Origin of the sequence: Caballeronia sp. LjRoot34 (genome assembly GCF_964253815.1) — a bacterium.
Taxonomy (GTDB): Bacteria; Pseudomonadota; Gammaproteobacteria; order Burkholderiales; family Burkholderiaceae; genus Caballeronia.
This window is the reverse complement of the sequence record NZ_CAXUSB020000006.1, coordinates 1-56,024: the sequence shown is the minus strand read 5'-3', so window position 1 is coordinate 56,024 and position 56,024 is coordinate 1. Positions and strand designations below refer to the sequence as shown.

Annotated in this window: 59 protein-coding genes (1 of these 59 running past the window's edge); 27 read left to right on the top strand and 32 right to left on the bottom strand. The window is 58.2% G+C overall.

All coding sequences use genetic code 11. From position 1 onward, the window contains the following. From ltrA to ACSQ36_RS44245, 3 genes are all read right to left on the bottom strand, one after another. Positions 1-596 carry the 5' portion of a group II intron reverse transcriptase/maturase gene (ltrA, locus tag ACSQ36_RS44255; RefSeq protein WP_436187161.1) on the bottom strand. Its footprint begins 709 nt before the window's first position, so 596 of the gene's 1,305 nt are visible here — the first part of the coding sequence; its start codon is at positions 594-596; the stop codon falls past the left edge of the window. A gap of 1,049 nt (positions 597-1,645) precedes the next feature. Beyond that, entirely contained in the window at positions 1,646-1,789 is a 144-nt protein-coding gene (locus ACSQ36_RS44250) for a hypothetical protein (protein WP_165989563.1), read from the bottom strand. 10 nt (positions 1,790-1,799) lie between these two features. Then, complete coding sequence (locus ACSQ36_RS44245; protein ID WP_152603083.1) at positions 1,800-2,318, bottom strand: hypothetical protein; 519 nt, start codon at positions 2,316-2,318, stop codon at positions 1,800-1,802. 142 nt (positions 2,319-2,460) lie between these two features. Here ACSQ36_RS44245 and ACSQ36_RS44240 point away from each other — a divergent pair, with 142 nt between their 5' ends. Then, the gene (locus ACSQ36_RS44240; protein ID WP_436187160.1) at positions 2,461-3,078 is read left to right on the top strand and encodes a hypothetical protein; all 618 of its coding nucleotides are present in this window, start codon (positions 2,461-2,463) and stop codon (positions 3,076-3,078) included. Positions 3,079-3,189: 111 nt separating this feature from the next. Next, positions 3,190-3,915: a hypothetical protein gene (locus tag ACSQ36_RS44235; RefSeq protein ID WP_436187159.1), complete on the top strand. Its 726-nt coding sequence runs from the start codon at positions 3,190-3,192 to the stop codon at positions 3,913-3,915. 407 nt (positions 3,916-4,322) lie between these two features. Here ACSQ36_RS44235 and ACSQ36_RS44230 read toward each other — a convergent pair whose 3' ends face one another. Beyond that, positions 4,323-4,640 carry a helix-turn-helix domain-containing protein gene (locus ACSQ36_RS44230; protein ID WP_436187158.1) on the bottom strand — a complete coding sequence of 106 codons (318 nt, stop codon included), beginning with the start codon at positions 4,638-4,640 and terminating at the stop codon, positions 4,323-4,325. Between the two features lie 253 nt (positions 4,641-4,893). Beyond that, complete coding sequence (locus ACSQ36_RS44225) at positions 4,894-5,379, bottom strand: helix-turn-helix domain-containing protein (RefSeq protein WP_165989573.1); 486 nt, start codon at positions 5,377-5,379, stop codon at positions 4,894-4,896. Positions 5,380-5,617: 238 nt separating this feature from the next. Here ACSQ36_RS44225 and ACSQ36_RS44220 point away from each other — a divergent pair, with 238 nt between their 5' ends. From ACSQ36_RS44220 to ACSQ36_RS44210, 3 genes are read left to right on the top strand one after another with little or no spacing between them, the layout of a single operon-like run. Continuing rightward, entirely contained in the window at positions 5,618-6,664 is a 1,047-nt protein-coding gene (locus ACSQ36_RS44220; protein WP_436187157.1) for a hypothetical protein, read from the top strand. A gap of 3 nt (positions 6,665-6,667) precedes the next feature. Next, positions 6,668-9,271: a DNA topoisomerase gene (locus ACSQ36_RS44215; protein ID WP_436187156.1), complete on the top strand. Its 2,604-nt coding sequence runs from the start codon at positions 6,668-6,670 to the stop codon at positions 9,269-9,271. Beyond that, positions 9,268-11,529, top strand: coding sequence for a hypothetical protein (locus ACSQ36_RS44210; RefSeq protein ID WP_436187155.1), 2,262 nt, complete (start codon positions 9,268-9,270; stop codon positions 11,527-11,529). Before ACSQ36_RS44215 ends, ACSQ36_RS44210 begins: the two co-directional genes overlap by 4 nt. A gap of 27 nt (positions 11,530-11,556) precedes the next feature. On the opposite strand, the gene ACSQ36_RS44205 is transcribed toward ACSQ36_RS44210, so the two are convergent. The 22 genes from ACSQ36_RS44205 to ACSQ36_RS44100 form a co-directional block, all read right to left on the bottom strand. Then, on the bottom strand, positions 11,557-12,795 hold the full coding sequence (locus tag ACSQ36_RS44205; RefSeq protein ID WP_436187154.1) for a hypothetical protein: 1,239 nt from the start codon (positions 12,793-12,795) through the stop codon (positions 11,557-11,559). 37 nt (positions 12,796-12,832) lie between these two features. Beyond that, positions 12,833-13,210, bottom strand: coding sequence for a hypothetical protein (locus ACSQ36_RS44200; RefSeq protein ID WP_436187153.1), 378 nt, complete (start codon positions 13,208-13,210; stop codon positions 12,833-12,835). Positions 13,211-13,265: 55 nt separating this feature from the next. Then, the gene (locus ACSQ36_RS44195; RefSeq protein WP_436187152.1) at positions 13,266-14,249 is read right to left on the bottom strand and encodes a tetratricopeptide repeat protein; all 984 of its coding nucleotides are present in this window, start codon (positions 14,247-14,249) and stop codon (positions 13,266-13,268) included. After that, a complete protein-coding gene (locus ACSQ36_RS44190) occupies positions 14,239-14,817 on the bottom strand; it encodes a hypothetical protein (protein WP_436187151.1) in 579 nt (192 codons plus the stop codon). The genes ACSQ36_RS44195 and ACSQ36_RS44190 overlap by 11 nt, the downstream gene beginning before the upstream one ends. A gap of 22 nt (positions 14,818-14,839) precedes the next feature. Beyond that, positions 14,840-15,994, bottom strand: a complete 1,155-nt coding sequence (locus ACSQ36_RS44185) for a TraU family protein (protein ID WP_436187150.1) — start codon at positions 15,992-15,994, stop codon at positions 14,840-14,842. Between the two features lie 3 nt (positions 15,995-15,997). Next, complete coding sequence (locus tag ACSQ36_RS44180; protein WP_436187149.1) at positions 15,998-17,068, bottom strand: TrbC family F-type conjugative pilus assembly protein; 1,071 nt, start codon at positions 17,066-17,068, stop codon at positions 15,998-16,000. Positions 17,069-17,132: 64 nt separating this feature from the next. After that, positions 17,133-17,636: a signal peptidase I gene (lepB, locus tag ACSQ36_RS44175; RefSeq protein WP_436187148.1), complete on the bottom strand. Its 504-nt coding sequence runs from the start codon at positions 17,634-17,636 to the stop codon at positions 17,133-17,135. 1 nt (position 17,637) lies between these two features. Next, positions 17,638-18,357, bottom strand: coding sequence for a hypothetical protein (locus tag ACSQ36_RS44170; protein ID WP_436187147.1), 720 nt, complete (start codon positions 18,355-18,357; stop codon positions 17,638-17,640). Continuing rightward, positions 18,354-20,780 (bottom strand): TraC family protein, encoded by a 2,427-nt coding sequence (locus ACSQ36_RS44165; RefSeq protein ID WP_436187146.1) that lies wholly within the window; start codon positions 20,778-20,780, stop codon positions 18,354-18,356. The genes ACSQ36_RS44170 and ACSQ36_RS44165 overlap by 4 nt, the downstream gene beginning before the upstream one ends. 165 nt (positions 20,781-20,945) lie before the next feature. Then, the gene (locus ACSQ36_RS44160; protein WP_436187145.1) at positions 20,946-21,269 is read right to left on the bottom strand and encodes a TrbC/VirB2 family protein; all 324 of its coding nucleotides are present in this window, start codon (positions 21,267-21,269) and stop codon (positions 20,946-20,948) included. Between the two features lie 87 nt (positions 21,270-21,356). Further along, complete coding sequence (locus tag ACSQ36_RS44155) at positions 21,357-21,791, bottom strand: TraV family lipoprotein (protein ID WP_436187144.1); 435 nt, start codon at positions 21,789-21,791, stop codon at positions 21,357-21,359. Positions 21,792-21,944: 153 nt separating this feature from the next. Then, positions 21,945-23,243 (bottom strand): TrbI/VirB10 family protein, encoded by a 1,299-nt coding sequence (locus ACSQ36_RS44150; RefSeq protein WP_436187143.1) that lies wholly within the window; start codon positions 23,241-23,243, stop codon positions 21,945-21,947. A 2-nt stretch (positions 23,244-23,245) separates the two neighbouring features. Then, positions 23,246-24,349, bottom strand: coding sequence for a hypothetical protein (locus tag ACSQ36_RS44145; RefSeq protein ID WP_436187142.1), 1,104 nt, complete (start codon positions 24,347-24,349; stop codon positions 23,246-23,248). Positions 24,350-24,425: 76 nt separating this feature from the next. Next, the gene (locus ACSQ36_RS44140) at positions 24,426-25,307 is read right to left on the bottom strand and encodes a TraE/TraK family type IV conjugative transfer system protein (protein ID WP_436187141.1); all 882 of its coding nucleotides are present in this window, start codon (positions 25,305-25,307) and stop codon (positions 24,426-24,428) included. Beyond that, positions 25,304-25,582, bottom strand: coding sequence for a type IV conjugative transfer system protein TraL (gene traL, locus ACSQ36_RS44135; protein WP_436187140.1), 279 nt, complete (start codon positions 25,580-25,582; stop codon positions 25,304-25,306). Before traL ends, ACSQ36_RS44140 begins: the two co-directional genes overlap by 4 nt. Continuing rightward, a complete protein-coding gene (locus ACSQ36_RS44130; RefSeq protein WP_436187139.1) occupies positions 25,579-26,028 on the bottom strand; it encodes a hypothetical protein in 450 nt (149 codons plus the stop codon). Before ACSQ36_RS44130 ends, traL begins: the two co-directional genes overlap by 4 nt. 409 nt (positions 26,029-26,437) lie before the next feature. Beyond that, positions 26,438-26,980 (bottom strand): hypothetical protein, encoded by a 543-nt coding sequence (locus tag ACSQ36_RS44125; protein ID WP_436187138.1) that lies wholly within the window; start codon positions 26,978-26,980, stop codon positions 26,438-26,440. Beyond that, a complete protein-coding gene (locus ACSQ36_RS44120; RefSeq protein ID WP_436187137.1) occupies positions 26,977-27,687 on the bottom strand; it encodes a disulfide oxidoreductase in 711 nt (236 codons plus the stop codon). The genes ACSQ36_RS44125 and ACSQ36_RS44120 overlap by 4 nt, the downstream gene beginning before the upstream one ends. A gap of 7 nt (positions 27,688-27,694) precedes the next feature. Further along, complete coding sequence (locus ACSQ36_RS44115) at positions 27,695-28,972, bottom strand: GspE/PulE family protein (protein ID WP_436187136.1); 1,278 nt, start codon at positions 28,970-28,972, stop codon at positions 27,695-27,697. Continuing rightward, on the bottom strand, positions 28,969-29,403 hold the full coding sequence (locus tag ACSQ36_RS44110) for a hypothetical protein (RefSeq protein WP_436187135.1): 435 nt from the start codon (positions 29,401-29,403) through the stop codon (positions 28,969-28,971). Before ACSQ36_RS44110 ends, ACSQ36_RS44115 begins: the two co-directional genes overlap by 4 nt. Next, entirely contained in the window at positions 29,400-30,008 is a 609-nt protein-coding gene (locus ACSQ36_RS44105) for a lytic transglycosylase domain-containing protein (protein ID WP_436187134.1), read from the bottom strand. The genes ACSQ36_RS44110 and ACSQ36_RS44105 overlap by 4 nt, the downstream gene beginning before the upstream one ends. Before the next feature lie 34 nt (positions 30,009-30,042). Continuing rightward, a complete protein-coding gene (locus ACSQ36_RS44100; RefSeq protein ID WP_436187133.1) occupies positions 30,043-30,363 on the bottom strand; it encodes a hypothetical protein in 321 nt (106 codons plus the stop codon). A 141-nt stretch (positions 30,364-30,504) separates the two neighbouring features. On the opposite strand from ACSQ36_RS44100, the gene ACSQ36_RS44095 reads away from it, so the two are divergent. The 6 genes from ACSQ36_RS44095 to ACSQ36_RS44070 all read left to right on the top strand — a co-directional run bounded on the left by ACSQ36_RS44095 (position 30,505) and on the right by ACSQ36_RS44070 (position 35,558). After that, positions 30,505-31,533: a conjugal transfer protein TraF gene (locus ACSQ36_RS44095; RefSeq protein WP_436187132.1), complete on the top strand. Its 1,029-nt coding sequence runs from the start codon at positions 30,505-30,507 to the stop codon at positions 31,531-31,533. Then, positions 31,533-33,014 (top strand): conjugal transfer protein TraH, encoded by a 1,482-nt coding sequence (locus tag ACSQ36_RS44090; RefSeq protein ID WP_436187131.1) that lies wholly within the window; start codon positions 31,533-31,535, stop codon positions 33,012-33,014. Before ACSQ36_RS44095 ends, ACSQ36_RS44090 begins: the two co-directional genes overlap by 1 nt. A 457-nt stretch (positions 33,015-33,471) precedes the next feature. Then, the gene (locus ACSQ36_RS44085; RefSeq protein ID WP_025602117.1) at positions 33,472-33,708 is read left to right on the top strand and encodes a type II toxin-antitoxin system Phd/YefM family antitoxin; all 237 of its coding nucleotides are present in this window, start codon (positions 33,472-33,474) and stop codon (positions 33,706-33,708) included. Then, positions 33,708-34,085, top strand: a complete 378-nt coding sequence (locus tag ACSQ36_RS44080) for a type II toxin-antitoxin system VapC family toxin (RefSeq protein ID WP_436187130.1) — start codon at positions 33,708-33,710, stop codon at positions 34,083-34,085. The genes ACSQ36_RS44085 and ACSQ36_RS44080 overlap by 1 nt, the downstream gene beginning before the upstream one ends. Before the next feature lie 80 nt (positions 34,086-34,165). Next, a complete protein-coding gene (locus tag ACSQ36_RS44075; protein WP_436187129.1) occupies positions 34,166-35,053 on the top strand; it encodes a hypothetical protein in 888 nt (295 codons plus the stop codon). A 28-nt stretch (positions 35,054-35,081) separates the two neighbouring features. Then, positions 35,082-35,558 carry a hypothetical protein gene (locus tag ACSQ36_RS44070; protein WP_436187128.1) on the top strand — a complete coding sequence of 159 codons (477 nt, stop codon included), beginning with the start codon at positions 35,082-35,084 and terminating at the stop codon, positions 35,556-35,558. A gap of 93 nt (positions 35,559-35,651) precedes the next feature. Here the strand turns inward: ACSQ36_RS44070 and ACSQ36_RS44065 are convergent, their stop codons facing one another. Continuing rightward, complete coding sequence (locus ACSQ36_RS44065; protein WP_436187127.1) at positions 35,652-35,921, bottom strand: hypothetical protein; 270 nt, start codon at positions 35,919-35,921, stop codon at positions 35,652-35,654. Here ACSQ36_RS44065 and ACSQ36_RS44060 point away from each other — a divergent pair. Together ACSQ36_RS44060 and ACSQ36_RS44055 are read left to right on the top strand one after the other, a co-directional pair. After that, a complete protein-coding gene (locus tag ACSQ36_RS44060) occupies positions 35,889-36,986 on the top strand; it encodes a helix-turn-helix domain-containing protein (protein WP_436187126.1) in 1,098 nt (365 codons plus the stop codon). The genes ACSQ36_RS44065 and ACSQ36_RS44060 overlap by 33 nt on opposite strands. Positions 36,987-37,117: 131 nt before the next feature. Then, positions 37,118-37,387 carry a hypothetical protein gene (locus ACSQ36_RS44055; protein ID WP_436187125.1) on the top strand — a complete coding sequence of 90 codons (270 nt, stop codon included), beginning with the start codon at positions 37,118-37,120 and terminating at the stop codon, positions 37,385-37,387. A gap of 413 nt (positions 37,388-37,800) precedes the next feature. On the opposite strand, the gene ACSQ36_RS44050 is transcribed toward ACSQ36_RS44055, so the two are convergent. Next, a complete protein-coding gene (locus ACSQ36_RS44050; RefSeq protein WP_436187124.1) occupies positions 37,801-39,108 on the bottom strand; it encodes a HEPN/Toprim-associated domain-containing protein in 1,308 nt (435 codons plus the stop codon). A gap of 414 nt (positions 39,109-39,522) precedes the next feature. On the opposite strand from ACSQ36_RS44050, the gene ACSQ36_RS44045 reads away from it, so the two are divergent. The 13 genes from ACSQ36_RS44045 (at position 39,523) to ACSQ36_RS43985 (ending at position 52,410) form a co-directional block, all read left to right on the top strand. Then, complete coding sequence (locus ACSQ36_RS44045; protein WP_436187123.1) at positions 39,523-40,521, top strand: DUF5677 domain-containing protein; 999 nt, start codon at positions 39,523-39,525, stop codon at positions 40,519-40,521. 265 nt (positions 40,522-40,786) lie between these two features. After that, on the top strand, positions 40,787-41,773 hold the full coding sequence (locus ACSQ36_RS44040; protein ID WP_436187122.1) for a DUF4393 domain-containing protein: 987 nt from the start codon (positions 40,787-40,789) through the stop codon (positions 41,771-41,773). A gap of 7 nt (positions 41,774-41,780) precedes the next feature. Continuing rightward, a complete protein-coding gene (locus ACSQ36_RS44035) occupies positions 41,781-41,957 on the top strand; it encodes a hypothetical protein (protein ID WP_436187121.1) in 177 nt (58 codons plus the stop codon). A 319-nt stretch (positions 41,958-42,276) separates the two neighbouring features. Then, entirely contained in the window at positions 42,277-42,657 is a 381-nt protein-coding gene (locus ACSQ36_RS44030) for a hypothetical protein (RefSeq protein WP_436187120.1), read from the top strand. A gap of 149 nt (positions 42,658-42,806) precedes the next feature. Next, the gene (locus ACSQ36_RS44025) at positions 42,807-43,544 is read left to right on the top strand and encodes a hypothetical protein (protein WP_436187119.1); all 738 of its coding nucleotides are present in this window, start codon (positions 42,807-42,809) and stop codon (positions 43,542-43,544) included. Between the two features lie 145 nt (positions 43,545-43,689). After that, positions 43,690-44,016 (top strand): hypothetical protein, encoded by a 327-nt coding sequence (locus tag ACSQ36_RS44020; protein ID WP_436187118.1) that lies wholly within the window; start codon positions 43,690-43,692, stop codon positions 44,014-44,016. A gap of 28 nt (positions 44,017-44,044) precedes the next feature. After that, positions 44,045-44,437, top strand: coding sequence for a hypothetical protein (locus ACSQ36_RS44015; RefSeq protein ID WP_436187117.1), 393 nt, complete (start codon positions 44,045-44,047; stop codon positions 44,435-44,437). A 175-nt stretch (positions 44,438-44,612) separates the two neighbouring features. Next, the gene (locus ACSQ36_RS44010; protein WP_436187116.1) at positions 44,613-46,550 is read left to right on the top strand and encodes a DUF6602 domain-containing protein; all 1,938 of its coding nucleotides are present in this window, start codon (positions 44,613-44,615) and stop codon (positions 46,548-46,550) included. 61 nt (positions 46,551-46,611) lie between these two features. Then, positions 46,612-47,130: a hypothetical protein gene (locus tag ACSQ36_RS44005; RefSeq protein ID WP_436187115.1), complete on the top strand. Its 519-nt coding sequence runs from the start codon at positions 46,612-46,614 to the stop codon at positions 47,128-47,130. Between the two features lie 153 nt (positions 47,131-47,283). Then, the gene (locus ACSQ36_RS44000; RefSeq protein WP_436187114.1) at positions 47,284-48,675 is read left to right on the top strand and encodes a hypothetical protein; all 1,392 of its coding nucleotides are present in this window, start codon (positions 47,284-47,286) and stop codon (positions 48,673-48,675) included. Continuing rightward, positions 48,665-50,368 carry an ATP-dependent nuclease gene (locus ACSQ36_RS43995; RefSeq protein ID WP_436187113.1) on the top strand — a complete coding sequence of 568 codons (1,704 nt, stop codon included), beginning with the start codon at positions 48,665-48,667 and terminating at the stop codon, positions 50,366-50,368. The genes ACSQ36_RS44000 and ACSQ36_RS43995 overlap by 11 nt, the downstream gene beginning before the upstream one ends. Then, positions 50,361-51,794 carry a UvrD-helicase domain-containing protein gene (locus ACSQ36_RS43990; RefSeq protein WP_436187112.1) on the top strand — a complete coding sequence of 478 codons (1,434 nt, stop codon included), beginning with the start codon at positions 50,361-50,363 and terminating at the stop codon, positions 51,792-51,794. Before ACSQ36_RS43995 ends, ACSQ36_RS43990 begins: the two co-directional genes overlap by 8 nt. Before the next feature lie 298 nt (positions 51,795-52,092). Next, positions 52,093-52,410: a hypothetical protein gene (locus ACSQ36_RS43985; protein WP_436187111.1), complete on the top strand. Its 318-nt coding sequence runs from the start codon at positions 52,093-52,095 to the stop codon at positions 52,408-52,410. Between the two features lie 92 nt (positions 52,411-52,502). Here ACSQ36_RS43985 and tnpC read toward each other — a convergent pair whose 3' ends face one another. The 3 genes from tnpC to tnpA form a co-directional block, all read right to left on the bottom strand. After that, positions 52,503-54,095 (bottom strand): IS66 family transposase, encoded by a 1,593-nt coding sequence (gene tnpC / locus ACSQ36_RS43980; RefSeq protein ID WP_436187110.1) that lies wholly within the window; start codon positions 54,093-54,095, stop codon positions 52,503-52,505. 90 nt (positions 54,096-54,185) lie between these two features. Beyond that, positions 54,186-54,539 (bottom strand): IS66 family insertion sequence element accessory protein TnpB, encoded by a 354-nt coding sequence (gene tnpB / locus ACSQ36_RS43975; protein ID WP_436187109.1) that lies wholly within the window; start codon positions 54,537-54,539, stop codon positions 54,186-54,188. Further along, complete coding sequence (gene tnpA / locus ACSQ36_RS43970) at positions 54,539-54,994, bottom strand: IS66-like element accessory protein TnpA (protein ID WP_436187108.1); 456 nt, start codon at positions 54,992-54,994, stop codon at positions 54,539-54,541. The genes tnpB and tnpA overlap by 1 nt, the downstream gene beginning before the upstream one ends. A 197-nt stretch (positions 54,995-55,191) precedes the next feature. On the opposite strand from tnpA, the gene ACSQ36_RS43965 reads away from it, so the two are divergent. Continuing rightward, positions 55,192-55,722 (top strand): hypothetical protein, encoded by a 531-nt coding sequence (locus ACSQ36_RS43965; protein ID WP_436187107.1) that lies wholly within the window; start codon positions 55,192-55,194, stop codon positions 55,720-55,722. Positions 55,723-56,024 lie beyond the last annotated feature (302 nt).

Genomic DNA, 56,024 nt, shown 5'->3' with positions numbered 1-56,024 from the left:
AGCATCGCCTTGATCAGTCCCAGTACCCGACCGTCTGCAACCCGTTGGGCAATGAGCGCCAGTAGTTTGTCATGGTCCACTGACCCAAAAAAATCTTTCAGATCGGCGTCTACAATCCATTCCCCACCACCTTCGATCTCTTTCCAGATCTTGCGCAAAGCGCCGTGTGTCGATCGCCCTCGCCGATAACCGAAGTTGGCATCGTCGAATATCGGCTCGAAGATGGGCTCCAGTCGGTTGAGCAGCGCTTGCTGACATACGCGATCGTAAATCGACGGTATGCCCAGCTTACGAAACTCCCCCGGCTTACCCACCTTCGGAATCGAGACCTGCCTGACCGGTTGCGGCTGATAGGTCCGCGCGCGCAATTCTGCCTGCAGACGATCCAGTTGCTGGTCCGCCTGTTCAGCAAAGTCCGCCACGCTGATTCCATCTACACCGCCACTACCTCGGTTGGCCCGGACTCGCTCCCAGGCGACTTCCAGATTCTTCCGTTGATAAACCTTGTCAATTAATGAGTGGACCTTCTTTGCCGCCATCGGGTTGATCCAGTCAGACAGTCTCCTCGGGCGCGGATGTACGGGTATTTCGCTCATGGAACTGATCCTCCTCCGTGTCCTTACTCACTGTCGTCCAGGTTCTTCCCAATCATCTTCGCCGGCTGCCTTCCCCGACCCACTTCTGTCGCCGATCGCTCGGTCACGTGGTTTTGGCCACGCTTCAGGTACTACTCAGCCGTCCGACTACTGGCACAGCACCGCTCGCCACTTCGCTCCTCGCTTATAGGCTCACTTCCCGCGGTGCCACCCACGGACTGTGCCAGTTCTCCTGGGGTCACACGCTGTTCTTCCGTACCGTGCCGTCCGCAAACACCTTGGTGCGGTGGGTGAATGAGAACGCCTTCGCCCCCATAGTGCGGGCTCGACCTTGCCCCACCTTTGGCCGACCGGTTCGTCATCGGGGCAGCCCCCATCGACTACGGCCCGGTACTTCTCCTCATGCCCTTCGGATTCCACCTCGCGGTGGACACCCTGCCCTCCGGAGACCTGCGGGGTGATGGCTTCAGGTCCGCCTTGGCCGTCTCCGGCTTTCGCCTTCGTGCCCGGTTAGGCTTCTCCATACCTTCCCACCTCTCTCCGGCCAGCGAGGCATTACCCCCGCTTTCGGATATGGCGCCCCTCATCCGAGCCCCAGAGGGACTTCAACCCTCCTGAACAACGCGCTGCCCAGCGCACAATATGGCCTCTGCTGACTTCTCGCTCCGGCTCGACACCGTCGCCCTTTCAGGCATGAGGCGAGATCTCCCCAGGTAAGAACGCAATCCTTCACCGCACAACCGCCGGATCTACAGCACCTGATCCTTGACCACGAGAGCTTCGCAGTTTCGTGCCCGCTCGCCCTGATCGGCACTGCCTTCTATCCGGTTCTTGTTCATCGGCTCACGGTTTTGATCCACGCTTCCTTCCCACGTTCGGTCACCCTCACGCAGTTGCGCTTCACTTCGTTCGCTGTGGTCAACTCACGGGAGGACTTGCACCTCCAAGATTGCGCCCATGCTGGGCGCACACAAAAAAAGCCACCCCGTGCATGGGGCGGCTTTTTGGTATAGCTTGGTTTAGCAACCCATAGGGGCTGCGAGGCGGTTTTAGTGCCAGAGCTTCAGGGCGTCGCCGACGATCAAGACGATCGTTGCTATGGACCCGACGGCGCCGGCAATGACTGCGGACAGCGACAACATGGCTTCCTTGCCATGCGCGCGAGGAAAAAGGCGATGTGCGATGGTAGTCATAGTCGGATCCTCATTGAGCCCAAAAGTGGACGTAACCAAATAATGCGGCAGAAAACACAGTGAATATTATAGTATAAAACGCGGTCGGATAGTCCTTGGCGAAAGTCCGCCAGGCAAAGCCGTCCAGCGCGTCAGCCGTATCCACCGCACCTTTCGTCGCGAAATACCCGCTCGTGTAAACCAGTCCGAGCAACGCAACGAAAACCACTGGCGCCCAGTTGGGCAGTCCGTGCTTTCTGATGCCGTCGAGCGTATCGGAGACGGCCGCAAAGCACATAAGCAGGCCGACCCATCCAAGCTGCCCGTCCTTGAACAGCATGACGATCCGGCGTCTTCTGAGCGCGTCCAACCTCTCAGCGTCGTCCCGAATGTTACGCGCGGACACGATTTCCAGCCACATACCCAAAATGGGTGCGATGACTGGAAGCACGAGGTTGATGAACAACCACATTACGCCTTCAAGCATATCTGTTTTTCTCCGTAGAAGCGCTCCGGTCGCCAGCCTTTCCGCCATACCAGACAGGTTCATCCAGCGTGCGTGAGCGCAATCATATACATGGCGTTCGGATATGCGCCGCCACAAAAAACTCAACGCGACTTTTCTTTGTCGCGACATTCCTTGTGCTTAGTTCATCGCCCGGTAGCACGGGCTTACACAAGGAGATTTCTCAATGAGCAGCGAAACGAACATTCGGGCGAGCGGGGTAGCGATTGTAATAGCAGGTTCGGTCGACGGAGGGTTGAACTCAGACGTAGTGCTTTCGTCGCAGGCGCTGCGCGACCGATACCCTAGAAAGGGCAGCATGCCAGCGGAGTTCGTCGAGGAGCTGTACGAGCTGCGTAAAATGGAAGCAAGGAACCTGGCACTGTTACCCGAGGTCTCGCCAGCGCATCTCCATGGTCTGGATTGGGGCGCCCGCGCCCTTGTCGCAGATCTGCTCTTCACGCGTTGCAACGCCGATGCACAGCGCGCGCTGTTAGATGATTCGCACCATTTCGTGCGCAGCACCGCTGCCCTGGTTGCTAGGAGAGCGGCGGACGCTGCAGCTCATCCATCAAAAGCCACCGCATCACGTGTCGATGCGATCGATCGCCGGGAAGCAATCGCGCAGGAGCTCGCCGCGGCAGGGTTTCGCATGGAGTACGACCCGGGCGCAATGCCCGGCGAGGGACATTTGCTGATTCGCGTCGCGGACGGTGAGATGGTCGACGAGCCAGATGATCCGATCGCACATCTTGCGAAGAAATGGTCGGATCTTACCGATGCAGCCGAGAGTGACGGAACCTAGCGATTGCAAACCACGAACCGCGCTTCCTTTCGAAGCGCGGTTTTTTTTGTCCTCACATCTCCTGGGCTCAGTTCATTGTCCGCAGCCGCGGACTTACTTTCAGGAGATCGAATGATGGAAAGCGTACAGGTTGAAGTTGCAGACAAAGCAATCGAGATTCTTCAGCGAACCCGCGATGGCGACACGTTGGAGGCGAGAGACCTCAAACTCGTCGAACAGGCGGTAAACGGTGCGTTGAACGAGGCGGGCAGGGATCTTTTCGAAAAGCTCCATAGCTCGGTAATTTCGGGAGCGTATGCAACCACGCGTCACTGGTTTCACGGCATAGAGCATCTGACTCGTGATCATCAAGGGTACGTGTTCTGGAAGGGCAGGCAGATCGAGCATTACTCGCACAGCGATCCTGCCGAGAGCAGATGCGACGCGCTCGAGCTTGCGGAGCGCTGTCGTGCACTCGAGTCAAAAGGGTTTCGCGTTTCAGGAGGTGCACTCAGTCGGATCTGTATGCTGCAAGCGCCGGCCGACACCACCTGGCTACTCGCACTGGAGCGATATTACTGCTTCTTTGAACCTTCGGAAGGGCGATTCCCACTGACGGATGAGATCTACGGAATCTTCTACCGTACCTCAGCAGTCGGCGGTGTGGTAGTCGTTTCTCGCAATGCAGAAGGGCTGCTAATCCAGCGACGGGACAGCGGGTATCAGGCCTTTCATGAGTTGCAGGACAGGGGACTCACGAGTATGAAGGTCGACCCAGACTATGCAGAGATCTGTCGTAGATTGGAGCTGATGGACATCACGCCAGCAGTACTTGATGCTGCAATTTCCGAAGCGTAGGCGACAGCCTTGCCACCACAACACAATGCCCGCGATCTCCCTGAGACGCGGGCTTTTTTTCGTCAGTTGCATTCACCTTTCATGGTCAGATGGGCGGGTCAATGGCGGACGGAACGTCCGGCGCAGCGAACCATTGACGCGCCCATCTGACCATTGACGCTCAAGGGCATGTGGCTGGCATAGCTGTTCGATGCCAGCCACCGAGCCCGTCCGGCGGCAAGGACTTCCCCGCCTGCGGGCGGGGTTAGGGGTGGGCAGTCTGGGGTGCGAGTTCCGGTCAGCATCACCTCCGACCTCACCCTTGTCAACGGCTCCCCGCTTCGTCACCGTCTGCGAGCACTGGATGCCTACGCAACCATACTGACACGTCATTCTGGAGCACACCGCAGTCCAATAGCACACTGCGACTAACCGTGTTCGGACACTCTGCGAGCTCGCAAAATGGCCTCAGGGCGTTGGAGCAGCGTGGCTGCGTCGACGTTCAGCGCGATTGCGATCTTCTCTATGTTGTCGATCGAGACATTGATCCGAGCTCGCTCCACCTGACTGATAAATGTGCGGTCGAGGTTTGCAGCGAAACCAAGCTGTTCCTGTGAGACACCCGCTGCGACCCGACAAGCCCGTACGTTGTAGGCAAGCAGCTCGCGTAGTGTCTTGGTCGGCTGGGATGGAGAAGGCGGTTTCAGTGTTGGTGGCATGAACGCGATGCTTTCAATTTGAAGCATTTACATCCACGGCTTTTACATCACATATGAGCGATGGGGCGGATCCCAATCAGTATGAAAGACGTTGCCAATCAACTGATGGGATGAATTCAGCCAGACCTCTGTCTCTGCGCCGTCTGCGCGGCCGGCACTGAAGCGGTCTTGCAACGGGTCGATCCAGTCGTCTAGTGTCTGTGCGGGCCGCCTCTACTGTTCGGTCATACGACTACCGGGCGGCCGTGGTTTCGCGCGACGGGCAATGGACACGCAGTTATTAGGGCTTCGGGATCGGTTTATTAAAAGCGTTCTCCGGCAGCTCCATGTGTGCGTGCTCGAGCAGAGTCCGCTTCGCGTACAGTTCGTACATCATCACGAAGGCCAATTGAACGCTTTCGGGTGTTTCGTTCCAGTCATCAGGGCTGGGCACAAGAACGTTTGCAGATGGATCGAGTTCCAGCTTTCTAAGCGCTAAGGCTAGAGATTCCTTTACGCCGTGAGAGACCACGCAGTCTTGCGCAGTGATGTAATTGCACCAAACCAGGATTGTCAGGACTGGCACTCCAAGGAACTTGGCAAACTTCTCTACATTGCTTTTGTCTCCTCCGCCTAGCCAGCGGTCTCCAGCAAGAATACCTACCACGTGCGAGTAGGACAGTCCAAGAATCTCCGAGAGTCTTCGGGCATCAATGTTATGGCGAGCCATCATCGTCTTGACCTGGACGATGAGTTGACGCTGCTTCTCGAGGTAGGGGTGATCCATGTTTTATGTCCTAGGGACGAAAGTAAAAGTTGAGGTCGATCACTTATGAGGTCGATCACTTATATACTCAATTTACGAAAATCTCACAATTGCTTTCTAAAATCTGTTGCAGGTTCCGCCTGGTAGGCTCTAGCAGGCCAAACGCCGGAATCTTCGGTAAATTTTTCGTAGCCTGGCCAAAATTATTTCTTGCGGAGATTTTAAACTAGGATGGGAGTTCCTCAAATGGGAGCTTTCCATGACCGAAAAGTCCATCACATTACTGTCTGTTGCCGCACGGTCAGTACCTGCAAAACACCAGTACTACCGGGGCTTCAAGAACGTTGTCTACCTCACGGGTCACATTCATTCGCTCGAGGGAGCAACGATCTGGATTCAGCTGACGAATAACCTGAATCTCCTCGTTCCCGTGACGGTGCCACCCGGAATCCGGCTACCGAGACCGTTCAAGGTGCGTGAGGCGGTAAAGATGATCTGCCAGGTTCAATCTCACACGGAAGAGAGCGGAGAGCCGGGCCTTCGCGTGTACGCCCGTTCGTTTGAACGGCCGAACGTCCTCGAGCTACCGAACAAAAGCGCGTTTGAGAAGGTCGTTCCAGAACGCGCGCCTGAGGACAAAGACTTCCGCCCCTACGGTAGCGGCTACCGCGCGAGCAATGCGTGCAATCAGGTGAAGATTGCAGGCATGGTGGTGGGCATCAGCGTTCGCAAGACGGAAGTGGATCCGGGTGGCGAGGTCGTTCAGTCTGGGGCCTGTACGATTCTTTTGCGACAGGACACCGAGGAGGAAAACGTGATTCCCGTCAAATACTATGGGAAGCTCGCCGAGACAGTTGCTTCGTACATCAAGCCCGGCGACATGATCTACGCTGAGGGCAAATACCGGGTAAAGCCTGTCGAGATCGAAGGTGAACTGGTCGACGGTAAGCCTAAGGTGCGCCGCGTTCCGTTCATTCAGATCATGGAACCATCACTGCCGACTGCGATCGACATCGTTTATATCGGGGGTCCCGTAGACAAATACCCACCCTGGATGATCGAGATGCATCAGCGCTTCAAGCGCGGTGCGAAGCGCGCAGAACGCCCCGCGAAGCAAACTCCCGCAGCGCCAATTTCCACTGCGTCAGAAGCGTCAACGACCACTGGAGTGACGCCAGCAAAACGCGAAGTTGACGTAGCGACGCTAGACCTCGAAAGCCATCCTCTGTGGGCGACCCTTTCCGCAGAACACCAGCAAATGTGCCGTGATAATCCAGAAGACCGGAAGATGATTCTTGGGGAGTAAGCCATGAAATCCCTGATCATCGCGGAGAAGCCGTCGGTCGCGAAGGACATCGCCAAGGCGCTCAATGTACGGGTTGTCGGGGACCATTGGGAAAACGACTCCCTGGTGATCTCCAATGCGGTCGGGCACCTTCTGGGGCTGACTGCGCCACCCGAAATTGCGAGCCTGCTCCCGGTCATTCCGGAACGCTTTGCGTTCGAGGTCCGGGATAAGGCGCAGAACCAGTTGAACAAGCTGATTACGCTGATGAAGCGACCGGATGTCGACACGGTGATCAATGCGTGTGACGCTGGTCGCGAAGGAGAGGAGATATTCCGGCTGATTGTGGAATACGCTCGCACATCCAAAACGCTAAAGCGGATGTGGCTTCAGTCAATGACGCCTGGAGCCATTCTCCAGGCCAGCAAAAACCTGCGCAGTGACGCGCAGATGCGGCCACTCGCCGACGCTGCCCGAAAGCGCAATGAGAGCGACTGGATCGTTGGGATCAATGTCACCCGCAGTTGTTCGCGCATACGCGGCGAGCAAACCACTGCTGGCAGGGTGCAGACGCCGACCCTCATGATCGTCGTGGCGCGCGAAGAAGCGATCCGCGCTTTTGTGGCACAAGAATACTTCGAGGTTCAGGCGCGTTTCACGCTTGCGGCCGGAGCGTATGACGCAACGTGGCACTGCCCTGCGGAATTGGTTAAGCCTGGCGCGCCGGCAGAGCGGTTGTGGGAACGGGGAAAGGCGGACGCGATTCTGTCCCGCTGCACCGGACGCACTCCGGATCGAATCGAAGAACACACAACCCCAAGCCGCTCGGCCGCACCGGTGCTCTTCGACCTGACAACGTTGCAACGCGAAGCGAACCAACGTTTTGGCCTCTCTGCACACAACACGCTGAAGATCGCGCAGGCCCTCTATCAGACCCACAAGGTTCTGACCTATCCTCGCACGGATTCGCAGGCGTTACCGGAAGACTATGTGCCGACCGTAACCCGGACCGTCGAGGCCCTTGCGACGCAAGGATATGCAGAAGCTGCGCGGCGGGTGCTCGATAACGGGTGGATCAGGCCGACAAAAAAGGTCTTTGATAACAGCAAGATCTCCGACCACTTTGCTATCGTTCCCACTGGATCCAATCCACAGGGTTTGTCGGCAGACGAGGCGAAAATCTACGATCTGGTTGCAAGGCGACTGCTCGCCGTCTTTCATCCAGATGCGGAATTCGCAGTGACGCTGCGTACAGCGTGGATTGGCGATGACCGATTCGTCGCACGCGGCAAAGTGCTTGTCGCACAGGGATGGCAAGCCGTGTATGGGGACGCCCCTGCGAAGAAGGCCAAGAAGGGTACCGACGGCGACGCGGAGGCCAAGCTACCAACACTGGGCGCAGGTGAGCGAGGCAAGACCGAGTCCATGAAAATCAGCACGGGAGAAACAAAGGCGCCGCCTCGGTTCAACGAGGCGGCGCTACTCTCCGCCATGGAGCATGCAGGAAAGGACGTGGCTGACGATGCGCTGCGCGAAGCGATGGCCAAGAAAGGACTGGGCACTCCGGCCACGCGTGCGGCGACGATCGAGAAACTGCTCGAGGAGCAGTACATGACGAGAGAGCAGCGCAACCTCGTTCCCACAGCAAAGGCCTTCGAGCTGAAGGCGCTGCTCACACGGCTTGATGCAAAAGTGCTGCTTTCGCCGGAGCTCACGGGAGATTGGGAGGCGCACCTGAAGCGTATCGAGGAGGGGCAGGCGAAGGGGTCGGAATTTCTCGATGGAATCAAACGCCTGACGGTCGATATCGTCAACCGTAGTCTACAGGTACCGCCCGCCGCAACGTGTGAAGCATGCGGCAAGCCCATGATGCGGCGCGAGGCAAAGGGAAACAGGGGCCATTTCTGGGGATGCACAGGCTTCCCCGCGTGTTCGGCAACCCGTCAGGACGTCGATGGCAAACCCGGCGCGCAGCAGGCCGCGCCTACTTCGACTTCACCAACCGGCGAGACCTTCGCTTGTCCGACTTGCCGCAAGCCCATGATCAGGCGCACAACCCAGAATGGGGCATTCTGGGGCTGCAGCGGTTACCCCAAGTGCAAGACGACTCTTCCGGACGCTGACGGGCGGCCGGGCGAGGCACGGACATCCCGTGAGGCGCCGGGGAAAGTGACCGCGACAGCGAAAGGGGTCACATTTCCGTGCCCAAAGTGCGGCAAACCGCTCATGCAACGAAAGGGCGCAAACGGCCCCTTCTGGGGTTGTACGGCCTACCCGACGTGCAAGGCGACGTTGCCCGACGAAAACGGCAAGCCGGGCGTCAGAACGGCCGACGTCCCGGGAAAAGCTACCCGTTCTGAGGTCGAACGGCTGACCCTGCCGCCGGCTCGGCCAAAACCTCCGACAGGAGCCGCCGAGACGTTGGCGAAGTCCGGAGCCGTCGCCGTCGCGGAAAAACCCGCATCGTCGACGCCGGCGAAAGTAACCGGCGGACCTATCGGATCAACGTGTCCGGGTTGCCAGAAAGGCACGCTCACACTCCGCTCCGCGCGCGCGAGTAACCGCCCATATGCCGGTTGTACTCATTTCCCCGAGTGCAAGTACTTCTACTGGATGGATAAGCCGTGATATCGCGTCAACAGCCCATCATCAAGGCTACCGCGTTTGTCTCGATCTTCTGGTGGTGTCTGCTGGCGTTGTGGCACGCCGGCTGGAGCTTGAGAGATATGGTGTTGCACGGCGCGACGATGGGCTGGGAATATTCTCTCGCAGTCATCGTTTCCGTTGCAACCGGTATTGCCGCAGGCTCGGCGGTCACCACGTATTCGATCTGGTTCGACAGACGCCAGGTGCAAAAAGCGCTGAAAGGAAGGATCGAGCGGGGTGTCAGCATTACGATCGGACCCATACCGATTCATCTCGGCGAGTTGCCGCGCGACGACAAGTCGCTTTCAGAGCATGACGTCGCGGCAGTCCGCGAGATTCGCGAAGACGGTTCAACCGGATTCTTGACCCAGTGGCACGCACATTTCGACTCGCGTGCACCGGAGCACAGCAAGCTCATGTACGCGCTGGAGCGGGTCATGGCACAACACCGTGCCCTGCCAGCGACCCACGTTCCAGGAGGCCACGGCGGTCGCAATCTGCTCGTTCATAGCCTGCTGGTTTGCTGGTACATGGTGAAGCTGGCTCCGTCGCACACCTACAACGGCACAATCAAGCTGCCTGACTTCAAGATCACGTTAAAGCTCAAGGAACCAGCGTATCAGTTCGACGGTGACGACCCGCTAATCGCTCTGGTGGGACTCGCGCACGATATCGGGAAGATCGAATGCTACGAGTACGATGACAGTGGTGCGCTGACCGGTTGTCGTCGTGACCATGATCTGACGGGCTCGCGCATACTCGCACGGATGCCGGAATTCTGGGATCTGCCTGACGATGACCGCGATACGCTATCGCTTGTTGTTGGGCATTACCATCATCCCCAGGACATGCCCACTCTCGATGGGTTCGAGGTCCTGTCCGATCGCAATCACGCGATGCTCGAGTTGTTGATCCGAGCGGATGTTCTCTCGTCCAAGCGCGAAGCGGGCCTGAATGCTGCGGCGGCAAAAGGCGAGCTGGGCGGCGAGAGCCAGTTTGTCGAAACAATTGAAGGCAAGGATCTCTGGAAGGCGGTCGAATCCGTCCTGACGCGCGTTGGGACGATCAACGGTCGAACGGGCTCCGGAAACATCGGCTTCAAGTATCGCGACCCGGCTAGTGGCGCGAATCTTGTCTACCTCGTCGAGAAGGATTTCATTGACGCTGTCAGCGCCGAAGCGCGCGTCACCAACACCATTCAGGAACTCAGGAACGACGTATCCGCGGTCTCGAAAAAGGTGTTGATGCTTTTCAACGATCGTGGCGTGCTGTACACGGATCGCGAACGCAGTCCCTCGACGGCACTCTATAACGTCCAGTTTTTCGCGGCGAAAAGCTACTGGGCGGACCGCGAGCGCAAGGTGCCTAAAAGCGGAGAAGAGCGGGGCGCGCCGGCGTTCCGGTTGGGCTCGGTCATTGTCATCAGGGCCGACACCCTTTTCCCTGCGCTCGGCCAGTTAGCGGATTTCGACAAGGTGCCCGTAATCGGCAAGTCGAGGCTGGGCATGGGCGGAGTTCGCAAGGCGGGAGGCGCAGATCGCACCACTATCGCGGATCTTGCGCTCGGTGCCGAACTTCAGCATGAAGTTACTGACTCGGCACCCGCGGGGGATGCAGGCGAGGAAATGCCCGGTGGGTTCGACCCGCTTGGCGCCGCTCTTCAGGCGCAGGAGGCGATTCGGCATGCGAAAGAGTCAACGGCGCCCTCCGCGCCAGCCGACGGGGAGGCCACTTCGGAAGCGATTTCTGACAGCGGCGACGGCGGCACGCCTTGGGACGACGAGGAAACACCGTGGGACGAACCGGATAGCGGCGAGTTAAGCCCCGGGGCTGACCCAGCACCGGCTTCATCTGAGTCGCCATCGGCGCCCGTTGATAATGGAGAAAATGTAACGCAGGATGGCGAGAATTCAGCCCCCCCTTCTGCCGATCCGGCGCCGACGTCGGGCAAGCAATCCTTGTCGCCACGCACCCTCTCAAAAGCTGTCCGTTCGATGCTATGGACGGGAATATCGAAAGGGGAGCTCGTGCACCGCGAACTTGCCGCCGATGATGATAGCCCGGGTAACAAGGTAATGTGCCGCACGGCCGACGTGAAAGCCTACATGGCCACGCGCTCGAAGCTTTCCTATACCTTTGAAGATATGGACGAGGCCATCAGGCAAGGTGTGATAGATGGCGTGCTGGTCGTCGGTGTGTGCTATCAGATCCTGCGCGACGCGCCGCGTGGCGGCGCATGACAACGATGAGCGGCGGCGGCGCCGATCTTAGCCGCCGCGCGCCTTACCTGAGCTTGTGCCCTGCTTCTCAAGCTGCAGCACAACCCGGTGGATTGAGACCAGCGTTTCCAGGTCAACCGGTTTGCGATTCTGCTGCCACCAGCGGTACATCGTCGACTCACTAACGGCCTGGCCTTCGGGCATATTCGCAGTGCACAGGACCGCTATCTCTCGAGCCGCCTTTTCGGGCGATGACTTGAGTCGCAGGCGCTTGCGCCAATTCTGAACGATCGTTTGCATGTCATTCGTGATCAGAAAGGCAGTATCCCGCTTTTTGAGTAACTGGGCGCGAAGGGCCTGCGCACGCGCGAGCAGACCCTGCGCCTGTTCGTGCCGATATACGTTACCGGAGAGCAGCGCGGACACCACGGTCGTCGACGCCTCGAGGGCCTGTGCGAAGCTTCGGTTCGTCATGCCGAGCTCGAGGCGAATCTCCAGCAATTCGCGGGCGGTCGGTTGGAGCTCCCGAACGGCCGGGTCTGGGGAAGTCTTCGCGTCGGCCATCTCCCGCTCGATTTCAATCGAGTGCGCTTCGTCAATGAAGCGGGGTTTCTCGGTAGTCAGGTAGGGGGACAGTTGCGTTTTCATGGTGGAATCGCCTGAGGATTTTCGCGAATTATACGGGTCAATTTTATTTCTCGAACCAAGTGGTCGTCCGGCGCGACGATAACCGGAATCACTGCGAGGAATTGCCTGAGGCCAGCCCAATCGTTTGATTTTTTCGGCCAGCGCGCGCTTTGCGCTTTCCTGATCGAGGCTGATCTCGACATGATTGCCCGTCGTGGGTGAGGCGATCGTGGCCTCGTCCGGGATGCGGCTTACCGCATCTGAGTGGTCCTCATCATCACCGTCGTCCAGTAGTACTTCCCGCTGCGCGTTGCGCAAGGTGCGAGCACAGTTCTCCGCCGTCGCAAACACGAGGGAGTACACGTTTGCGGGCTCGTCGAGGTTGGCGAGCAGCTTCTCCGTGAGAATGAGCCACATGTTCATCATCAGATCGTCCGCGTCGCAGCTATACGCGAAGGCGTGTCGCATGGTCATCGCTCTTACGCGTGGACATTGAAGCCATGCCCGGGCCAGCTCCGTCGACTGACCTGTCCACGCCGACCGGGGTAGCCGGCCAAGTGCCACGTGCAGTACACCGGGCGGACGCATCGATGTACGCTGCGTCAACCGGCCCGTGCCAGAATCCAGGCTGACATGGCCGGAGATTTCGATCTTTTCCATTTGTGTATTTGCTCCAGGGTTCTAACGGCGAGCCCGGCTATGCCCCGTTCTCGCGTGGAAGTCGTGAGCAGGCGAGCTCCATCTTCTCGAGGGCGTTGTCTCCGGCGCAGGCGTAGTGGATCAGGGCCTCGCGGGCGACAGCATTGAGGTTCCGGGACGCGTCCCGAACCGCGATGATGCGAGCCAGCTCGTGCTCAAGACAGCTTGAGTGAGGAGGCAGCGAGCGCTCAACGCGTGAGGCGAGGTCCGCGACCGTTTCTGTCGTATCGACGTCGAGTCTGACGTTGCCGGCTATGTCGACAATGATCCGCGGAACGCCGAACGTCGTGGCCCGGACATAACGGGCGATCGAGCGCAGGAAGTCGTCGATCGGGTGATCAGGCGATACACGCGTATCGTGGCCGGTATGTCGCATCGTGTATGGCGCGGCAGTGGGTTATGGGAAAAGCCTTGCCTGCGGGCCGATCCGGTCAGGAAGGAACGGTCCCGAGGCCGTACTTTGGTTCAGTATTCATGGGCGCCCGATAGTCGACCCGTTCCGGCACACGGGCGTGACTTTGTAACCACAAGCGGGCGCTTTGCCGGGCGGTATCCTGCTGGTTCGGGTTGAGCCCATTCATCGCAGCCTGGGCAGCGCGGGCGTACGAAGGGTAGCCCTCGGAAGCAATCAGAAGCCACCGTGCTGCAGTGACAGGGTTTCGATCGAGCAGAGAGTTGGGATCTGAACTCTGGATAACGGCCAAGGTGTACATCGCCTCCCGGCTCCACAGATCCGCTGCGGCTGTGAGCTTGAGGTTCGCTTCGACCTGGTTGGCTTGCATCCCAATCCCACGCAACAGGCAAAGGCCAAACTTGTAAAGTGCATAGGGCTCCTGGCCCGCGGCCGCAGCGCGGTACCAGCGAGCGGCTTCGTCGAGGTCTCGTTGAACGTTCAGGTATCCATGCTCGTAGACGTTTGCAAGATTCATGGCAGCCGGGACAAACGCGTGCTGGTCATCCCCTGCCGACGCGGTGAACCATTTCACAGCGGTCGCGGGGTCCGGTGAGATGCCATTGTCCCCGTACAGATAGATGAGGCCCATGTTGTAGGCCGCGAGGGTGTTTCCAGTGATGGCCGTCTTGTCCGCGGCAGTGCGGCACGCGATACCATAAGCCTTCATCGCAATCACGAGATCTTTGCCGACACCAGGCGCCTTGCCAACGTGGTGCAGGAACCCGAACTGGAACGCTGCCCAGCGATCCCCGTTGTTGCCGCGTTGACGCAACTCTTCGAAAGCGGCGTTGCTGCCGGCAGCAGCTGCACGATAGAGGTTGTACGCGCGCTTCTCACCGTTGTCGAAGAGGCTAAAGGGTGCGAGCTGCGCGCGAGCGCCTGCGGGAACGGCAAGGAGAGTGACAATCGTGAAGAGGGCTGATCTCCGCTTCGTTTGGATCGCCGTCATTTCAGTCGCCATCACCACTTCCTCCGTCGCTACCACCTGCACCGTCAGCGCCGTCCGATGCCCCCCCACCACCACCTCCGCCGCTGCCATCGGAGGCGGGCGCGCAGAGCTGGGCCATGCTCGGAAATGACTGTTGAGCGGCCTTGGGGTTGACCGCTCCCCCGTTGGAGTAGGACGTCGCATATGATTGCATGGCCTGAATCCAGGCTGCGCATGGTGTAACGGTTGAACCAGCGGGGAGGCCCATGGATGAGAGCGCATTCGCCGCGCTTACCGCGCCGCTTTGCATGGCACTTGTTTCCTGCTGCGATGTATACGGTGAAGTGAGTGGCGCGTTCGTCATTCCGGTACTGCCAGCGTTCGCACCGCCCAGCGAGCTGCCGACAAGACCGGTAGTACTCCCCGGAGTGCTACCGGCGGAGGAGACCAGTTGACCCGCTCCGTTCGCCTGCGACGTCACAGACGCGGACGCGCCGGCGGCGGCCGAAAACCCGTCTGATACCTGTGCTACCGCGCTTTCCGGTGTTGCCGCGACTGGCAGGCCGGAAAATAGCGTCACCCAGATTAGCTTTTTTCGCATGTGATGTCCTTTGTTGTCACCGTCACTCTTCGCAATGGTCTACCCATCGCCAAACGAGATACGCTTCGTCCTCACCGGTTCCGGGCACCTTTCGACCCAACCCCCAGAGGTATTCAGATGAACCAACACTGTGGGCACACCGGTTTTCAAGGAACGAGACCGGATTGATCGAGCCTGCGTTCAAGGAAGGATCGCTGTCAGTCCCGACCGAGTTACCGGCCTCGCTGACCGGGAACATCATCGTCATCTTGAATTCGCTCTTGTTCATGACGGGCATAGGAACGGGACTGCAGGCGCCGCTCACCACCGCTTCCCCGACAGTCGTCATGCCGTACTTCGAATTGACGGCGCCGTACCTTGCCATGGCATTCATCGTGTACATGACCTTGGCAGCAACAAGCGACGATCCGGTAGTGACGTCCTTGTTGCCGAAGTTGCCGGTTAGCGGGTATGTCGCTCCCCAGCACCCCATCCACCAGAACATTGCGTCGTCGGCGGCGCCGGCAATACTTGCGAGGCCCGATGCCATTTCCGCCGCGCAATCAAGCGGCGCGGCGATCATCGCGACAGGATTTTCGAAAGCAGCCGCTTCAGGAAACAGCAGATTAGAAAGTGCTTCGTCGTCCCAGAAAGGAAGAAACAGCGACGACATATACGAGTCATCGCTTATTCCGAGATCGGCACTTCCCGATCCAACTATGGTCGCGAATATAGAGGACAGAGGGAAGTCGTAGAGGTTGAATTGCCGAAAGCCGCCTTCGGCCAATGACCCGGACTCTGCCGTTCCTCCGGTGCCACCCGTGCGTCGACCGGCGCCTAGTGTGCTCCCGAGATTCAGGCCTCCGAGCATCGGCGAGCATCCGGGCGAGCGTGTGGTCTCAATAACGGAAATAGGTACCCACGTGCCCTCTGGGTATCCGGGAATCTGGATATCAAACGGTCCATCGCACCAGCAGATTGTCTGGCGGACGGCATCGTAAGGCGCGTCAACATCGTTTGGTGGAATGACGTCTACGCCCGCTATGATTAGCGGGAACATTGAGTCGTAACAAAAGTTCGTGTAAAGGTCTGAAGGAGACGCAACGTTGCAACCCATGGCGACGCTTTGCGCCTGAACGCTGGCCGGATGCAGCAAGAATGGGACGACGAACGCGAGAAGCCGGAGAAAGTGCCTCATGGCCTACATGCCTCCTTCGACTCGGGGAGAGAACGTCTGCACGACAAGCAAGCCGTTTTCAGCCGTCAGCAGACTTGGAGCGGCCTGTAGCTGGAAGCGCTTGACAATAATCTTGTCGAGCATCATGGGCTTGATCCCGGTTTGCTGAACAAGCGTGCTCAGGCCCTCCTCGTCAAAGTGCGTGACGAGCAACCGTCCTTGGGGGTAGCGCTGCATCCATGTGCGGGCCATCGCGATTTGTCGCTCGTCGGCTGGGTCGATAATGACAATCGCACTTCCAGGCAGTCCCGACTTGGCGAGTGGGTTGTAGCGGGTCCCCTTCGCTATGATCAGATTGCCTTTCTGGTCTCGGATGTCTTGAGGGAACGTGACGCTCAGGTCAACGGTATACCGTGTGTCACGCTGTGCGAGCGGAAGCGGAGTCCCCAGATCCATCTGACGCTGCATGTTTGCAGCCGTTCGACCTTGCCATGCCTTCCAGTCGTAGTGCTGCATGCGGTCGCGGAACACGTCGGCGAGATCCTGCTCGCTCACGGGCCACGTCATACCGGTAGCGCGAGATTTAACACCGGCGTCGATATCGCGGGTTGCAGATTCGATAGAGATTGCTCCGTCGACGCGATACCACTTGTGATCACTAACTGATTCGTGCATCACGACGGGCACCCGCGTCACGTCCCACCTTGCAAATGCCTGGGGAAGAATTGCAACGACAGGCTGCCCCTCGCGTAGGCGATTTTTGAAGTCCGTCATGGCCTTGATGTGTTCGCTGGTCTTGCGCCCGTTGTTGCCTTCCAGACCACGCAGAAAGAACACAACGTCACGCCGTCCGCGGCCTTCGTCCAGCAGGGCCGAGAGTTCACGATCGGGCATTGACATCGAAATGAAGACCGCAGTCTTGGCTTTGAGAACTGCTTCGGTCGCAGGATTTTTCCCGTTGTCATGCGTTGTCGGACCTCCGAACACGGACTGCGCCTTGAGAGCGCCAGCTCGGATCTGCTGGTTCTGTTCACGGACGATCGCCAGAACGTCGCTGGTCGCCCCTACGCCGGCGCCAATGCTCGCGCCGGTCACCGCGGACTGCGCATGTGCGAACTGCGCAATGACTGTGACTCCAGCAAGCAGCGCTGAGATTTGCCTAATCCAGCAACGTATCTTTAGTGACGATTTGATCATGACGAATCGGTCCCCAGTAACGGGAGTCATATGAACGGTATTCGGATCCGAACACGAAGTACTGGCCGGCAGGAATGCGGTACCTGGTGTCCCACGTGTTGACGGGCTTGAAGAAGTGCTGCGCACCCCGCGCGAGCGTGCCAAGAATCTGGCCGTTAATGCTGATGACCCCTTGACCGATCACCACCGTGTCGCCGGGCACACCGGCAACAATCTTGGTCATGAGTGCACCCCGTGGAAACAGGGGTGCCTGTTCGTTTCGGAAGGTGACGAGATCCCCCCGTCGGATCACACCTGTATCGATGCTTCCCCAGTACCATTCCCATGGAAGGCAACCGGTTTGTTCGCGGTCGAAAAATATGTAGCCGTGACGGTGCAGGAGATCGGCAGACGGCCGCGCCCCAAAGAGTGCGACTGGAGCGAACGCCAGTATTGCCACAATGAGCGCAGCGTTCCGGGCGGGCAATCTAGTTATCAAGTGCCGGGCTTCCAATGGAGGGACTTGTGGGATTGCTTCCGACAGAGCTCGCGGCGCTATCCGCTGCGGCAGCAGGTGTGGCAGCCGGCGTCGCGGCGGGGAGCGCGTCGGGCGCAACGATTTTCTGCGCGCGCGACCAGTCAAGACCGAGCTCGCCGGCTACCTGCGCGCTAACGTCAACTCCCGCAGGCGCAGCGACAATGGCCTCCCGACGGACCAAGAGGCAGCTATCGGCAAGCGCGCTGATAGTCGCATCCATTTTCTGCAGCTGGCTACGGTAGAAAACCTGTGCCTCAGCGGCAGATTTTCCGTTGGAGCGGGTCAAGAGGTCTGCCACCATCAGCGACGTAAGGCGACTCATATCAATCGTGCGGTAGCAGGTGGCACTTCCCGCATTTGGCGTCGAGGACTTGAACCAGGCGAGTGGCGAAATGGACGGCATATGTGCGACCAGCGCGCGGCCTCCAAACAGCAAACCTGTACATACCAGCGCGACGGACGCGACCAGCCGGAGCATGCCCCAAAGACCAGCGCGCGCCGATGGGGCGGCCGCAGCCGCGGTATCAGCGATGGCGCCCGTACCCGACGCCCGCGAATCGATGGGACCGTCGTCGGCACGCTGGGTATCGTTCGACGTCGGCGTGCCGAGGGTAGGTTCGGACCGGGGAGGGTTCTGAGGCACGTCGGGGCTAGGCGAGCTCTCGCTCATGCGCTTTCTCCGCGAATGAATTCATGAACAGCTTCGATGACGTCGTCGCCGCGGTCTGCTGCGGCGAGGATCACGTGTTTCTCAGCGCCTTCCGATGAGAAGAGCACCTGGTTAAATCGCGATTCAACAAGTCTTGCGATCCCCGAGCCGCTCTCGGTCCGGAAGTAGATCTCGGAATATCCACCGCGACCCTTGATAGTGTGAACACTGCGCAACAGGTCGGCCTCCGCTTCGCCGATATCCATCCACCCGTTTTTGCGAGCCAGGTTGATGGACTCAGATGCCTGCTTCATGATGAACTTCGTCGCAGCAGTGCCGGCGATGGTCGGGCCATGCGGACTGTTGTAGAGCTGTGTGAGGTTCTGAAGAATCAACCCAATCGACCCGGTTTCTTTGCGGACCTTCGCATACAGCTGGGCGATGAAGCGAGCGAAGGGTTCGTCGGGCATGATGTCGCCGCCTTCCTCAATCACGAGGATTTTTTGCTGCGCGCTCCCCTTCGTCGCATACATGTCCTGTTCGCAGCGGATCATCAACAGCTGCTGGATTACCTGTTGCAGGTGAGGTTGCGATCGCAGTTCGAAAAGCTCGAACGTGACCAGCTGCGCGTCGGCATGTAGCGTGTTCGGGCCAGAGAACCATGCGCCGTAAGGACCTTCAGTGGTGAACGGGTAGAGCTTGCGCGCAAGTTCACGGCTGATTTCGTCATTTGCCTGGTTCATGAGGTACTGGTAGACCTGAGTGACCTCCATGGCCGGCCCGTACGATGCCCACACGCTCTTGATGGAGGACATGATCCGGACGGCCTCAGACGAACGGGTAGGCTCGTTCGGATTGGCCATCTTGCAGAGGAGGGCCTGCAGCACGCCGATACTTTCGTCAATGTCAGTGACGTTCGTAAAAGGGTTGAGGCTATCGCGGGTCTTGTCCGTAAATTCGATGTAGTCGCCGTGATGAGCCTTGGTGAACTTTCCGTGTGAGCGACGGATGTCCAGAATCCGAACGATCGCGCCGAGCGCGAGGTAATCCTGCAACATGCGCTGCACGGCAAACGACTTTCCCGCGCCGGCGTCGGCCGTCAGCAGCCAGTTGAAGTTCGAGTTACGACCGTGAAAAAGGTCATAGCCAAACGGGCGGCCGCGGCGAGTGGTCAGAAGCATCGCGTTACCGTAACCTCGCCACTCGTCGATCACGGGCAGGAACTGCGCCGCATGGACCGAACCCATCGTGAAGAACCGGCGCGTTCGTTCAATGCTCCTAGCGCTAGGGCATAGAGGTAGGGTGTTGTAGAAATTCGGCCACGTGATGTGTTTTTCGAGGGACATCTGCATGTCCTTCCCCGAAAAATACGACTTGAGTCGCGCCGCCATACGGTTGATATCCCGCGCTGAGCGATTAAAGAGCGCGAGCGTGGTATTGACTTCAACGGCGTTGGCCCCGGAGTCGAGCGCTGATATCAGCGTATCGAAGCCCTTTTTCTTCGCGGCAAGAAGCGGCACCCACTTGAGTAGGGGGCCGAACGCCTGCTGCGTTATGAGCACTGACTTTGTTCGCACTCCACCAATCTTTTTGCTTTGTTCAGGGACGTGGACGGTTGTGGTTAGAACAAATGGCATGCTGATTTGCGTACCGGTTCCATCAGGCGTTCCGCGCAGCAGGTCCATGAGATACAGGCTGGCTTTTTTGGGGTATTTCGCCGTCGTCATCAATCCGATATGAACGTGCCCCGCGCTGGTTGGAGAGTCGGCGAGAATCGTCGACTTCAACTGTTTGATACGCTGGCTGGGAGTGAAGATCTGATCACGAATGGTTTTATCTTCATCGTACGAGCGATTCCACTTTCCATACATGTCGAAGTAGCGACGCAGGACTGCCAGATACTCGTCGGGACCAACCGGCTCGACGGGAAGCTTCGCTGCCTCGTACATTGCCTGCACGCGGTCACGAAGCTCGCGGAACTCTGCTATCTCGGATGCCTTGGGGAAGGGTATGCCTCGCGTCGGGATCTTCATTGCCACATAGTGGCGGGCATCGAGCACGCGTGTGGTCAAGGTCGGTGCGAGTCGCTGGTGGGCAGCAGCAGCGATAAAATTTGCGCGATCATCGCACGCGACTTTTGCTACGCGGTTGCCGTATGGGCTGTGTACACGCGCTTCCCGGTATGGGGAAAGCTGGTCGTCCAGATCCGGGACAGCCATCTGGATGTCCTGAATGAACGTGCCAGGCGGGTAATGTTCGCCTAGCACGTTCTCAAGCATCTTCTGGATGTTGATGTCCGCACCAGTAATGAAGTCACCCTGAAGAAGTGCGCCGAGCGCACCCTCTTCGAAGAAGAACATATTGTCGTCGGCAGCAAGACAGGTAAAAGCGTCTCCCGGTCGGTTGCGATCAAGCATTTCAGCTATACGGTCGGTAGCACCCATCAGAAGTCCAGTTTGAGTCAAGGTTGCCGAATGTGTCAGCCGAGGGTATCACCAATCGCAATACGATAATTATTCTCGAATTAGGGTAAAGCTCAGGTGAAAAAAAACCGCCCGGTGGGCGGTTAAGAGACCGGATTGCGGGGAGCAATCCGTCACGAGGACTAGCTAGAAGATGGCCGAGAACATGCCAGTAAGAATGGTCGGGCCGTAGATAGCCGTCAGCGTAATGCCGAGACCCAGCAGCACGCCGCCGAGTGACCCGCGGGCAACCGCAGAAATCAGTGCGATCGCAATCCCCAAAAGGGCCAGCATTTTCCCGCCCGAACCACTGAGAACGCCTGTCAACCACTGGACGACCGTATCGAAAGTCGAGTCGCTGCCGGCGAACGCGTGGACTGCCACCAGGCACACCGCGAGAATTACGAAAATCTGCAGTACCAGCTTTTTGCGGGATTTCGGATCTGCCCAGCGTTCCTTCAGATTGGCCATCTCGGCTCCGTGCAAGGTTCAAAGTGGTTCGAATACTAATTGATAATCGCTTTGTGATTTAATAGTATTTTATGAGATTTCTAAAAATCAGTTACTCGTGTTGGTAGTTGGCAACTGACTTTGTGACTGCGCACGAGCAACAGGGCGCGCAGGGGTAGGGCGGCTTCCACCAGGCCCGGACGTCACGAGTACTGCGCCCGTATTCGGACTCGGGTCGATCCGGTAGGGCACGAGCGTCTTCACCTGAGAGGTGTTCGAGTTATTGCCAATGGACCAGCGGCGGGGCGTCACTTCGACGAAGACGATGCTTGGGAAATGGAGTTGCTGCTGATCGTCCTGCCACGTGTTGATCCACAGTCGCATGATTTTTGCCGGTTCCATCACGGGCATAGACTGCTGGACGGGTTCGGGCAGGCTGACCTGAATGGCTGACACCGGTTGCGGGTCAAGGAGACCTTGGCGTACGTCCTTGCCTGAGCCCTTGGCTTCGGCCGCCTCGACGGCCGCAGGGTTGTTAGACATCGAATAAGCTTCGCGCGCGGATACGCACCCTATTCCCTGACCGCCCGGGCAGGACGGTGAAGAGGAGCCGATGCCGAACATCGATGCACAGCCGGACAGTGCCGTCGCCGTCAACGCGGTGGCCAAAATTGATTGGAAGCGCACGCTTCGTCCTTAAATGGGGAGGCTTACGCCTTTGGTTAGGATCACATCGACCTGTCGCAGGGGATTGATTTCGACGACGGGGACAATCTCCTTTGCAAGGTCGGTGTAGTGCTGGGCGGCGTTCGCGAAGGCTTGACCGATCGGAGCAGCTATTTGCTGGCCGTTGTTACTGTTGCTTCCAAGTTGGACATTCACACCACTGCTATGGATGTCCGATGCTTCGGTTGCGACATAGGTCGCAACGCCTTCGCCGACCGAACCTATCAGCGCAACGCGAATGGCGTTTGCAATGAAGGCGCCATCTTTGGCATCAAGGGTTCCGCGCAGGCCCGGTTTCCCGTCTTCACCGACGACGTAACCGTCAACAGCCACTTCGACAACGCGCCCCCCCTTCAGTACGCAAGACATACGTTCGGCTCGCAGATTGGCCCGGGCAGTAGACAGGTCTCCTGTCCCGGAGACCATGAGGAAGCAATCCTTGACGGACGCGCGTTGCTTGCCGGGGAGGATGGCGTCTTTGTCGAGCCGGATGAGCATCGGGACCGGATCTCGCTGTGATGCCCGGGTCGTCGGAAAATCTCCGCCGTTGATTGCGAGGCCGCTCGTGATGCTTCCCATCGGCAGGAACATCTGCGGGCCGTCAGTGGCCTTTGTGTTTCCGGATTTCGACACGCTGGCCCCGCTCGCAGACGAAGAGGCGGCCGGAGTGTCGGTCGTGTCTCCCACGACTTCGATGCCGTCCGGCTGATCGTTGTCCGAGCCGGTCGCGCCATCACCGCTGCCATGTGGCGGACTGATTGGCGAAGCTGCGACGGGCCCAGCGCCGGGCAACGGGCTGTTCAGGCGGGGCTGCCCGGAGCCAGGAAACGGCGATGATCCAGGAGGTGAAATTCCGTCGCCGCTTCCTGGAGTCGGAAGCTGGGAATTCGTTCCAGCAGCGCCCGCGCTCTGGCCGTGCGTCAACGCTCCAGGACCGCCTGAACTTGTGGGATTGTCGCGTTGCTGCGTCTCGAGCGCGCTGAACCGGTGCTCCGTCTCATTCTGTTGCGACTGGAAGCGATGGTCCATGTCCAATAACTGACGCTGGATCGCCGTAACGGTCGCATTCACATCGGTAAGATCCGTATTCCGCTGAGGTGGGGCAACCACGTTCACGCTGAGTTTGTCACTGGGCGGCTTCGGAGGCGTCGTCTTGACGCTGAATATCCACGCGCCCGCACCGAACGCGAGGATCGTGCCGACTACAACAGCGCGCTTCTGGCGGGCAGGCGTCATCAGCGCCCAGTTGCGTTTGAGCTGGTCGAACATGATCACATCACCTGTTTGGCGAACATGATGAACACATCCGTGGTTTCGCCTGGGCGCACCGCGAGGTTCGGAAAGATGGTGACCGCAAGCACGTGCTCGCTGCCAAACGCCTCTTCAGACAGCGTGACGGATTCCGTTCCTGCGTTGGTCAGGCGGTATCGATAAATGTCTGCGTCAGAGCCTGCATACCGGCCGACAGGGCTGGCCTTGATGGGTCCCGAGATGGCCATCGGCGCATCGAGCGGCGCCTGCGTGTAGCCGTCCGGTATCTGGCCAAGTACCGCCTGTTTCATGGCGGCCGTGATGCCACCAACATAGCTCGAGTCTTCGCCTGAGGATTGGGCTATGTTGCTTCTCTCGGGAATGGCGCCGTCGAGTACAAGCGTGACGGAACGGCCGGCGATCTTCGCGGGCAGCAGGTGAAGGGACACAACGGGCGAGTTTCCTACCGCAGCATCCTTTACGAAAACGGTGGTCTCTTCCTTCGGCGAAAAGAAAACATCCGTACCCAGGACCCGTGAGCCTGAAGGATCCTCACCCGCAACTTTCTTGGCGATGACCTTCGGGGTCGTGAAGGGCGTTACCACCATGTTTGGCTGCGTGCTTGAGACCTGAAAGTCCGCGGTCACGCCGTGCCTTACGTGCAGTACGGCAGGGTCCTCCCCCGGCATCTGATCCAGCGTCGGATTTGGCGGTGCAGGAAAGTGCCCATGCGGCACAACGCGCGGGGTTTGCGGCGGGAGATTGACTGTCGGAACCGTCGGGGCGGCCCGCGCTGGACTCTGCACGACTTCTTCGCCAGGACCGAGCCCGTAGGTCGGTGCGTCGCCCGTTTGGCCGCTCTTGAGGGAATTCACAAGCCGGGAGATGTCGACTCGCGTGAGTATGGGCGGCAACGTCTGATTAGCCGGAGCGACCGCGGCCTGGCGTGGCTGCACCGCAGCCGGAGCGGCGGCGGGTTGGGCAGACATGTCAGGTGTTGTCCCGGCCGGTGGATCCATCTCGATGTGAACGTGCTGCACAACGCCACTGTCCTGCCCGAATACTGTAGCGGGGGTCGCGGCGAGAGCGATAGTGAGCAACGAGATGGCCCGGGCCACGGGCATGCGCCGGAAGCTCGTCTTACGCCGACGACCGGCCGGCTGCTTGATAGATGGGGAAAGCGTATGCACGGTCGATCCCTTATAGGCTTCCAGTTGATTCGTTGGCAGGATCGCGCCCAGTTGGCGTGACGGGTAGCGCAGGTGTAGGTCCCGAGTCGCGACTAGCCGCCGGAAGCCCCCCGGCCGGAACCGGCTGGGAGATACCCGCGTTAGTGCCGGTACGGTGGCTTGGCGCGGCGCCTGGGCCGTCGGTCGGATTTACGCGACCCTGCCCGCTTTCAAGAGCGCCCCGGATGTCATCGGCCTGAGGTGCGATATTGGGATGCAGACGATCTCTGACTGTTGTGTTCGACGTAGCTGCCGGATGAGTTTTCTGCCATTGCAGAGTGCGGGCGGGACCCACGTACGAAGTGAAACCCGTGATTTTCGGCAGACCCGCAACCATGTGCATGGTCAACTCGTAGGTAACAGGTAGTTGAGCCACGGGCTGAGCGGTGCTCTTATACGCAGTCGTGTTGAGCGTTCCTTCGATGAACACCTTGTGGGTGGACGCCTCCCAGGCCGTGTTATGAGGGACGAATACGTTCAAGGCGCCGCTCGTCGTGTACGCCGGATCATCGGCGATCGCATAGATCTGGTCGCGCACAGCCGGGTAAATCGTCGCATCAACGATGAATGCCAGATGGTCCGCAACGAAATGTGCGGTTTGCGGCGTCACCGATCCAACGGCACTCGCGACGTACAGGCCCCACGACTCATAGAAGTTGGATGACGCGCTGTCCCAGGCAACGGAGTATTCGGCAGTCATGTTGGGCGGCTGTTCCACGAGTCGCTCATGCATAGACGCGATCTTGAACGTGAGCGCCAGGTTGGCCAGAACGAGCCCGCCAATCGAGGCGGCGAGCCAGTAGTTCGCGTTGCGCGTGCCGTCCCAGGTTTGAAAGAGGCGAGGCATCTTCATTGGATGAATTCCCTGGCCAGCCCATTGGTAAAGATTCTGTTGAGAGACATGAGGCCGTACCAGTAACCCATGTGGTGAAGCGTGCCCGGCAGCATGTTGCGCTTGTAGCGTATGTAGGCGACGCTGAGTGCAAGTCCGGCCAGAACGGAGGTCGTGAAGCCGTTCATAATTACGCCGAAGCCCATTGCGAGCAGCACGGGCAACAGGTCGTCGGTCTCCCAGAACACGATCTGCGGTGGGTTATCGATCATCTGAGGGATGTCGCGCTCGATCACGATGCACTCCTTGAGTTTGATGGACCGCAAAGCGGCGCGACGGATTTCGTCAGCGCCCGCTTTACCTTGTGCCGCGAACGACTGTGTTTGGTCACTATCGGTGCTGTCTTGAGCACGGGCTCGTCGTCAAGATCGAGCGGCGCGGAAACAACCATGGGTTCGGGCTGATCGATCTCCCACCCATCCGGCGGAACCGGTTTGACGGGTTGAGCCGTGATAACAGGCTCCTGCGCGGTACCAAGGCTCGCGTAATCTGAACCGGTCGAACGCGTTTCAACGCCCAGCCAGCCGCGTTTGGCGACATACGGCTCGGGAGCATGCTCTGGCGCGCACCCTTCGAGCAGCCATGTTGTCGCGACCGCCACGAGGAGGTTGCAACTGGATGACGAAATGGCGCGCTGCATGCGCTTCATGCGCGCATGTGCCTGCTTGTAAAAGCCCCTCAAGATCTGCTCCCGCGCAAATTCCGTATTGCCCGCAATGGCTTGATGATTTGCCAGAGTAGCAAAATCTCCATGAGGTAAATAATTATCCTGAGGCGAATAAATGCGTTCTTCGCATGCGGAAAAACGAGTCGAAGCGTTGCTGGAGTCCACCCGTCCTCGGCAATGGAGGATACGGGCGTGCATGCGCCAAAATGCGGGGGCCAGGCGCTTAGCGAGAGCGTGGATAGGAACGCAGCGCGCAAGGGGCTACGAACCTGCCAGCTGTCGCACCGCACTGGCGTCGGGCCCGGCGTGAACTCCCAGGGCGCGCTTGCTGAGTCCGCGGCAGCTGCGTGCGAATCTGCTTGTGGCGTTTGTGGTTGCTCGCGCGATATCGCATCAACATGCGAGGACAGCGCGCAGGAGGCGATCAGGGCGCAAGCCATTCGGCAAATTCTGCCCATCCGCCGTATCCTAGTTTGACAGGTTGATCTTCGATAACGAACGCGGGGTAGCCGGGTAGCGACCGCGTGGCCAAGGTGTTTTCGTGTTGCGCGTGCATCGCGATCGGAGTGACGGGAACGCTCCAGCTTTGAACGAAGAAACCTTCCATGCTGTTGGCCGCAAACGCGCGAGCGGCCGCCGCGGCAGAGTCAGGCGTGTCGCCCACGGGCACGAACCGAAGCTCAAACGATGAGAGAGTGCGATCGTGAATGGCCGCATGGGTGCGCAGGTCAGAAAAGGCGTTCAGGCAAATGTCGCATCCTGAGTCCAGGATGAACCAGAGGGGAGTCCTGCCCAGGGACGGTTCATCGACGATGTACTTGAGCGCGCTCGTGTCGAGCTGAACCTGGACGCTATGCGCAGCGCCGTCGAGTTTCGTCGGAGTCACCGCTGCGCTTGCTGAAGTGGGTGCTGTCACCGGCGCGAGAAGCGCCGCGATACACCCGGCGAGGAAGTCGCGACGGCTCATGAGTTCATTGCCCTGGAGATCAGGCCGTTGAGCAGTTGGACGAGCGTTCCATAGTTCCCGCCCGTGTAGTTCGCGTTGGTCGTGTAGCGGCCTCCGACGCCAAAATCTGGAGTGGCGCTTACACGATACCGGCGCGCGAGCGCGGCCGCCCGCAGCAGTCGGTCCCGCGTTTCGGGCGAATGTAACGCGGAAAGAACCACGTCGCGTCGCAGACCCATGCCGTAGAGAATCTGAGGAAAATCCTTGGCGGTGGGCATCGGATCGCGTCGTTGTCCGAGGTCATACGCACGTGCCTCGAACTCGGCCATTCGATCGGGGATGAGACTGCGTGCGACGTAATATGCCGCTGCGGCAGACAGGTCCGTTGGATCATCGATCATCAGCGGGGCCGGGACAAAGAGTACCGGTCTGGGAATCGTTCTACCCCATGCCTCGAATGACTCTGCGTATTGGGCACAGAATGGGCAGGTGTAAAGAAAGAACAAGAACACCCTGTTGCGGTCTTCTGCAATGTCGCCTATTTCGAGATAGGGCTTGATGTTGATCTTGCCGTTGTCCTGGCCCGCGAGGCTCGAACTGGTTGGAAGGCCAGGAACGGTTCCGTCGACATCAACGGCCCGTGCGTTGACCGGCCGAGCGCCGATGCCAGTCAGGCTGGCGATTCCCGTGGAGGCGGCCGAAAGGAGAAAGTGTCGTCGGTTTGCCATGGAATGCTCACTGGGCGAATTTAAGTGCTGTCCTGAAGTCGACAAGCCGCTGCGAGCTCATGTCGATTCCGGCCTGGAGAAGGGGCGCGTATTGTGGTTGCGCGAATGCCTCTTCGCGCATCGCTTCGCGATCACCACGTTCGATGGCCACACGTAGCGAATCGGTGCCGACGAGCATCTCCATGATCGGAATCCGCCCTTTGTAGCCATCCCTGCAATGTTCACAGCCGCTTGGGTTCGCCGCATAGAAGGGACGGTCGAATTCAATACGGGAGCCGCCATGCTTCGTCTTTATCCTCTTGATCTGTTCGTCGGTCGGTACGTGCAGGGTCGAACAGTTCGGGCACAACATGCGCGGAAGACGCTGGGCGGTGACGAGACGAATCGCGTCTGCGATTTCATATGCTTTGACGCCCAGGTCGAGGAAGCGGGTGATCGTTGAAAGCGCATTGCGCGTGTGAAGCGTGGACAGCATCAGGTGCCCCGTGTTTGCAGCGGTCAGCGTCACGCCGGCGGTTTCTCCATCGCGGATTTCGCCTATTAGTCCGGCTTCAAAATCCTGACGCAACATCGCTCGTAGAATCCTGGCGAAAGTACGGTGAGCGGTGACGGCGATCTGTGTAGCTCCTCTGAGCGTGTATTCGATCGGGTCCTCGGCGGTCATGATGTGGATGTCCGGCTCGTTTAGATGATCGAGGCAGGCATATAAGGTTGTCGTCTTGCCGGAACCGGTCGGACCGACGTTGAGGATGAGACCTTCTTCTTCCTCGAGCGCTTCCATCAGCGCTGCACGAAGCTTGGACGGCATCCAGATGTCTGCAATCTCTCTCGCAGCGTTGGCCTCGTCAAGAATCCGGCAGACAATCGACTGTCCAAGGTCACTTGGGAGAATGGAGACCCGGATATCCACGCGGCGTCCGTCGACGGCGACAGTGAACTTCCCGTCGAGCGGTGACTCAGTGTCGGATACCTCGAGGTTGCAGCGCGAACGGATCTTGACGTTGATTTCCCGCGCTGCGTTGCTATTCAGAAGGAACCGCTCGCGCAGCACGCCGTCGGTTCGAATGCGCACCTGAAAGCCGTTTTGGTGATGTCGCATGTGGATGTCGGATGCGCCCTCCCGGCAAGCGGTCGGAAACAGATAGTTCAGAAATTCGACGAGCTTCCCATCACCGCTCGAGGTGCTGATAAACCGGTCGAGACCGTTATGAAGAAAGCCGGTGGACGAGACGAGCAACGACGCGAAGTCAGGTTGCGTGGCCACGACCAGGTCTGGCGCATTCACAGCTTGTCTCCGTCGTTTTCACTTCCCGTCGCCGCAGTTGTGGAGGCAGCGGCGGTGTCGCCACCGCGATGGTGGCGGTTAGTCGCCCAAGGCTGCGGATCCTGGCCGGCCGTGTCTGCCGCAGTGCTGCCGCGTGGTCGATAGTCCCCAAAGACGGGGTCGACATCGTTGAAGGGGGGAAGGGGTTGTCCATCGTAAGCCCAAGACCAGATCGATGAGCGGCAAGCCTCGATCATAGGCAGAGCGTCGTCACGCACGTCGCGTCCGGTATCTTCATCGAGCATCCCGATTACCGCACCGAATAGCCGTACGCTCGCGCCTAGAGGCATGCAGGTTCGGCTGACACGTACAGCAGGGTCTGTAGACACCATGACATAGGTGACCCATCCAACCAGCGCGGCGCCGGCCACATAGGAGATGACCGTCTTCATTCGGTTCCGTCCTCAGTCGTAAAAACAATGTCGGTACCCGGAGCCGCGCCGGCTGGCTGCCGAGGCCCGGAGTTTGGCTGTGAATGTCGTCGTACCGAGCCCAGGCGAGGGGGAGGGGTACCCTGGTACCAGCTCCAGACCTTGCGCACGTACTCCTGGCGGGCGTCGGTACAGGCTTCCCCCTTGAGTTGGTTGCAGGCGCTGTTGTATGCACCGACAGCGTTCCAGCTAGCACCCTGCTGCCGGATGGTTCGCGCCAGAATCCACGCCCCGACATCGATATTCAGGCAGGGATCGTCAAGCAGGCGACCGCGCGTAATGCCAAAACGTGCGAGTGTCGTCAGCCAGGATGAATTGATCTGCATAAGACCAATATCAATCGTGCCCGTACGCGAAAAATGGCTGAGATTCCTCGCGTCGAGGCGACCGCTCGATTCCGTCTCTGCAATGGCCCACAACAGGCGCGGGTCAATGCTGTATTTCGCTCCCGATGCGACAAAACAGGCGCCGACGTCGGCGTCAGATTGCGCGAATGCGGCAGGCGTCCCGGCAAACAGGACGGCTACGAAGACGAGCCAACGTGTCCAGAAAATCGGCAGTCGCATGATTTTTCAGAGTGTCAAGAACGTGCGCAAAGCATTACATCGACCTTCCCGGAAAGACCCGCGAGTGCGCGGACGACACAACGTGACGGACATATTGGCCAGTCGACGAAACGGCCATGTGCGCCGCCTCAACGATGAGCAGGGCGAGTCCGACATAGAACAGGGTCACCGTAATTGGGATGAGTGTTTCAGCGCCGGTACTTTGCGCGATGTTCGTCGATAAGGCCCGGATCGCTTCCACAAACACAGCCGCCGCAGAGTCAACGACGATGTGCGGGAACAGTGGGACAAAGGAAGCATTCATCAGGAGCGAAGCGACCATGAGTCCGAGCGCGACGCGGAGGATTTTTGACATGTGTAGAACCCCGTTGGAATGAAAGAGTCGGCCCCTGAAATGCAACGATCAGGCCGTATCCGGGAAAAGCGGATAAAAAACAGTCTCACAACAGAGTTACTATAACCGTATTCAGATTGTTGATTTAATGGTCAATCACCAATGTCGCCAAGTCGAACGCGAAGGATTCTGGTCTGTGTCGCACTGTCCGTGACGGGAGGGATCCTCGCGGGCCCGGCCGCGCGGGCAGACGGTTTCTACGAGGGAAAGAGCCAGGGATGGTTTTTTTACGACGACGGCCGCGCGCCGGCGCCGGCCGATGCTGTAGAGGCTGCGTCGGCAAGCAGTGTCGCGGCCGCCCCGGTCCCGGCGGCTCCGGCACCCGCGTCAGCGCCGTCGAGTCCGGAGCCTTTTTCAGTCCAGTGGCTGAGCCAAAAGATGCAAATACTGAAGCTGAACGCGATGAACCACCCGACCGAGGAGAACCTGCAGGCGTACATGTGGGCTCAGCGAATGATGCTCGACATGAGCCAGAACTTCGCTGACGTCGGCTCGAAAGTGGCTGCTGAGGATCCATACCTCGACGAAGAAGTCAGGTTCCCGACAGCGGCGGCCGCGCGCAGCAACGCGCTATGGCACGTCGATCGCGCTCGGGAAGAGATCCTGACCGATCTGTCTGCACACGCAGGCCTGTGGTTCTTCTTCGATTCGCGGTGCGGGTTCTGTCAGGACGAGTTGCCGACGGTGAAGGCGCTTACTGACAAATACCACTTCCCCGTTAGGTACATCTCCGAAGACGGGGCGCCGTTGCAGGGGATGCGGCCTGAGGCCATGGTGGTCGACCGCAATCACGGCACGTTCAAGTCGTTCGAACTGAAATTGACGCCGGCGGTGGTGCTCGTTGTACCGCCTTCGACGGTGATGATCGTGGCGCACGGCGCAATGGCGCAGGATGAGCTGCAGCGCAAGATCGTCGAGGCCGCGATCGACGCCCAGCTGGTTCCGCAGGACCTGATGGATGCCGCGCAACTTGAAAAGCGGGGAATCATCAGTCCGGCGGATCTGGATAGGATGAAGAAAGAGGCTGCAGCCGCCAACACCGATGACCCAGCGGAGCTCGTCAAGCTAATGCGGGAAGCGGTTGGCCGCCGTATGCCAGGCGTAGTTCAGGGTACAGGGGAGCACCAGTAATGAAACTTCGGCGCACTATTCTCGCAGCTGCAGGGCTTCTTTCTTTCTTTTGCTCCGCTGTCCACGCGGACGTAAATTCGTCGCTGAACTCGATGTGGAACTCGTCAGCTGGCGGGGCGATCACTGGCCAGAATGGCATGGGTGTATATGGGCCGTCCTATTACATGCGTGCCCCGGTGCAAAACTACCAGCTTGTGCACATCGATCCGCCGCGGCTCGCGGCGGGCTGTTCAGGCATCGACGCTTTTTTTGGCAGCTTTTCAATGTTATCCGGCGCGCAGCTCGAGTCGCTCGTGCGCAGCATTATTCAGGCAGCACCTGGATACCTCATGCAGTTGGCAATCAAGGCAGTCTGCGACGACTGCTACTCAATTATGGCTGCCATGAAGCACTATGCGGACATGCTAAATAACGGGCAGATCAATTCATGTGTGGTAAGCAAGGCCGTTATCGGAAGCGCGATCAGCGCGACCGGCCTCGATAGTGAAGTGGGTGGGTCGTTTGCAAAGGACGTCGAAAACCAGGCTGCCGTGGCGAAGGGCTGGTACACGGATATGTATGCCGGACTGAATGCGGCCTTCTCCGGCGGTCCAAACGTCAATCGCGGTGCGATGCAAAACGATACGACCGGGTACCGAAACACGTTTTTCAATACGATGTTCGCGACGGGGGCAGCAAACACGATGGACCTTGGTGCGCTCGGCGGGCAGGAACCGGGCATGGAACTAATCATGAGCCTGTTCGGAACTGAGGTGCGTCCCGACACCAACAACAGTCCGGTTTCGAAATCACCAATTGACGACAAGGTATTTCCGGCGTCATTGACCTGGGAAGACCTTAAGGAAGGGTTCGATCCAGCCAAGCCCAGGCAGGTCTATTTATGCAACGACTTCCAGGCCAACGATGAGGGCTGCCAGCAGGTGACGCAGACCAGCTTTACCTATCAGGGGATCCGCCGGTATCTGATCGATCAGCTCGCGGGTGTACAGCCGGCAGCACCCGGTGGTACATCCAGTCAGCCGGGCAACATCATTACAACGATTCAGTCCGGGTCCATTATCTACGACTACAACACCGGGACGGCCTTGACTTCGACTCAGCAGCAGTTCGTCAATGTTTTGGGTGTAAACATGCAGCGGATAATGATGGAGCTTACCGGCTTGAACCAGAACGACGCGATCCAGCTCTACAACCAGTTGATGGATGTGATGGCGGATCAGGTCACGTCGTCAGTGGCGTTTGCGATCATCAGTTCAGTTCAACAGGCATACAACCCAACGACCCAAGCGTCGCAATCGATAGACAATACATTGAAGCGGATCTCGCCGATGAACGCTGACCAGAAAGCGGCGTTCCTAAAGTTTCAGCGCGATGCGCAGCAAAGGAATGATTTTGAGGCTCGGGCAAAGCGGACCATGGCGATCATCGAAGAGCTGAAGGAACTGAGAACTGAAAACGGCCTGATCAGCGCTACCCATTGATCGGCCAGCCCTTCGTACAAAGCTGGATGCCGCAAGCGCAAACGTTGGTGAAATTCTCGGGCAGATCATCGTCTACGAAGTAAACATGAACGATGAGCCGCACTTGGCCGAGATCGATGGCGAGGAACATGTCCCAGCTGGGAAGCTGGAAAGCCCATCGCCGGACATGTAATCGAGCCGCAATCCACAGCCCGCCGTCTGACTCCAGAAGGCGGTTTTTTTACGCCTGTGATCTGGTCACTTTCCGAGGAGACGAACTAATACGGGCTGCGCACGCGTGTTTTGGGCCCGATGGCCTCAAACTTCCTCGGAATACGCTGAGCATGCGTGCGCTTTCCGGGGCGGGCAAAAATTCAACCAGTGGCGCTTCTCTGCCGTTAATTCATGTGGTGGGAGCCTGCCGCTTGACCGGCGTGGCTTGGTGGACTAATATGGACTTAGTCCACTAGGAGCGGTTATGCAGACAGTCAATATTCATGAGGCGAAGACCCAGTTTTCGCGGCTGGTCGATGCCGCAGCCAGCGGAGAGGAAATCGTCATCGCTAAGGCCGGCAAGCCGGCCGCCCGACTGGTGCCGATGGAGCGGGCGAAGGTCACGCGCCGTTTCGGCGGCCTCAAGGGCAAGGTCCGTATTGCCGACGATTTCGATGCCCCACTCCCCGATGATGTGATTGCAGCATTCGAGGGTCGTTGATGCGCCTGCTTCTCGATACACACGTCTATCTCTGGTCGGTCATGGATGACCGCAAGCTGACCAAAGCGGCGCGCAAGATGATTCTGGAAGCTGACGAAGTATATGTAAGCAGCGCGAGCATCTGGGAGGCTTCGATCAAGGTCGGGCTCGGCAAACTTGAGGCCGACGTCGATATGCTTGTCTCGGAGATTGAAGCCAGCGGATTCATGGAACTGCCGGTGCGGGCGGTTCACGCTGCATTGGTTCGCAATTTACCTGACATTCACCGCGACCCGTTTGACCGGCTTCTGGTTGCGCAGGCATTGTCGGAGCCGTTGCGGTTGGTCACGTCGGATGGTCATCTGTCGAAGTACACCGATCTCGTTATCACTGTGTAGGAAAAGCGGTCATAAAAGCGCGACCATAAGTCGCTGTACCGTACGGCCGGGTGCCGGAATACGCTTGCAAGGGGTCGGGAATGGGGGGTAAGCCAACTGCAGATGGAGGCGGGGACGGAAGTTGGCAAGGCGCGGTGCTCAGGTATGTCGCGCAAAGCCTGTATGCCAAGATAATTATTGCTCTGATCGTGATTTACTACGTCGTAGCTGTTGTTGGGGCCGCCGTCGGCAGATTCAATCTTACATGGCACGGCGTTTTCCCGATCGTAGTGATCAGTAACGGTCCTGATAGATTGCGTCCGCCGGAGTCCGAACCCTCGACTGCGCCGCACAACCCGTCCTCAGACGTTTCTGTTGCTTCCAGCACGGTCGGAAAAACGCCCCCCGAGCCCCTGCCTCCTTCGGCGCCAGCGCCTACGTCTGCAGGCAATATTTTCTACGGAGGGTTTGGGAAGACCACGCACGAGTTGATCGTTAATCATGTCGACGTAGAGCGGGAAAACGTTCGTATCAGCTACCATCAAGAAGTCTTAGGACATTCAATGTTGGTCTATCAGGACCTCGAAGGTGACGACCAGAAGACTGGCCGTGCACGCGGGGTCATCCAGTATTCTGGGCGCGAAAATCGCACAGAGGGCTCTGTCGGTATAACGCCGGAGTCAGCAGAGGAAATGTGCCAGGCGTCCGGGCTGAAAAAACTGATGGATAGCGCACGAGACGAGTTTGGGTTGGCAGACAAAGTTGCCTACTCGAAGACGAACACGAACACGAACCCTGACAGCGTTGCAACAACAAGCTGGTTCAAGAACGGCGCACTATGGAACTTCTCGGATAAGTCTAAGTTAGTCGTGCGGACCTCATTTGCACGCACGTGGTGGGCCTCAGGCGGCTCGGGCTGGCAATGCACCGTCGAGGTATGCGCTATACCTCCTAACGGCAAAGCGTGTTTTGACCTTCCGAGCCCTTAACTCGACAACATGTAGATGACCCAAAGCGATGCTCACTCTCGAAGATGACGGATTGGAAGGCTTCACGCAGCGCGACTGCGATCTGTTGAATCAGACGGTATCGTTTCTGACGGCAAGAGGCTTCACTGAGTCGCACGCAGCCGATATTGCCTGCAACAATTGGCGTGTTGGCGGCGAAAAGACAGTCGAGTCTCTCGCGGGATTTCCGTTAGGGGCTGGCGTGCAACGATTTCAATACCGCGCGTATTACGAGTACAACGGCCCCTCGCGCGTCTCGCCGTTCCGCACTGAATTGTCCGCGGACGAGGTCGATGACACGTTGTCGTTGTTTCCGCAGCACCTTGAGCACTACTTGAAACCAACGGCAATCGTTGACGCCAGCGACTACTGTCCCGGATCGCGGAGTCGTTTGTTCAGCATCGTGACTGGTCGCAGCCACGAAGCAACCAACGGAGCTGTTGCTAGCTGCCTCAACCGGTTCGATCTATACGCGGATTTGCTCTAACGAAATGGACCGGAAAAGACGACACACGAGGAGAACATGGCAGAGATCCATCGCGAGCGGATCGAGCAACTAATCACGCAGCCGAGTGAAAGCCTAGCGGTTGAGATCAAAACGTGGATCTTGCCGAACGAACCAGCGGGGTAAGCCAAGATCATCAAGGCGGCGATTGCGCTGCGAAACCGCGGGGGCGGGTATCTCGTCATCGGCCTTAACGATGCGACGCTGCGACCTGATCGGGAGGGCGCGCCGGAAGATGTCCGTAAGACCTTCAACATTGACGCGATCCAGGGGCTGGTCACCAAGTACACATCGGAGACGTTCGAAGTTGCCGTGGAGTTTGTCGAGCGTGATGGCTTCGTTCATCCGGTGGTCGTGGTGCCGCCGGGAGTCAGGACGCCGGTTTGCGCGAAGGCACAGCTCACGGGCTACGGCGGGAAGGTTCTGGTCGAGCGTGACGCGGTGTACGTCCGCACGCTGAACAGCAACAATACCCCGAGCACCGCGAAAGTGCAGGCGAAAGACTGGAGCGATCTGGTCGAGATCTGCTTCAATAACCGTGAAGCCGACATTGGGCGGTTTTTTCGGAGGCACCTGGCCGGTTCGGATCCCGCCGCGCTGAGCGAACTGGTGATGGCCATTGCCGGCAAGGCCCCGGTTCAGGAATTGGTTCTCGAACGTCTGCAGAAGATCGTGGAGCGCGGACGCGCGTCCTTCCAGGCCGTCATCTCGGACCGAACGGTGAAGCTGCCACGGCATGGATCGTGGGAAGTCGCGCTGATCGTCGACGGGCAGTTTCCACAGCAGACCGACATGGGAGAGTTCGCCAACCTGCTGAGCTCGAGCAATCCCTCATACACCGGGTGGCCTGTGTGGCCTAGTAGCCGCCAATTCCACGAACCGACGTCACGCCCTTACGTCATGGATGTTGCGTGGGAAACGCTCATCGTTCCCGACGCAACATCCAGAAATATAGATTTCATGCGGCAGCAAAGGAGCGGATGCTTCTACAGCTATTCCGCGATCCGTGACGATATTGCGGCCGGTGATAGGGCACCGGCGCCGATGACCAGTCTCGAGCCGATATTCACAGTTATCAAGGTGGGCGAGGCGCTTGCGGTTGGTCAAGCATTCGCCAAGGCGCTTCAGGCCGACGAACAGACGAAGCTGGAATTCCTGTTTCGCTGGAGTGGTCTGAAGGGGCGCATGCTCAACTCGTGGATGTACCCAGGGCGCTCGATCCACCCACGGACGTCGCAGCAAGACAGCGTGACGTCTGCGGTGACGGTTCCAATCGAAACGGCGCCGTCCACGTTGCCTGAATACGTGAAGGTGGTGATATGGCCGCTCTTCGAGGTTTTCGAGGGGTTCGCGTTTCCCGGCTCCGTCGTCGACGAGCTGATAGCGAAGCTGCTTGATCGGAAGCTGTAACCGCAACAACGATTATAGTAAAAGATTCGAAGGGTACGTCGTGACTGGAGCGGCCCCGCAAGTCTGGAGCAGACCGTAGGGGCCAGGCAGATTTCAACCTTGAATCGGAAAAAACAACAGGAGGATATATCGTGGACATGAACCCGGAACTCGCGACAAACCTTCGGCAATGGCGCGACGATCAACAGCGCTGGCGCGATGAATCGCAAGCGAGTCTTGACAGGCTTACACGCCTCAGCCTGCATTATCGGGCACACGCGTCGCAACCCGACACGGACCCGTATAACGCGGGAATCCAACGAGAGGTCGGGAGGATCGATGAGTTGACGAAGCCGATCACAGCGACCGAACATCTTATTGGGCTGGCCGACGAAGGCCGACTAGCCAACCCGAACGCATAGACATGCTTGCCCGATCGGAAAAGCATAGACGACATAGTAGCGGGCCTCCTGTCTAAATAGAAATTGAGGATATTGATGGTAACAACCATGTTTTTTGACGAAACGATTCGTGACCAAGGCGGCAGGGGCGAGCTTGCCATCGAACTTGGCCGTTCGTCGTATTTTTCCGAAGACTGCATTTATCTGGTGTGAACCAACAATAGAGTTCGACACAAGACAATAGACTTTGATACGAAACAATAGAGCTTGACACAAGCTCGCTCGCCCTAGCGCATCCAGGGCATCGGGCAAGACTGGTGACACCCGGCCAACTACAGTCGCTCGACTGCATTACCCCGATTGGACGGTTGATTGGCATGCCTGCAAGTGCCCGCGTTAGACTGCTTCTTGAAACCCTGGTCGATCTGGCCGGACTATGCTGGGAAGGCGCACATGATCTGGACCCATACAGCGCGAAGGTCATCCCAGTCGGCTGGCACGATTGAACTGCGGTCTGCAAGGCATTTATCCACCTTCACTCTCCACCTCTCAGTCACGCTCGATTTGTCAAGAAGTTCACCCTGATAGGCACGCATGGTTTGCGAATAGCCAGCCCATTGGATGAGACACAAGTGGCCGTCTGTCATAAGGGCATCACGCCCAAGGTAAAGTTCGATGCTGGCGGCTTTACCGTTAATATCCAACGGAATGTTGCCTGATGGACCCAGCGTCGGATATTCGCGTAGCCAGTCTCGAGCCGGGTAGTGAACAACCGCGAGATTATCCGGAAGCCTCACTCCCTGTAGTGCTCGGCGAGCATCATGCGCCGCCGTGTCGTTGTCTAGCACAGCAATCACTCTGTTGGCAACGCCGGCCGCGGCGAAAGCCTTCACCACAGCGATGAGCTGCGATGCCCCCCCAGCAGCCCGGCTGCCATGAAAATCGAAAAACGTGTAGTAGCCGACCAAGTGGGGGAATAGCACGGAGAGCGATTTGCGGAGAATTTCCGCATCGCTGGAGCCCTCGGTGAGCACGATGCGGGGTGCGTTCTCCGGATATCGGTCGATCAGCAATCGGACCGCGTCGTCTCGAATTGGGTTTTCTTCGCGAACCCATCCGGCAGATACAAGTTGGCTCACGTCCTGCCGCAGGTACATTTCAGGTCGAACTAGAGAGAGCGCCATTCGAAGAAACATCCTAATGTCTTGGCAAAGAAAGCCGAAGAAATGCCATTCATCGTGCTGGTCGGCGAGGATGTAGGACGCTGTGGCATCGAGCGCCGCGCGTTGATCGGGTTCTAGGTCGTACCAATGGATTCTGCGATGGAGGACGTCCTTGAAAGCCGCGACGTAGTTGTCGAAAGTCAGCCGCTCGTACTTCGCAATCTCTGCATCGTAGAAACTGTCGCTCACATCGCTTGATCCACCTTCTTCTTCATCGGCCTCGCGATAGCCCCGAAGTTCCTCTGCCCGGATCTGCTCGTATTCGCGCCTGCAGCGCTCGAGGGTGAATCCCATAATGTCAAGGCGCTGGATAGCGGCGGCGATTTCCACCGCGTATTCGATTTCGCGCAGAGTATCATCGTCCTTCAGAGGGCCTTCGACGACAGCATCGTTATCGGCACGGCGCCACAGGCTGCGGCGGTCGGATTCAACGAAGACCGTCATGACTTCAGGAATCACGGCGCTCTTGGAGCTAACGAGCTCAAAGTCGCCCAAGTAGAGCGTGGTATAGGTGCCCATACGACTTTTTCGGTGGTCGCGCTCAGTCGTCAACCGGCTGGCTGTAATTTTCGATGGCTGACTTTCAGCAGCAAAGCCTACAACAATGAAGCCCCCGAGGGAACTCCCTTGAGAACATCCGTTGTTCGCTGGCGTAACCGGCGACAGGATCGATCACGGCCGGTCGCGTCTGACAGGCGCCAATATACGTGCCGATGCGAGCCGGGGCGTTCGATCGCGCCCAGCCGCTAGCAGGTTGTGTCAAACTCTTTTGTCGCAAGATTTCCTTCCGAATCGAGCTCCGCTAGTTTGTGTCGAAGTCTATTTTTTGCGGAACGCGCTTCTGCGTGTCGCAAAACGTTTGATTTTACTGGGCGCCATGTGTCAAGCGCTATTGTTCGTTCACATCTGGTTGTCGATGGAAAGACTGTGATCATGGACCGCGCTACCGCGAAGTGGTTTGTGGAGGCCGTTGTCGCCGTCGGGTCAGTACCACGGCACGATCGACTAGGCGAGACGAAGGAAACCACCAAGAGCGCAAACGACATGAGGCAACTGATTTCGCCGAACGCGATTACGAATGGCAACGGGACCGTCACACAGGCGGGAACTGGCGAGTCGCGGTTGTTGCTGAATTTGATCGTGCAACTGACGAACTCTCAGGCTGGAAAGGCGATCCCGGTGGGCGCGCTATGGATGAATGATGCACAGGTCCTGGCGCTCAAGTTCTACTACCATCTCGCGTCGCTGCACGTTCTGGTGCAGCCCGTCGAGGTGGTGATGCCACAGGGTACGACGTCGCACATCGACCATGGCTCCGTGCTGGTTCTTGCGCGGGCGGCCCTTGAGACCTTTCTGACCTTTGCACACGTTTTCGGCTGCAGCGAATACGACCTGCGGGAATTCCGCCACATGACGTGGCGTTGCGCGGGCCTGATGGACCGGCAGAAGCTGCGGGCTAGCGCGCGCCGTCCCGAGAACAAGCAAAGGCTCGTGGACGAAAGGGCGAGCATCGAGACGCTGCGCGCCGAGATGCAGGCGCATGGCTGGTGGGTGCAGCATTCTGAAAAAGAACATGGGGCGTTCCTGAAGGGGGACTGGCGAGCTGGGCGGGGATGGGCCGCAATCGGTGTCGAGGCCGGGTTTCATCCCGTACACATTCGCGAGCTCTATAGCTACCTGTGCGGCTATTCCCATACGAGCTGGCTGAGCATCTTGCAGATCCGGGATGCACGCGAACTCTCCCAGCAGGCCGCAATGACCGCGATGTCTGTAAGTACCGTGTGTGTGCTGATGAGCTTCTTCGCGCTTCACTACGTTGCGCTCTTTCCCGACACAGAGCACGTCCTCGCCGCGCACCAGGAGGCGACCACGTTGGTCCGGAAGTGGAATCTGCATGCTAGGCGCGTGGCTGGCCACTATGAGCGCGAGTAGCGGAAGACGGCTCCTGAGGTTCGAAGTACATCTTGGCGGAGGAGCGGAATGTCGGTTAGCAGGGCGGTCTTTATCGGACTCGGAACAAATGCAGCCGGCGGAAGCAAGATTGATGTGTCAGGCGCGCCGTTCCGGCTCACGGAGAAGCCAGTAGAAACTTTGGTTTCGATTTTGGCGAAGCAAGGGGCTGGCAGCCTGACGGTTCGGCGCAGCGACTACGATGCGACGGGAAAACGACTATGAGTGCAAGCTACGAATGGACTGAATGGCACCTCACTCCTGGCGGGGGGTCCGGGGCAGCGAGAGGACCGATTTTAGCCGCGAGGTAGTTGAGCCGCCCGCCGATCGGGCGCTGACTGTACGCTACATCGATGAGCACAACGGCTATAGCGCGCATCAGTCCCACAGTGAGGAAGGCGCACTCTGCTCGATCAGCACGGCCCCGCGCCTGCCCGGCTGTAAAGTCAAGGAAAACATCACAACAAGGAGAGGTGTTCAAATGGACGAGTTAGACCTTCTGAAAGCCGTCCCATCAGAGATTGTTAAGGCTGCCTATGACGATACAGCTTCCCCAGCGATGAAGGAACTTGGAAAGCTTGGCCTGGATCTTGTGAAGACCGTGCGTTGGGTCCTGTCCCCTCTGCAATTCGGTGCAGCGCGTCAGGACAGATTGGTGAAGCACCTGCAAAGATCCGTCGAGTTGGTGCCTGAAGAGCGGCGCGTCGCACCGGTCGAGTCGCTCGCAATACCTATTGCGGAGCAACTCACATTCCACGACGAGGCGAGCGTTGTCGGTCATATGTTCGAGCGCTTGTTGGCGCGTGCGATGGACCGGGAGCGAGTCGGTGAGGCTCACCCAGCGTTTGTGCAAATCGTAAGTCAACTTGCGCCGGACGAAGCAATACTGATCCGGCAAATTGCTGCACGGCCGTCAGCGTATATGCGACCGCCAAAGAAGGACTTAGCTATACTGTTGAAAGACGAACGGGAAGCGTTGATTGATGCTTCGGGCATGTCAGACGATCAGAAACAACAACTGCAGGACGTCGTCGTGCGACCGGAAGAGCTAGCCCAACCCAGCTTGGTGTACACGTATATCGAGCATTTGGTTTCTTTGGGCCTCGTCTCTTACACCAACGAACCTTGGAATGCTGAATTCAAAGGCGCGAAGGGCGCTAACTTCGATTTTTGGTTTGTTGGCCTCAATGGTCTAGGCGAATTGTTCTATCGCGCATGTCTGGCTGAGGGGTAGGAAAGCGATGAGCTACGACGAGCACGACGCCGCGATGGATGAAATGTACGGCGCGGCCGGTGACACGGCCAAGGGCACAGCGGTATTCCGAGGCGGAGCCAGTAGGCCCGAACTCGCCAAGAAATTGGACGCAAACCAGTACGGTTGGCTGACGAAAAGCATCTCGTGCGACAAGACAGCCTGACCACGGAAAAGCGCTCGCGCCGGTCGCGCGGGCCGAACAGGAAAACAAATGCGAACGATGAAAACTCTGCCGCACAAGCTCTTCACGAACATTTTTCAACTATGAACTTGTCGGCATCTACTCGGCCGAACGGCGCACTGAGGTTCATGTCGGCGATGTCCCGGTGACACGCGCGATCCCCTATGCCGTCCACGAAGAATCGTTTCGGAATTAGGGCCCCTCAGATATTGGGGCGCGCGATCCTAGAAGAGTCTCGCACGTAGCCCACGTCGGAAAAGCCGGTCAGCCCGGAGCAATGAAAAACCAGGGAACGAAAACCATGCGATTGATAATCATCCAGTTCAACTACAACCACCTCGGCGGCTCAGCCTTCGTTCGGGTCGGCCATGACGAAAAGCTCAGCGCCTTTGATCAGCCGTCATACCTGGGCGTGGATTGTGGTTTCCATGTGGTGCCCCGGCCCGCTGACGATTTGCCCGATAACCATGTGTTAGTCCAGGTTCCTGGTACGGCGGCATGGCTGAACCTCTGCATCCTCGCGAAGCACCCCGTGAACTGGCCGAGCGGCGTCGAACAACCACAGATTGGTGCGTATAAACTCCAGATCGCGCGCCTGATTTCGAACATGATCGCGAACGCTACGTTGAGCGACCTCGATGACCAGATTCCAACCGTACTTGTTCCAGGCCCAAACCGGTAGGAAAAGGTACTAATATCGATCGCTTTCCCGAGGAGGATCTCGCCTCTGAAGAAGGGTTGAAATGCCAAGGAACAGTCTTATGACGCCCATCGAAGTAGCGCGCCGTAGGCGAGAGGAAAACAGGACAGGGGCACAACCGTCGCACGACCATGCTCATTAGATTTGACATACCAGATGTCCCGGCGCCGACAGATCCCTTTGTCGGTTACTGGGGCAAGCAGCTTTTCACCGGCCACTTCTCGTACAGGCCGTTCGTGATTACGCTTACTTCCACGTATGTTCGCTGCGTCTTTGCCGCCCGCGAAGATTATCTGGCCGCCGCGCAGCACCTGCGCGGCGCTTGGACGTCGGACGTTAACCGCGCAATGAAGGTAAGCGAGGTCTATCGCAGCATTTCGCGTTTCGAGTCGTGCATCACCGGCATGTATCTCGCTGTGCGGTCGATGCGGGAACTGCGCAAACGACAGGAACTCACAGCACGTGAGCGCGCGGTGATCTGTGAATTGAAGCCCAAACCCCGGTTTCTTGGCTCTGCGGGCGAGCTGCTCGGCAAGATGCGCAACAAGATGCAGCACATAGAAGAAGAGCTTGCAGCCGGCAAGCTCAAAAATGATTTGCCGATTATGATTCAGCCGACCGGTCCTGAAGTTCCGGCCGATGACCCGGCCAATCCTCAACAGACCCTCAGGACCATCGACAGGATGCGCGTGCACGAGTATGAAGTGCGGTTCGTCGAACTTGCAGCGTGGCTTGGAGAGATGGTCGACCACGTTGACAGGTTGCACGGGCTAATGCCGGGGGGCTGGAACCCGGCCGAAGGCAAGGTATTTGCAGCAACCCCCGATGCACCCCCGCGTGATCTGCCGTCGTTGGAACAGGATTGCTAGGGGAAAGAAGCTCTTGCCGTATTCACCAGTGCAGCGAAAACGCCCGAAGAAGCGCTGTCAGGCGTTTGAGATCACGAGTAGGAAACAACTGGCGCTTTGGCGCCACGCAATCGGCCGGAAGCCGACAAGAAAAATGAGGATGACCATGCAAGATCAAGAGCAACAAGACTATCAACATGCACTGTTGGCACGCATTGCCACGTCGCTTGAAATTACAACCACTCTCCAGTTACTCGCAATTAAGTACCCGGACGCCCCGGACCGCGATGCGCAGCTTAGGGCATACCGCGCGACAAAAGATACGGTGCAGAAGTCGCTTAAGAACCAACAGATGTCGGTGATGATGGGCAGCAAAGCCCTACCGCCGGCGGCAAAGGGTGTCGATGACGCAAAGGCCGCCCAACAAGCGTTCGAACTGGAGAATCCACTCATCGTGCGACTCGACCACTGGTTGACGCATGGCGCGATCTGATTGATATCGGAAAAGCCTCGGAGGTTGGATGAGATGGCTGGAGGCGCCGGTGTGGCGACGACACACCTTGGGCGACGGATGGAACGACGTCGAGCCCGACGCGTTGGTCTGGATTTCTATCGCTGCACTCGACATCGCATGGCGTGACAGCGAGGAGTATGTTGGCGAAGCGGGCCGTGGTTCACTACATGACGATCGATACGCGAAGTTTGGTCGGTGGTTAGAGGGTGCAAGCTTTGTGGATGTACCGGTATTGTCGCTGGACGAGGACGGTGTGCCGATCTTCACGGATGGTCGTCATCGATTCGCTTGGATGCGTGATCACGGATTGCCCTCTCTACCAATTGAAGTGCCGTTAGATCAGGAGCACGTCTTCGAGGTCCAGTTCGGAACCATAGAGCGAATCGGCAGCGTCTTGTGAATGACAGACAGAGGAAAAGCCGGCCGCGCTAACACTTCTGACGTGCAAACGTAGCCGCTACGGAAAGGCTGCGTGCGGCCATGAACCGTCATTCGGCACACTTGGATAAATCGTCTCCAATCTGCAAAGGAACCGTGCTCGCATATACTGCGACAAGCCGATTGAGGAGTATCGAGTGCAATCCTTGGGAGACATTATTCGCGCTGCTGGCGAAGCCGTCACCGCGGCTCCTGCTGAGCGCGTTGGCGCCGCACTGGTGACGCAGCTGAAAGAGTTGGTTCCGACACCGTACCGCATTGAGACCGGCATCGTTGTCGATTCCGAAGGACGCAGGACAGAACCGCTGTCCGTCTTGATCTGCGTCGGCGGCCAATTGGTCGGCGCCGACGTCGGCTCCGCCGTGGTTCCGACTGAATCCGTCGCGGCCGCCTTTGATGTGACGCACACCTTGGACCTAAATGGGCTGGCCGCAGCATATTCCAGAGTAGCCGCGGCCAAGGCCCTAAAGAAGACGGTGCCGCCCCCCGGCAATCACACGATCGAGCCGACCCTAGGTGTGGTCTTCGCCGTCGACGCCACAGTGCCCCTCGAAGATATGGCGGCGGAACTCGAACGGCTGAACGCACGCACGCCCTCGGACCATTGGCCTGACGCGGTGGTCATCGCCATCAAAGGGCAGATTGGCTACATGGTGCAATGGGTCGGAGATCAGTCCGTATCCAGCTTGCTGTTGCCGCCTTCTCCGGGCGTATCCCGCAAAACGCTGCCTTCCTATTACGCGGTGCTCATGATCTCGGCCAGCGGGGCCGGGACCTTCAACCTAGCCATGCACATGCTGCTTGGCCAGCTCGCCAGATGGTCTCCTGGAAGTGTTTCGCCGGAGTATTTGACCGTCTTGGATGGCGTGCCGCGCCAGGCCCTCGTATGGACCGGGTACCAGTACAACCTTGCCGGGGAACTCAGGCCGGTGCCGCGAGAGCGCTACAACGACAGGGCGCTCCCGCTGAAATGGGTTGCGCTGATCCCGCGGGGCGCGAAGGAGCCGCTAGCGGCCATGTGTTTCATCCCTTGGCAAGACGGCGGTCTCGTTCTCCTGCAGGGCAAGCTGCCTCTCGAAGGTATGCTGCTCTTCCTAGGTGGAATCATCGACGACGAGGCTATCCGCAACATCCAGAAAGTGACCCGTAACGACATGCAGATTTCCGGTGTCCTGCCAATCAGGGAGCGCCAGTTCGGGATGTTGCTCCGGAATATCGAGCAGCGCGGAGGGCTGGAAGTGAGACTAAGCCAAGGTCACTTTGTGGTCCAGAAGTTCGCCGATGAAGGGTCAAGCTCGCCTTTCATGGCGCGCATTTTCTACGCCCCCATGCAGATGGCGGACACATTGGGCGCGGACCGGGAACCCTTCCTGAAAGCGCACGGGACCTTGATGACGACGTTGATGGAAATTCGCGACACTGCCAAAGATGTTACGAAGTCCTGGAAAAACCACTTGCGAAAGATTGATGAAGGTTCGATCGTTGAGCGACACGGCGTGCACATTCGGATCACGGAGAATGTGGACCGGGAACTCGGCCGCTTGGTCACCGAATTCCTAAACGGCGCGACGCGCTCTTTCAAGGATCACATGCAGCAAACGACGCGCGCACTCGGAGTCGAAATCGGATTCCTACACCAGAAGCAGGCTAAGTTCGAGCAAGGTCTGGCCGATATCGAAAAGACTGATTCGGCACTTGCCGACTATTTGCGTGAAGCCCGCAGATGGGGAGACAGCTTGGTCACCACCCGGAACAATCTCGACCATGGCGATTGGAGTCTTCCACGTGCTAGCGTCGTTGACGTCGGCGGTCGTGTCGTCGTGACCGAACCAGCTATCGACGGAACGCCGGTGACGAGATGGGTCGCCGACATGACAGATCGGGTTCTTTGCTTTGTCGAAGATGTCATCGCGCACGGTATTCAAAAGCGGTTGGCCCTAGGAATCACTTTGGCCGAGATCCCAGTCCCTCAACGCGCGCCCGAGATTCCCCTTCGGTTCCAGAACACCATTACCGGGAGCGGCCTTCCGGCGTGGCAAATTCGCTATCACACCAGTCGGTTCGATGAAACCTAATTACTCGGCAAGCCGGCCAGATATGCTTTCGGAATGACATTTAAATCTCGTTGGGTGTCTGATGCCACTACTTTCCGACCCGCCGCTGGACAGTGAAACAACCCGGGCTCTCGCAGCACTCGGCCGAGCACTCTACATCGCGTGCGAGTTCGAGAGTGACTGCCGATCGCTCGCGTTTGTTTTCAAACTGAAAGAGCCTCAGCCGAATGACCAGTCAGATGAGCAGTTCTTCGAAGCCGTAGGGAAAGTAGTACTCGGACGGCTCGTCGACCTGAACCAACTCATTACGAAACGTGCAAAACTTCCGGAGGACTACGCGGCAATGCTTCACGCCGCGCGTGATGCACGGAACTACGTGGCACACGAAGCAGCAGATGAACTCACTCGTCTTGCCAAAGTGCCAGATGGTGTTGGTCAGTGGCGTCAGGTCTTGGCAACTAAACTGCAGGACATAGCGCTCGGAAAAATCATCGTAGCAGTGCTTCTTTCGCGCAACTCCGCGGAGCCAACGCCGACCAAAGAGGTCATCAATGCCTATCGCAGGAAGGTCGAGTCATGGACCTTACGGAGTGACGCATAGCCCCCTCGATGGAGCGGATATTCAACAGCGGGCTTTACCCACGCCAATTGCCGCTCACTCGGCATCAGCCCCGAGATCGTTCAATCGAAGAAATTGTTGGTGGCCGCGTCCGGGCACAACAAACGTGCGCCCAGGACACGAGAGAGACCGAAAATGAACATTGACGAAATGATCGAAGATTTTCGCCTAGGTAAGCTTGAGCTGGATTGCAAGCGCATTGTCCTTACTCAAAATAAGGAAGGGGGCGAGCGATACGAAGGGAAAGGCTATATCAAGCAAGACGCCGACGGCGTTGTGGTCTACAAGCTTTACGTGACCGAGCACCGGAACACAGCGCCGTATAGTCAGTTGAGCAACTACTTCAGCCACCTCGGAAAGATCCATCCTGACGAAACGTTCTTTAATCTCGAAGCAGAAGCCAAGGGTGGCGCAACACTCCGAGCGTCCCGTTTTTTTCCTAACGTCTCGTGGAACATGCATGGTGAACCCGAATTTGTGAGCGGCCAGTTGCAAGCGCTCACGGCTCAACACACTTTTCCGCAAAAGGATTACGTGGTCGAACTGCATTTCTTCGAAGAGTACGAGGTGCCGTTGCATAAGTGGAGTACGGTCGAAGGCAGTGCTGGCAAGCATCACGTCGTGGATACTGCCGAATTTGAAGCCTGCAACTCTCGCTTCGAAGTCAACGTGCGAGATGGATCCGGACGAAGCGTTGTGCAGGCAAGCTCGAAGGAGTCATTCCCTCAGAACTTCCACTGGAGGATTCAGGAGGCGCTTCAGTTCATAACGGGTAGAACAGCGAACTACCGGGCACTAGTGACGTGCGAGCCTGAGCTTCAGACACTCGAACTCATCTCGCAAACAAACGTGTCCTTGCGACAGCACTTCTGCCCTCCGATAAAGCATGTCTCGTTGGAGTACAGAAACCATGGATGGGAACTGTTCGGTGCTTTTTTGGCGTATGTAGTTGCAAGCAGTCCCGTAACGCTATGGAATCCGCTTGCATATCACCTTTATAACGCACGGGAAGCCAGCGCCAATTCGATCGATTCGTGGGCCATGGGTGTTTCGGTCGCGTTGGAAGGCATATCAAGTCTTGTCGTGTTGCCTGAAGACCCGGAGAAGAAGGCGAAGACCGAGCAAGCAGTTAATTTGGTGAAACAATACGTTTCCAGCGAAAGTGCGCTCATAGAGGTCAAAGATAGATTGAACGGACTGCTGGGGATGCTGGAACATCCTCCCGGCCCACGCGATAAACTCAAGTGGTTGGCTGCTGAGGGGAAGGCTGAAAAGAAATATATTCAACGGTGGAATGATCTTCGCAATGCTCACGTTCACCCCAAACTCATAGACCTACAAAAGCCTGACGCAGCGAGTTTCCAGACGCAACTTGATCGTATTCACAGCGTTCAGGTGCTGCTCTGTCAAGTCACGTACCATCTCATCGGCTATAGCGGACCATTCACTGACTGGGCCGAAGAGCAATACCCCGACAAGCAGTTCCCACTAGGTGAAGTCCTGGAGGACGTTGTTCGTGAAAATTAGAAAGATAACGATCAAGAATTTTCGTGGTGTGAAAGAGCTTGACTGGAGCCTTCCGGCAGCCGACATTTTCTGCCTCATAGGCAAGGGCGATTCATCCAAGTCAACCTTCTTGGAAGCAATCCGATATGCTTTCTACCCCCAATGGAATCTCACCCTAAGCGACTCGGACTTTTACCAATGCAAGGTTGAGAATTCCATCGTCATCGAAGTCACGATTGGCGACCTCGTTGAAGAGTTCTGCTCGCTCAACAAGTATGGGCAGTATTTGCGAGGCTGGAACGCAGCAGCGCTGGAGCTTACCGACGAGCCAGATGACCACTTGGAGGGTGTTCTGACTGTGCGGCTCATGATTGAAAAGGATCTGGAGCCGAAGTGGATGGTGATATGCGACCGCCATCCCGAAGGTGTTCCTTTTAAACAAGCCGACAGAAACAAAGTCAGCGTGGGACTCATCGGTGCATACAGTGAGAGACAGCTTTCGTGGGCGACTGGAACCGCGCTGGCGAAGCTGACTGAAACACAGAGCCTGAATGAACTGTTGGCGAACGCCTCAAGAACTGCCAGAACCTCACTGGACGCTGACCGACCTGTCACCCTTAAGAACTTTGACGCTGCGGCGGTGAAGTCACAGGAAATAGCCAAGCTGCTGGGCGTCCCCGTATTGGACACATACAAGGCTCACCTCGATCTGGCCTCCATAAATCTGAAGGTGGGCGGCCTCACCTTGCATGACGGCGACATGCCGTTGCGTCAGTTGGGCCTTGGATCGCGCCGCATGCTCCTGTGTGGAATTCAAAAAATGGGCCTAGAAGAAGGCCATATCACCTTGTTCGATGAGGTAGAGTTCGGTTTAGAGCCGCATCGGATAACTCGCCTCATCAAGCATATTAGAGAAGACAAGCGCGGGCAATACTTCCTCACGACCCACTCGCCCACAGTGCTGCGCGAACTCACCGTGAAAGAGCTATATGTAGTTCACAGCAAGGGCGGTGTGGTTCAGATCATTTCTGCCGCCCAAGATGGCCTTCAAGAGCATGAAGTGCAGGGGAAGATTCGTTCAAGCACCGAAGCATTCCTGGCGAAGAAGGTTGTGGTGTGCGAAGGCGCAACAGAAGTCGGCTTCCTGAGAGGATTTGACGACTACCAAGTCGAGAAAAAAAAAGATCCATTGTCCTTCCACGGCGTAGCACTGCTAGACGCGGGGGGAGCCAGCAAGGTAAAGGCACTGGCCAAGGCTTTCAAATCACTTCGCTACGACGTGTCGGTGCTCGCCGATGGCGACGCTGAGAAGCATTTTTCTCTGGCCGACGGGGCTGAGCTTGTTATGTTGGGAGTTTCGGTCCACGTGTGGAGCGACAAGCTTTCACTGGAAGAGAGAGCATTTCAGGATTTACCTTGGACCAGCGTGTTGGCCAGCGTGAAAGCCGCCCAAGGGCTGGGATTCCCCGTGAGCGATCAAGTGCGATCCAAGTTCCCTGAAGATCTTGAGAAGGACGTGGATAAGTGGGAGGACAGTCTCAAACTGCGGGCAGCCATAGGCGGTGCAGCGAAGAATTGTAATTGGTTCAAGGACATCACTAGAGGCGATCTATGGTTCAGGGCTATAAGCCCAGCCTTCCAAGACGCGGCCTTCGTCAAGAAGAACCTTGCATTCGAACTCAGCAAGCTTTGGGCGTGGGCAGAGCATGTCTGACGAACTAGCGATCAAGCTCAATGACTGCACGACGAAAGGGTATGTGATTGCGCCCGCTGGGTATGGAAAAACGCATCTCATCGCGTTAGCGGCACGGGTTTCTCGCGGCACGCAACTGATCTTGACCCACACCTTTGCGGGCGTGAACTCGATCAAGACCAAGATGACCGCACTTGGTGTTCCTGCATCCAAATATCAGGTGGACACGATTGCAAGCTGGTCGCTGCGCCTTTGCTTGGCGTATCCCAAAACTTCAGGGTGGAAGACGGAAAATCCGACCAGCAAGCAGTGGAACAAGCTCTATGCGTGTTGTTCTGGTTTGCTGCGGAAGAATTTCATTCGTCATGTCGTAGCGTCCACCTACGCCGGTGTCTATGTAGACGAGTACCAGGACTGTTCCGATCTACAGCACTCGTTGGTCTGCGCCTTGGCAGAGTTCCTGCCCAGCCGGATCTTGGGCGATCCCATGCAAGCCATCTTTGACTTTGACGAAGATAAGCCTGTGGACTGGGATGCGAGCGTCTATCCCTTTTTTCACTGTCTGGGGCAACTGGAGATTCCTTGGCGCTGGGAGAAAGCCGGGGATCCAAAGCTTGGTGCCTGGCTGAAGGAGGTTCGGAAGAAAATAGAACAAGGCCAGAGGATTGACCTGCTTGGCGAACGGCCACCCAGCGTGATTCGCGTGTACACCGATCCCGAATACCTCGCTTCGAAACAGTATTCGTCGCTCTGTGATCTGCTGGGTCACAACGAAAGCGTTATTGCGCTGCATGGTGGGGATCAGCAGTCCAAGAACAAGACTCACCTCTTGGCCCGAACCATGGCAGGCCGGTTTTCCTCCATTGAAGAAGTGGAAGGCAAGGATCTTCACTCGTTCCTCAGGAAGTTCGGAGCCGCGAAGACCGTCCAGGCGGGCTTCCTTCTCGCATTGGAATTTGCGAAGAAGTGCTTCACTGGCGTGGGCGATGCATTGACGGCCGGTACCAAACGAGGCGAGGCGACGAATCAACGGAAAGGGACCAAGTACCCCTTGGTCTTGCATGCAGCGAATGCTTACCTTAACAACCCAACAAGCAGCCAACTCAAATCATTCTTCCTGGCATTGAAAACCAACCCAGCGACGTCGGCTTATCGTCGTGACCTGCTGTATCGATTTCTCAACGTACTGAAGTTGCACATTGACGGTGCTGGGGCAACTCTCGCAGAGGCTGCGAACCTGTACCAGCGCGAGATGAGGCACACAGGGCGGCCTATTAGCCATCGAAAGCTCATCGGGACAACGCTGCTGGTCAAGGGCTTGGAATACGACCATGCGGTCATCCTCGATGCGGACGCTCTTGACGCCAAGGATCTGTATGTCGCGATGACTCGTGGATCGAAGTCTCTTACCATCATTGGAACAGGCAGGTACTTGCCTACGAGATAGATTCGACCAAGAAGCTTCTGCTCGATTTTGCCCCAAGGCTGACCTTCACGAAGTGAAAGATGCCGTCGCCGACGTTCCCGTGAGTGAGTCGGAGGCCGATAGGTCGACGGCGAATGTCTCCTGTTTACGCGGGAACGGACAGTCAGGCACGAACTGCGCAACGATTCAGAAGGGTCGTGAAGCGCCTTTCGCCCTTACTGAACTGACGTAAGCGATAGATTTAACCCACGTTGAGAGTCAACTACGTTACCGGGTAACGTTCGGGCATGAGGCGGTTACCGGGTAACGGAGAGAATCAATGGCACAGACAGCAGGACAGCGGCAGGCAGCATATCGGGCACGGCGCCCAATAGCAGGCAGGCAAGGCAACGGAGATCGCCGGCTGGATATGTGGGTGAGCAGCGAGGTCTATCTTGCGCTTGAACGGCTGGCACGCCGCTCTGGGATCACTAAACGCCAGATGCTCGAGCGGCTCGTCTCGCGCAAGGATGACGCGGTCGTGCGCACGCTCGATCCAGATACGTCCGAATGGGATCAATACTTCAGGGCCGGTCGTAGCATTCGCTCGTTACCGGGTAACGACGGACCTGCCGATGGGTATTCCGGCTCAACGTGACCGCTGATTCCGGACGAACGTGACCGGGCATTCCGGTTCGTCGTGACCGGCCACGGCAATCGCAACGTGCTTACAGTGAGCGCAGCGGGTTGTCAGGCCGGCGTCGGCGCACCTTGCCGTCTGGCGAAGTTGAACGGCAACAGGTCGCTCACATCGGCATGCGCCGCCCGCTGTGGCAACTCCGTGAGTACATTGAGCAGATACGCATAGGGCTCGATGTTGCAGGCTCGGCAGGTGAGCATCAGGCTGTAGATCATCGCGCTTGCCTTCGCACCGGCGACTGTGTCTGCAAAGAGCCACGCCTTTCTCCCTGTGCAGAAGGGGCGGATGTCCCGCTCGATCACGTTATTGTCCACAGGGGCGCGCCCATCGGTGACGTAGCGGCTCAGGTAGTCCCATTGATTGCGCGTGTAACTGATCGCCTTTCCCAGCAGGCTCTCGGGTAGGACCTGTGGGGCCTGTTCGTCCAGCCACGCCTTCAGGGACGCCAGCAGCGGTACGCTGTGCTGCTGGCGCACCCGGTACGTGTAGTCGGCGCGCGTTTGGCCTTGCGGCACATCCGCTTTCGCCAGCGTCTCGACCTGGTAGAGCGCCTTGAAGTACTCCAGTGCCTGCGCAGCGCGTCCGCCCGGCTTCTTCATACCCTTGAGGGCGTCGACAAAGGCCCGCCGCGCGTGGGCCAGGCAGCCGAAGTGCGTCGCGCCTTCGAGCGTACGCCAGGCGGCATACCCGTCAGTCATCAGCAGTCCTTCGTAGCCGTTGAGGAACGCCTGGGGATGTTCCTGCCCACGCCCCGGCTGATAGTCGAACAGCACAACAGGCTCCGGGCAGTCTTCGGCGCTGCGGTAGACCCACATATACGACGTGCTCTGCGCGGCACGACCGGGCTCCTTGAGCACCTGCACCGTTGTCTCGTCACCGTGGATCAGCGGCTGCGACAGCAGCGTCCTGCGCAGTGCGTCGTAGAGCCGGCTGTAGTGCAACCCGGCGGGCCGGATGATCCAGTTCGCCAGCGTGCCGCGCCCCACTTCAATGTCCGCACGTGCCAGCGCATGGGCCATCCGGTACAGCGGCGTGCCGTCGACATATTTGCCTGCCGTGACGGTGGCGATCATCGCTGCACTGGCGTTGCTGCCCGGCAGCGGCTGCGCCGGCATCGGCGCAGTGATCATCGGGGTGCGTTCCGCATGGCGCTCGCAGTGGCGGCATGCGTACTTGAAGCGCACGTGCTGCAGCACCGAAGCCCTCACCTCGATATGCAGCTGTTCGCTGAGCTCTTCGCCCATGCGGTGAAGTGCGTGCGCGCAGCACGGACAGACCTTCTGGTCTTCAGGCAGGTCGTATTCGATGCGCTGGCGTGGCAGGTGTGCTGGCAGCGGCTTGCGTCCGCGTTTGTTGCGTGCCGGCGCGGGCGTATCCGGCAGGCCCGTGTCGGGCAACGCAAACGTCTCTTCGGTATCGCCGGCGTCATCGTCGTCGGGTTCGGCCGCGGCGATCTGTTCAGCCTCGTCGAAGACGCGATCGCGCAGCTTCTCGCTGCTCGGGGCGAAGCGTTTGCTCTGCGCCAGGCGGAACTGTTCCTCCAGATGGGCTATCCGTTCACCCAGTTGCTGGTTGCGTGTCTCGAGTTCACGGATGTAGGCCTGGGCGGCCTGTGGCAATCGGGAGAGGTCTTCTTCGTTCATGCCTCCACGATAACGGAGTGCTGCGTGCGGTGCGTTTACGTCAATTTGTAACAGCCGCTCGAGCCGTTGTTTACCGGCAACGCCCGACGTTCAGCTCGCGTGGCGGTACGGCCGTACCGGATGGCGGCGCACTGCCTCAACGTCGATGCCCTCGAGCAGCCAGTGCAGCTGTTCGGTGGTCAGCTCAATCACCGCCTGTTGCCGACGTGGCCAGACGAAGCGATCTTCCTCAAGGCGGCGCAACATCAGCCAGAAACCCGTGCGCTCGTACAGCAGCAACTTGACCCGGTTGCGTTTGCGGTTATGGAAGGCAAACACGGCGCGCGCAAACGGATCGAGCTGCATCGACTGCTCGACCAGCATCACCAGACTGTTGATACCGGCCCGGAAGTCAATGGGCTCCCGATGCAAAAAGACCTTCAGGTCGGCCTCAAAGCGAAACATCAGTGCGCTCCCAATGCGCTAACCATTGCGGCCACCAGCCCGGCATCGCCTGTCGTGCATTCGAGCTCGATCTTTACACCGTTGGGCAACTGGGCCGACAGCCGCGCCGACCTCACCGATCGTGGTGACAGATGCGATGACTCCCGTTCTGGTACGGGTTGCGCAGCCGGTACTGGCGTTCGGTCATCGATCGCGACGACGACCGGCACGAAAGCCGATGACGCGCATGCTGTACCCTCTCTCATAGGCGTATTGGACCGCTCGTGCAGTCGAATCCATTTGCACAGCTGGTTGGCATTCACTCCAGCTTTCAGCGCCAGGCCAGACAACGATGCGCCTGGTTGCAGGCAGGCCTCGATTAGCCGTTGCTTGTCCACCGGGTCGAAGCTGCGCCTGCCACCAACACCAACGCGTGTCGCCCGCAAGGGCAAAAAGCTCAGGTCATCATGGGTCATGGATTGCGTCCGCAAGTTGTGGTTGCGGACGCAATCGTCAGTCTTTTCTGGCTCAGAAACTAGGTGGGTGGAAATTCGCGCTTACGAACTGACGCCGCTTCGGCAAGCTGCCGGGTGCCACCTGCGCCGCGCGGCAGCCTTCGATTTCCGCGCTTTCCCGGCAGTCCAATCAATTCCGTGCTTTCGAGTCTAGCGAATTGCGCACTAGTCCAACGAATTCCGTTTTCCGACAGGGCGCTATTGCCTACATTGCGGCCTTTGCCGAACGTACCCAAGGGGTTGTCGAAGCGAAACGTAAGGCTATCCTCGACGGCATGCTCTTCGAGGTCTTCTTCGATCCCGAAGTGGAATTGCGCAAGGAGTTCAAAACGCAAGCATTTCAAAGTCTTTTTGCCCCGCAGGCGCACAAAGTCCTGGCACCGAGCTTTGCCTTTATCGCGGAGTGCCTACTCCCGAATGTCTGGCGCTTCTACGCCCTGCCGGGCAAGAATCAGCACGTCGTGGTAGATGTCGTGAGTCGGCCAGCGGCTAAAGATGGAAGCCACGTCCTGGAGTCGATACATTGCGACGGAGAGAGCATTCTGTGGCTGGAGGATCCCGATTACGAACCAGATACCGGGGAGGATCCACCGCGTGAGAAGCTGCGTATCAAGAGCTTCGAGCAACGCCTGTCGGAGCAGATGATGGTCCCGACACAAACTTCTCACGATCAACTACCTGTCATTTGAGCGAACTGGCCACGACGTCGTTTACTTTGCCTACGGCTGGACCGCGCGAAAGCAGTAACTAGGACGTGCAATCATTGTGCGTGACTATGGGGACAGCATCTAAAGCGCCAACGGCAAGCTGCATTCGACCGCGCGTTGCCCAAGGGATTACGGTGGCTCGTTGCTCAACGGAAGATCATGTACAGCGAATGAGTGCGTCGCGCACCTCAGCGGCTTGTTTTCTGTTACGCGAAAACGGACCGCGAGCCTTGCGCCACCGTCGCCGGATGCTCGAAATCCGAAGCACTTCTTTAGGTACCACT

Excerpts from the sequence above, each read along its gene's own strand:
- ACSQ36_RS44250 (WP_165989563.1), bottom strand. The coding sequence starts at position 1,789 with ATGACTACCATCGCACATCGCCTTTTTCCTCGCGCGCATGGCAAGGAA.
- ACSQ36_RS44245 (WP_152603083.1), bottom strand. The coding sequence starts at position 2,318 with ATGAACCTGTCTGGTATGGCGGAAAGGCTGGCGACCGGAGCGCTTCTA.
- ACSQ36_RS44240 (WP_436187160.1), top strand. The coding sequence starts at position 2,461 with ATGAGCAGCGAAACGAACATTCGGGCGAGCGGGGTAGCGATTGTAATA.
- ACSQ36_RS44235 (WP_436187159.1), top strand. The coding sequence starts at position 3,190 with ATGATGGAAAGCGTACAGGTTGAAGTTGCAGACAAAGCAATCGAGATT.
- ACSQ36_RS44230 (WP_436187158.1), bottom strand. The coding sequence starts at position 4,640 with ATGCTTCAAATTGAAAGCATCGCGTTCATGCCACCAACACTGAAACCG.
- ACSQ36_RS44225 (WP_165989573.1), bottom strand. The coding sequence starts at position 5,379 with ATGGATCACCCCTACCTCGAGAAGCAGCGTCAACTCATCGTCCAGGTC.
- ACSQ36_RS44220 (WP_436187157.1), top strand. The coding sequence starts at position 5,618 with ATGACCGAAAAGTCCATCACATTACTGTCTGTTGCCGCACGGTCAGTA.
- ACSQ36_RS44215 (WP_436187156.1), top strand. The coding sequence starts at position 6,668 with ATGAAATCCCTGATCATCGCGGAGAAGCCGTCGGTCGCGAAGGACATC.
- ACSQ36_RS44205 (WP_436187154.1), bottom strand. The coding sequence starts at position 12,795 with ATGGAAAAGATCGAAATCTCCGGCCATGTCAGCCTGGATTCTGGCACG.
- ACSQ36_RS44200 (WP_436187153.1), bottom strand. The coding sequence starts at position 13,210 with ATGCGACATACCGGCCACGATACGCGTGTATCGCCTGATCACCCGATC.
- ACSQ36_RS44195 (WP_436187152.1), bottom strand. The coding sequence starts at position 14,249 with ATGGCGACTGAAATGACGGCGATCCAAACGAAGCGGAGATCAGCCCTC.
- ACSQ36_RS44190 (WP_436187151.1), bottom strand. The coding sequence starts at position 14,817 with ATGCGAAAAAAGCTAATCTGGGTGACGCTATTTTCCGGCCTGCCAGTC.
- ACSQ36_RS44185 (WP_436187150.1), bottom strand. The coding sequence starts at position 15,994 with ATGAGGCACTTTCTCCGGCTTCTCGCGTTCGTCGTCCCATTCTTGCTG.
- ACSQ36_RS44170 (WP_436187147.1), bottom strand. The coding sequence starts at position 18,357 with ATGAGCGAGAGCTCGCCTAGCCCCGACGTGCCTCAGAACCCTCCCCGG.
- ACSQ36_RS44165 (WP_436187146.1), bottom strand. The coding sequence starts at position 20,780 with ATGGGTGCTACCGACCGTATAGCTGAAATGCTTGATCGCAACCGACCG.
- ACSQ36_RS44160 (WP_436187145.1), bottom strand. The coding sequence starts at position 21,269 with ATGGCCAATCTGAAGGAACGCTGGGCAGATCCGAAATCCCGCAAAAAG.
- ACSQ36_RS44155 (WP_436187144.1), bottom strand. The coding sequence starts at position 21,791 with ATGTCTAACAACCCTGCGGCCGTCGAGGCGGCCGAAGCCAAGGGCTCA.
- ACSQ36_RS44150 (WP_436187143.1), bottom strand. The coding sequence starts at position 23,243 with ATGTTCGACCAGCTCAAACGCAACTGGGCGCTGATGACGCCTGCCCGC.
- ACSQ36_RS44145 (WP_436187142.1), bottom strand. The coding sequence starts at position 24,349 with ATGCCCGTGGCCCGGGCCATCTCGTTGCTCACTATCGCTCTCGCCGCG.
- ACSQ36_RS44140 (WP_436187141.1), bottom strand. The coding sequence starts at position 25,307 with ATGAAGATGCCTCGCCTCTTTCAAACCTGGGACGGCACGCGCAACGCG.
- ACSQ36_RS44125 (WP_436187138.1), bottom strand. The coding sequence starts at position 26,980 with ATGAGCCGTCGCGACTTCCTCGCCGGGTGTATCGCGGCGCTTCTCGCG.
- ACSQ36_RS44120 (WP_436187137.1), bottom strand. The coding sequence starts at position 27,687 with ATGGCAAACCGACGACACTTTCTCCTTTCGGCCGCCTCCACGGGAATC.
- ACSQ36_RS44110 (WP_436187135.1), bottom strand. The coding sequence starts at position 29,403 with ATGAAGACGGTCATCTCCTATGTGGCCGGCGCCGCGCTGGTTGGATGG.
- ACSQ36_RS44105 (WP_436187134.1), bottom strand. The coding sequence starts at position 30,008 with ATGCGACTGCCGATTTTCTGGACACGTTGGCTCGTCTTCGTAGCCGTC.
- ACSQ36_RS44100 (WP_436187133.1), bottom strand. The coding sequence starts at position 30,363 with ATGTCAAAAATCCTCCGCGTCGCGCTCGGACTCATGGTCGCTTCGCTC.
- ACSQ36_RS44095 (WP_436187132.1), top strand. The coding sequence starts at position 30,505 with ATGTCGCCAAGTCGAACGCGAAGGATTCTGGTCTGTGTCGCACTGTCC.
- ACSQ36_RS44090 (WP_436187131.1), top strand. The coding sequence starts at position 31,533 with ATGAAACTTCGGCGCACTATTCTCGCAGCTGCAGGGCTTCTTTCTTTC.
- ACSQ36_RS44085 (WP_025602117.1), top strand. The coding sequence starts at position 33,472 with ATGCAGACAGTCAATATTCATGAGGCGAAGACCCAGTTTTCGCGGCTG.
- ACSQ36_RS44080 (WP_436187130.1), top strand. The coding sequence starts at position 33,708 with ATGCGCCTGCTTCTCGATACACACGTCTATCTCTGGTCGGTCATGGAT.
- ACSQ36_RS44075 (WP_436187129.1), top strand. The coding sequence starts at position 34,166 with ATGGGGGGTAAGCCAACTGCAGATGGAGGCGGGGACGGAAGTTGGCAA.
- ACSQ36_RS44070 (WP_436187128.1), top strand. The coding sequence starts at position 35,082 with ATGCTCACTCTCGAAGATGACGGATTGGAAGGCTTCACGCAGCGCGAC.
- ACSQ36_RS44065 (WP_436187127.1), bottom strand. The coding sequence starts at position 35,921 with ATGAACGAAGCCATCACGCTCGACAAACTCCACGGCAACTTCGAACGT.
- ACSQ36_RS44050 (WP_436187124.1), bottom strand. The coding sequence starts at position 39,108 with ATGGGCACCTATACCACGCTCTACTTGGGCGACTTTGAGCTCGTTAGC.
- ACSQ36_RS44045 (WP_436187123.1), top strand. The coding sequence starts at position 39,523 with ATGGACCGCGCTACCGCGAAGTGGTTTGTGGAGGCCGTTGTCGCCGTC.
- ACSQ36_RS44040 (WP_436187122.1), top strand. The coding sequence starts at position 40,787 with ATGGCACCTCACTCCTGGCGGGGGGTCCGGGGCAGCGAGAGGACCGAT.
- ACSQ36_RS44035 (WP_436187121.1), top strand. The coding sequence starts at position 41,781 with ATGAGCTACGACGAGCACGACGCCGCGATGGATGAAATGTACGGCGCG.
- ACSQ36_RS44030 (WP_436187120.1), top strand. The coding sequence starts at position 42,277 with ATGCGATTGATAATCATCCAGTTCAACTACAACCACCTCGGCGGCTCA.
- ACSQ36_RS44025 (WP_436187119.1), top strand. The coding sequence starts at position 42,807 with ATGCTCATTAGATTTGACATACCAGATGTCCCGGCGCCGACAGATCCC.
- ACSQ36_RS44020 (WP_436187118.1), top strand. The coding sequence starts at position 43,690 with ATGCAAGATCAAGAGCAACAAGACTATCAACATGCACTGTTGGCACGC.
- ACSQ36_RS44015 (WP_436187117.1), top strand. The coding sequence starts at position 44,045 with ATGAGATGGCTGGAGGCGCCGGTGTGGCGACGACACACCTTGGGCGAC.
- ACSQ36_RS44005 (WP_436187115.1), top strand. The coding sequence starts at position 46,612 with ATGCCACTACTTTCCGACCCGCCGCTGGACAGTGAAACAACCCGGGCT.
- ACSQ36_RS44000 (WP_436187114.1), top strand. The coding sequence starts at position 47,284 with ATGAACATTGACGAAATGATCGAAGATTTTCGCCTAGGTAAGCTTGAG.
- ACSQ36_RS43990 (WP_436187112.1), top strand. The coding sequence starts at position 50,361 with ATGTCTGACGAACTAGCGATCAAGCTCAATGACTGCACGACGAAAGGG.
- ACSQ36_RS43985 (WP_436187111.1), top strand. The coding sequence starts at position 52,093 with ATGGCACAGACAGCAGGACAGCGGCAGGCAGCATATCGGGCACGGCGC.
- tnpC (WP_436187110.1), bottom strand. The coding sequence starts at position 54,095 with ATGAACGAAGAAGACCTCTCCCGATTGCCACAGGCCGCCCAGGCCTAC.
- tnpB (WP_436187109.1), bottom strand. The coding sequence starts at position 54,539 with ATGTTTCGCTTTGAGGCCGACCTGAAGGTCTTTTTGCATCGGGAGCCC.
- tnpA (WP_436187108.1), bottom strand. The coding sequence starts at position 54,994 with ATGACCCATGATGACCTGAGCTTTTTGCCCTTGCGGGCGACACGCGTT.